This is a genomic window from Tatumella sp. JGM94, assembly GCF_018257595.1.
Taxonomy (GTDB): domain Bacteria; phylum Pseudomonadota; class Gammaproteobacteria; order Enterobacterales; family Enterobacteriaceae; genus Tatumella; species Tatumella punctata.
On record NZ_JAERJN010000002.1, the window covers coordinates 173015 to 230685 of the forward strand.

Sequence of the window (57671 nt, forward strand, 5' to 3'; positions counted from 1 at the left end):
GGGGTTACATCACCGGGATACTACTGATGGCTGGGGCTATACTGCCGGCGGGGTAGTGATTCTGGTGTCCGGGATACTGGTGATGTTACTGGGTATTTTCCCGCAGCCGCTGATTTCGCTGGTAAAACTGGCACAACCGCTGATGTGAGTGACTTGTTTAGCCGCAGGGAATAACCACAAAGGCCATGCATCGCATGGTCTTTTTTTACTGTTAATCAGAACTGCCGGTGAAGACCGGCAGCGCGGGATGATGGGAAACGTTATGTCTGAAATTATCTGGAAAGATCTGCACCACAGTGAACTGACAGTCGCGACGCTTTATCAGCTACTGGCGCTGCGTAATCAGGTGTTTATTGTCGAACAATGCTGCCCCTATCAGGATATTGACGGGGAAGATGTGCAGGGAGATAACCGCCACTTACTGGGATTTGACGGCGATAAGCTGGCAGCCTGTGCCCGGGTGCTGGTACCGGCAGACAACCGGCAACCGCTGAGCATCGGCCGGGTGATTGTGGCGCCGTATGCCCGCGGACGAAAGCTGGGCCACCATTTACTAGAGAAAGTACTGGAAAGTTGTCAGAAGTATTATCCCCGACGGACAATCCGGTTATCGGCCCAGGCCCATCTGCAGTCGTTTTACAGGGCACAGGGTTTTGCCGCCTGCACTGAGGTTTATCAGGAAGACGGGATTGACCATATCGGTATGCTGCTTCAGGCGGGAGATACTCTGTAGCGGCGAAGCAGAGCTCCGCCGCCCTGAGGTTATCCGGCTGTCATCTGCCGGTCATCTACATATTTACGCTGGTCTGGTGCCGGCGGCACATACTGATACATCCAGGTTTCACTGAGGGTCTGTCCCTGACTTCTGAGGAACAGACGCATATTGACCGGATCGGTCGAATCACTGTCCGGATACCAGTCAAACAGGATCCGGTAGGCGTTCAGCGGCTCTACATACAGGATCTCAACCTGTTTAAAGGTACCGGAAGAAACAGTGATTACCGGCTCAATACCTTTAGGGGCGGCAGTTTTCAGGTCACCGCCGACAAAGTCGATAGCGAAACGGCGACACCAGGACTCAGGAAAATGTTCCCCGGGGGCCCAGCCTTCAGGAAATCCGCCGATACCGGTGCGGGTGGCCCCGACCCGGGCCAGTGAGCTTTCGACCGGCGGCAGTCCGCTCCAGTATAATTTATACTCAAAGCTGAGTTCGCTGCCTGCATCGACCGCGGCCTCCGGCCTCCAGAAGCAGACGATATTATCCAGCGTTTCCCCGGTCGTGGGGATTTCCATCAGATTGATGGCGCCTTTTCCCCATTTACCGATGGGCTCAACCCACAGACTCGGACGTTTGTCATACCAGCCAATAACATCCTGATAATCGTTAAAATCATGATCCAGCTGCAACAGTCCGAAGCCACGTGGGTTTTCATCGGTAAAACTGTTAAATGTCAGGCGCTGAGGATTATTCAGCGGCCGCGCAATCCATTCACCGTTACCGGTCCACATAGAGAGGCGATCCGAATCATGGATTTGCGGATGATAGGTGTTGCACATCCGGCGGTCATTAGTGCCGCAACTGAACATGCTGGTCATCGGCGCAATACCTAATTGCTCTATCGCTTTACGGGTATACAAACTGTTTTCGACCGTCATGACCACCCGTTTTTCTTCACAGTCGATAGTGAATTTAAACGCACCAGTGATGCTGGCACCATCCAGCAGGGCGTATACCACAAAACGGGTATCTTCCGGCTTCGGTGTTTCGAACCAGAATGCGGTGAAATCCGGGAACTCTTCATGGCTGGTAAAAGTATTAATCGCCACACCACGGGCCGACAACCCGTACTGATAGGTATCATCTACCGCACGGAAATAGCTGGCACCGAGGAATGCAACGATATCACGGCGGGCCAGTTCCGGTTTTTTGAAGACACGGAATCCGGCAAAACCGAGATCTGTTTTACCTGCCAGCTGTTTTACATCGACATGGGCATCGTTGTAGTTGAACAATTCAGGCCGGAAATGGACTTCCCGTGCCTCACGGTTATCAGGATCAACCGAGAACATTCTGATCCGTCGCTTAAACCCCATACCGGTGTGGAAAAACTGCACATCCAGCTGACGGTCAGGGATGTTGTTCCACAGTGAATGATTAGCATCATACTGAATGGCGTTATAGTCCTGTGGCGTCAGGTTCGCCAGTGTTTCAGGCAGCGGCCCCGGCGCCCCGGCCCAGGGCTGTTTTGCCAGTGCGGCGGCCTGCTGCTTAAGTTTTGCGAAATCGAATTTTCTGGCATTTCCGTCGGCGATACCGTCGGCAGCCCAGGCTGAATTTGCCAGCAGTGAAGATAACCCTGTCATTGTCCCGAGGGCGGAAACCGCCAGCGAGCCTTTCATAAACATTCTGCGATTCATACCGAAAACGTTATCCTTGGTTGTTCAGGTGTATGGTGGCTGCGGTAACCCTGTCACAGCAGATTATGCCAGTAAACGTTGTTCATTCACTACGACAGATCGCCACGGGTAAAATTCATTAATCAGAAATTTATCAGAATAATCAGAGAAACGATGCATTTTCCGCAGGGTTGCGGCAGTTATTTTATCGGCGGAAAGGCAGTCACTGAATATCGTTCTTGTAATAGCGTGCGGAGAGGACTTTAATAACTGACTGAATTTATGTTTACTTTTCCGGTCAGTGTGTCTGGCTGTCCGGGCCTGTTTCCGCTGTATGCGCAGGAGTTGCACGTTGAATATTGAAATGTTGTCGACCGGTGATGAAGTACTGTACGGACAGATTATTGATACCAATGCCGCCTGGCTGGCTGACCGGTTATTTACGCACGGACTGGTGATGACCCACCGTTCGACCGTCGGTGATCAACTGGGGCCGCTGGTGGAAGAATTGCAACAGCGCAGTCAGTATGCGGATATTCTGATTGTTAATGGCGGGCTGGGACCGACCAGTGATGATTTAAGTGCGCTGGCGGCAGCCATGGCCTGCGGGGTTGAACTTGAACTGAATCAGCAGTGGCTGCAACAGATAGAAGCCTTTTTTCGTCAACGGGGCAGGCCGATGGCGGCGTCTAACCGTAAACAGGCAGAAATTCCCCGTTATGCAGAGGTTATTGATAACCGGGTCGGTACCGCCTGTGGTTTTGCAGTAACACTGAATAAATGTCGTATTTTTTTTACTCCGGGGGTTCCTGCTGAGTTTAAGGTGATGGTGAATGAGCAGATTCTGCCGCGTCTGGCGGCGCAGTACAGCCTGCCTGCCGCCCCGGTTTGTCTGCGGCTGACAACGTTCGGTCGCGGAGAGAGTGAACTGGCCGAAGAGTTTGACCACCTGCCGTTGCCCGAGGGCGTCAGCCTGGGCTACCGTGCCGCGATGCCGATTGTCGAAATTAAGCTGACGGGGCCCGCCAGTGAACGTCAGCAGATGGAGAGCTGCTGGCAGCTTATCCGGCAGAAACTGGCTGACTGGACGCTGTTTGAAGGAACTGAAGGGTTGCCGGCATTACTGGCCCGTGAGCTTATGGGTCGTGATCTGCGGCTGGCTGTAAGTGAGGTTTTTACGGCCGGATTACTGCACTGGTCGCTGGCGGCGGCGGATGTTCCCCTCAGCGGCGGCGATCTTCCGCGGCCAGGCCGGGAAAGCTTAGGACAGCTGGCAGACCGGCTGCAACTGCTGGCTGAGTCTCAACAGGTGCCGCTGGCACTCGGGGTGAGTGAACTCAGTGACCAGTCATTAGGCATCTGCCTGGTGACACCACAGGAAATACGGGCGCAGGCCCTGACATTTACTACCCTGCGTCATTCGCAGGTCGCCCGGCAGGAGCTGATCAGTACCGTTGCCATGCATATGCTGTTGCGCTGGTTACAGGGGAAAAACAGTCATGGAAGCTATAGCTGGCTGGAAGTGACTGAGGTACTGAACCGGTGACGATATTTTCCGGGCAGGCCGGCGGGCGATTGTGCTGAAAGAGGCCTGCCGTGTGCGGCGGGCCTCTGAGTCTTTGCTGACTATTTTCTTCGCAGCTTTGCCTGCGTCACTGGCTGTGGAGCGTCGCGGGTTACAGATCCAGCTCTATATCACCGACCGGACGGCAGCAGCAGGGCAGTATTTCACCCTGTCCGACAAATGCCAGAGGTTTACTGCGGTAGCACACCTGGCCCTTACGCAGTCTGACCCTGCAGGAACCACAGTAACCTTCGCGACACTGATACTCGACCGGAAGCTGATGGGCCTCAAGGGCAGTGAGCAAATCAGGGTAGGTATTCTCAGCACATTCGAGCTGCCGCCCCGAACGGCTGAGCGTAATGACCTCTGGTTTATCCGGCATGGTTACAGCTGGAAGTCGTTAAAATCATCAGCACCGACTTCTGAGTCGATTTGGCCGACTAAATAAGAACTGACTTCCACTTCCTGCGGAGCGACCTGAACGTTATCTGATACCAGCCAGGAGTTAATCCATGGGATCGGGTTGGAGCGGGTCTGGAATGGCAGATCCAGCCCGACAGCCTGCATACGGATATTGGTAATATATTCAATATACTGGCACAGGATATCTTTGTTCAGACCAATCATTGAACCGTCACGGAACAGATATTCTGCCCATTCTTTTTCCTGAATAGCGGCTTTTTTGAACAGCTCATAACACTGTTGCTGACATTCCGCGGCGATCTCTTTCATTTCCGGGTCATCTTCCCCGCTGCGCATCAGGTTCAGCATATGCTGGGTACCTGTCAGGTGCAGGGCTTCATCGCGGGCAATCAGGCGGATAATTTTAGCATTACCTTCCATCAGTTCCCGTTCGGCGAAAGCAAAAGAGCAGGCGAAACTGACATAAAAACGGATAGCTTCGAGCGCATTTACGCTCATCAGACACAGATAAAGCTGTTTCTTCAGGTTACGCAGGCTGACAACGACCTCTTTACCGGCGACCTGGTGAGTACCTTCCCCCAGTAAGTGCCAGTAGCTGCTCATTTCGATTAAATCGTCATAATAGCCGGTAATATCTTCAGCACGCTTAAGGATTTGTTCATTAGTCACGATATCATCAAACACCAGTGCCGGGTCTGTGACAATGTTACGGATAATATGGGTGTAAGAACGTGAGTGGATCGTTTCGGAAAATGCCCAGGTTTCAATCCAGGTTTCCAGTTCAGGGATGGAGACTAACGGCAGCAACGCAACGTTAGGACTGCGGCCCTGGATAGAGTCCAGCAGAGTCTGATATTTCAGGTTGCTGATAAAGATATGTTTTTCGTGTTCAGGCAGTGACTGATAGTCAATTCTGTCACGGGCAACATCAACTTCTTCCGGACGCCAGAAAAAAGAGAGCTGTTTTTCGATCAGCTTTTCAAAAATATCATATTTTTGCTGGTCGTAACGGGCAACGTTGACGGACTGTCCGAAGAACATCGGTTCTTTTAACTGATCGTTTTTGTTTTGCGAGAATGTAGTGTAGGCCATCAGGAAACATCCGATAAATACTGGCTGACGTTTCAGCGGTTAAAAAGCTAAAGTCAGGGGCCGCCGCGGCGGCTCCTGACGGAAAGGGTTAAATCTTGCAGGCGCCGCCTTCACAGCCGTCGTCCGCCGGGGCCAGGTCATCCTGAGCATCTTCGGCACCGTCACGGGTGTTCTGGTAGTAAAGCGTTTTTACACCAAATTTATAGGCGGTCAGCAGATCTTTCAGTAACTGCTTCATCGGCACCTTGCCGTTAGCGAAACGGGAAGGGTCGTAGTTGGTATTGGCAGAAATCGACTGATCGACAAATTTCTGCATCACACCGACCAGCTGCAGATATCCGTCATTAGATGGCATTTCCCACAGCAGTTCATAGTTGTCTTTCAGGGTTTCATAGTCCGGTACGACCTGGCGCAGAATACCGTCTTTCGACGCTTTAATACTGACATGACCGCGCGGAGGTTCAATACCATTCGTGGCGTTAGAAATCTGCGAAGAGGTTTCTGACGGCATCAGCGCGGACAGGGTTGAGTTACGCAGACCGTGAGTTTTGATCGACTCGCGCAGGGACTCCCAGTCCAGATGCAGAGGCTCATCACAGATCGCATTCAGGTCAGCCTTATAAGTGTCGATCGGCAGTACTCCGGCGGCATAGGTGGTTTCATTAAACCACGGGCACGCACCCTGTTCTTTAGCCAGTTCATTTGAGGCTTTCAGCAGGTAGTACTGAATCGCTTCAAAGGTTTTATGCGTCAGGTTATTTGCACTGCCATCGGAATAACGTTTACCGTGTTTCGCCAGGTAGTAAGCAAAGTTGATCACACCTATCCCCAGGGTACGGCGTCCCATGGCCCCGCGTTGTGCTGCGGGGATCGGGTAGTCCTGGTAGTCCAGCAGGGCATCCAGCGCACGTACTGCCAGGATTGCCAGTTCTTCGAGTTCATCCAGGCTGTTAATGGCACCCAGGTTGAAGGCAGACAGCGTACAAAGGGCAATCTCGCCATTTTCGTCATTTACGTCATTCAGCGGCCGGGTTGGCAGCGCAATTTCCAGGCACAGGTTCGACTGACGGACCGGAGCAATGGCCGGATCAAACGGGCTATGGGTATTACAGTGATCAACGTTCTGAATATAAATACGGCCGGTAGACGCACGTTCCTGCATCATCAGGGAGAACAGTTCTACCGCTTTAATCCGCTGTTTACGGATGGTGCTGTCCTGCTCGTATTTTACGTACAGACGTTCGAATTCATTCTGGTCGGCAAAGAAGGCATCGTACAGACCCGGCACATCAGACGGGCTGAACAGGGTGATATCTTCCCCTTTCAGTAAACGCTGGTACATCAGCTTGTTGAGCTGTACGCCATAATCCATATGACGGACGCGGTTACCTTCGACACCGCGGTTATTTTTTAACACCAGCAGGCTTTCGACTTCCAGGTGCCATAATGGATAAAACAGGGTCGCTGCGCCGCCGCGAACGCCACCCTGAGAACAGGACTTAACCGCAGTCTGGAAATGCTTGTAAAAAGGAATACATCCCGTATGGAAGGCTTCGCCGCCACGGATCGGGCTGCCCAGCGCACGGATACGGCCAGCGTTAATACCAATACCGGCGCGCTGTGAGACATATTTCACAATCGCACTGGAAGTAGCATTAATGGAATCAAGACTGTCGCCGCATTCAATTAATACACAGGAGCTGAACTGGCGGGTCGGGGTACGCACACCGGCCATGATCGGCGTAGGTAACGAGATCTTAAAGGTCGATACCGCGTCATAAAAACGTCTGATGTAGTCGAGACGGGTGTCACGCGGATAGGCAGAGAACAGGCAAGCCGCAACCAGGATGTACAGGAACTGTGCACTCTCGTAAATATCACCGCTGACACGGTTCTGAACCAGGTATTTACCTTCCAGCTGTTTGACCGCAGCATAAGAGAAGGTCATGTCGCGCCAGTGGTCGATAAAGCTGTCCATCTGAGCAAACTCTTCTGCGGTGTAGTCTTCCAGCAGGTGTGGATCGTACTTACCGCGTTCAACCATTGACGTGACATGGTCAAACAGTGCCGGTGGTTCAAACTGTCCGTACGCTTTTTTACGCAGGTGGAAAATAGCCAGTCGGGCTGCCAGGTATTGGTAATCAGGCGCTTCGCGGGAAATCAGGTCCGCGGCTGCTTTGATAATGGTTTCATGAATATCGGAGGTTCTGATGCCGTCATAAAACTGAATGTGCGAGCGCAGCTCTACCTGTGAGACCGAGACATTGTGAAGACCTTCCGCTGCCCAGTCGAGTACCCGGTGTATTTTATCGAGATTGATTCGTTCCTGGCTTCCATCGCGTTTCGTAACGAGCAGACTTTGGTTCATGTCGCGTTTACCTATCTATGCATTAGTATCAGTGAGTTATATATTTCGTGTAGTTATGCACAGTATTCTCATTGTGAATAAAACTGTGGATAACCACTACATGTAGGGGGTGTCGATAAAATATATAACAAGATAGGCTGTATTTTAGTGACTTCCGCGGAGTTAACAAGTGCAAAAATAGGGCGTAATTTGACTTGTAATTTTTGTTTTTTTTCGTAGCCCGCATGATTAAAGGCACCATCTGATGTCAACATTTGGAAGAAAAAAATTCTTTTTATGATCGGTAGCCGATTTTTCATTCAGGGAGAACCGGGGAAGGCATTTACACTGACAAACGAAACGGTTCAGGAGACAGAGACTGCTTTATTTTCCGGCAGATTGGTTTTGTTCTTCTGCCGGAAGTTTTTTAAGCATAAAATGCCGGAGTCAGGATTTTTCCGGGCAGCTGGTATGTACCATATAGTTGACGTCGACACCATGACCGAGGCGGAAATGGCTGGTCAGCGGATTATAGTGCAGGCCGATCATGCCTTCTTCGCGTAACGGAGTTTCATCTACCCAGTTCAGCAGCTCCGCAGGACGGATAAACTTTTTAATATCGTGGGTGCCGCGCGGTACCATACGTAACAGATACTCTGCACCGAATACCGCCATCAGCCAGGCTTTAGGGTTGCGGTTGATGGTCGAGAAAAATACCTGCCCGCCGGGTTTCACCAGTCTGGCGCAGGCATGGACCACCGAACGCGGGTCTGGCACATGTTCCAGCATTTCCATACAGGTAACAACATCGTATTGTCCTGCAAATTCGCTGGCATGTTCTTCGACCGTACGCTGCACATAATCGACGCTGACGCCACTTTCCAGGGCATGCAGCCGGGCAACTTGTAAAGGTTCTGCTCCCATATCCAGACCGGTCACCTCAGCCCCTTCGCGGGCCATACTCTCGGCAAGGATCCCGCCGCCACAACCGACATCCAGGACTTTTTTGCCAAATAACCCGTGGCTGTTCTGGCTGATATAACCGAGACGCAACGGGTTAATACGGTGCAGAGGTTTGAATTCGCCTTCCAAATCCCACCAGCGGGAGGCGACTGCTTCAAATTTGGCAATCTCCTGATGGTCAACGTTCTGGTTTGACTGATTTTCCTGTGCAGGCATATTCATGGATTACGACTCCTGAAAAAATTTTACCGAGTATAAACACTTAATCGGCCAGCGGCACCCTTAGTCTGTGGATCTGCATAACTAATCTGATGCTGACGTGCACCGCAGGGTGGTACTGTGATATGATTCGCCGCCTGAATAGTCGGCAATATCTAGAGGGATATCGGCTCCATGAGCGACTTAGCAAGAGAAATCACACCGGTTAATATCGAGGAAGAATTAAAAAATTCTTATCTCGATTATGCCATGTCGGTCATCGTTGGCCGTGCGTTACCTGATGTGCGTGATGGCCTGAAACCAGTACACCGTCGTGTATTGTTTGCCATGAGCGAGTTAGGTAATGACTGGAACAAAGCCTACAAAAAATCTGCCCGTGTTGTCGGGGATGTGATCGGTAAATATCACCCGCACGGTGACTCCGCAGTCTATGAAACGATTGTCCGTATGGCACAGCCGTTTTCATTACGTTATATGCTGGTAGACGGGCAGGGTAACTTTGGTTCTATTGACGGTGACTCCGCCGCGGCGATGCGTTATACGGAAATCCGTATGGCAAAAATCGCCCATGAATTGCTGGCAGACCTGGACAAAGAAACGGTTGATTTTGTGCCTAACTATGATGGCACAGAACAAATTCCTGAAGTCATGCCGACAAAGATCCCTAACCTGCTGGTCAATGGTTCGTCAGGTATTGCCGTCGGCATGGCGACCAATATACCTCCGCACAACCTGAATGAAGTGATTAACGGTTGTCTGGCATTAATCGACGATGGCGATATTACCGTTGAAGGTCTGATGGAGCACATCCCCGGACCGGACTTCCCGACGGCAGCGATCATTAATGGTCGTCGTGGCATCGAAGAAGCATACCGTACCGGACGCGGGAAAATTTATATTCGCGGCCGTGGTGAAGTGGAAACAGACCCTAAAACCGGGCGTGAAACAATTATCGTCCACGAAATACCTTATCAGGTGAACAAAGCCCGGCTGATCGAAAAAATCGCGGAGCTGGTCAAAGAGAAGCGTATTGAGGGCATCAGTGCGTTGCGTGACGAGTCTGATAAAGACGGTATGCGTATTGTCATTGAAGTGAAACGTGATGCGGTCGGTGAAGTGGTGCTTAATAACCTCTATTCTCTGACCCAGTTACAGACGTCTTTCGGTATTAATATGGTGGCACTGCATCAGGGCCAGCCAAAAATTATGCCACTGAAAGATATTCTGGAAGCGTTTGTCCGTCACCGCCGTGAAGTGGTTACCCGTCGTACCATTTATGAACTGCGTAAAGCGCGTGACCGTGCTCATATTCTTGAAGGGCTGGCGATTGCTCTGGCGAACATTGATCCGGTGATCGAGATGATCCGCCGCGCACCTTCTCCGGCAGAAGCGAAGGCTGCACTGGTTGCTCAGGGCTGGGCGCTGGGTAACGTTGCCGTTATGCTGGAAAAAGCCGGCGATGATGCAGCGCGTCCGGAATGGCTGGAACCGGAGTATGGTATCCGTGACGGTGAGTATTACCTGACAGAACAACAGGCTCAGGCGATCCTCGACCTGCGTCTGCAAAAACTGACCGGTATGGAACATGAAAAACTGCTGGATGAGTACAAGCAGTTACTGAGTGAAATTGCCGGGCTGATCTTTATCCTGGAAGATGCTAATCGTCTGATGGATGTGATCCGTGAAGAACTGGTTGCGGTCCGTGAGCAGTTTGGTGACGCACGCCGCACGGAAATCACTGCCAATTCGGCTGATATTAACATCGAAGATTTGATCAGCCAGGAAGATGTGGTCGTTACTCTGTCGCACCAGGGATATGTAAAATATCAGCCCCTGACAGACTACGAAGCACAACGACGTGGTGGTAAAGGTAAATCCGCTGCCAGGATCAAAGAAGAAGACTTTATCGATCGCCTGCTGGTGGCGAATACCCATGATACCATCCTGTGCTTCTCCAGCCGTGGCCGTCTGTACTGGATGAAAGTGTATCAGTTACCGGAAGCCAGCCGTGGCGCCCGCGGACGTCCGATTGTTAACCTGCTGCCACTGGAAGCCAACGAGCGTATTACCGCGATCCTGCCGGTACGTGAGTATGCTGAAGGCCTGAATATCTTTATGGCAACCGCCAGCGGGACAGTGAAGAAAACGGCACTGACCGAATTCAGCCGCCCGCGCAGTGCCGGGATCATTGCGGTTAATCTGCGTGATGACGATGAGCTTATCGGTGTGGCTTTGACCGACGGTAATGATGAAGCAATGCTGTTCTCTGCTGCCGGTAAAGTGGTCCGTTTCTCCGAACAGGCCGTGCGGGCGATGGGGCGTACTGCTTCCGGGGTCCGCGGAATCAAACTGGCAGAAAATGATCGGGTGGTTTCACTGATTATTCCTCGTGAAGACGGGGCTATTCTGACGGTTACCCGTAATGGTTATGGTAAACGTACCGCTAACCAGCAGTACCCGACCAAATCCCGTGCCACCCAGGGGGTGATCTCCATCAAAGTGACGGAGCGTAATGGTCCGGTGATCGGTGCGGTACAGGTTGATGACAGTGACCAGATTATGATGATCACCGATGCCGGCACCCTGGTGAGAACCCGTGTCTCCGAAGTCAGTGTTGTGGGTCGTAACACCCAGGGCGTAATCCTGATCCGTACGGCTGACGATGAAAATGTTGTCGGTTTGCAGCGTGTTGCTGAACCGGTTGCTGAAGAAGAGCTGGATACAATTGATGGTTCGGTGGCCGAAGGCGATGATGATCTGCTTCAGGAACCTGAAACAGATGATGATACAGAGTCTGACGACGAATAATTTCCCTGCGTTCAGCAGATAGCAAAAGAGGCATCCCTGTGGTGCCTCTTTTTTATGTCTGTCTGCCGGTGCTTTCGGGGTGGCATCTCTGTAAAATTAAAATGTATGTGATAGTCTTAAGCCCGTCAGCGGTTGCTGTCACTTTGTACTGATGAGCCGGTTACCCCATTCATCGTTTTGTTCGTTCCGACTTACTGCAGTGAGTTTCCAGTGAAATATCTTGTCTCTTTTCGTACCACGCTACGGGTTTCTCGTTATCTGTTTCGCATACTGGCACTCTTGCTCTGGCTGCTGGGTGGGTTACTGAGCGCGTTTTACCTGCTGAATGTGTTACATGAAAAGGAATCGGATATCAGGGAACAGCTTTCCGGCAACTACAGTCTGGCCGGCTGGTATATCGCCCATTCCAATGAAGCGATGCGGGAACTGAAATACATTACCGAAGGGCAGTTAAATAATAGCCCCGATGATAACTCTTTTACCCTGAGCAGCAGCAAAAATTACTCGCCTCAGTTTTCACCGTTGTTCAGTGACGATGATTGCAGCAGCGTCGATACAGGCTGGCGGACTACGTTATCCACGCTGGGCGGTTTTTTGCATTACTGGGAAAGCCAGTATGTCTCATCTTATGAAATGAGCCGGATTTTTCTGCTGCATAATGGCAGTAATTGTCTGGCGACGTTTTCCTTTACAACCAGCGAAGTCAGCAGTGACTCCGGCATGAATTCCCTGCAGGAAAATGTGCTGAGATTTAATAACAGCTCTGCGGCAGAACAACGTAACCCTGTCTACTGGATCACGGCGGGGAATCAGCCGGGCGTCGGGGCATTTTATATGATGATGCCGGTGTATACGGGCAATCAGCAGGTCGCTTTGCTGAGCTTTGAACAAAACTTACGGCTGGATGAGCTGGTTACCCCGGGCAGTACCCCGGTGGCTACGTCGATTGTTAATGATGATGATCAGCTGGTGTTATCCACGGACAGCAGTATCAGCAGCCATAGTTTCGAATCGCTGCCCGACAGCCGGGAGTGGTTTGGCTATATTAATGGCTATAGCCAGTTAATACTGAAGCAGTCACTGTCACCGAGCCCTTTCAGTATTATCTATTCTCTGCCGACCGGTTTGCTGTTTAATCAGATGAAACTGATGATCATCAATGCCATTCTGCTGAACATTTTCAGCGCATTAATTCTTATTGCACTGACGATCATCTTTGAACGGCGGATGTTACTGCCAGCAGAAGATAATGCACTGCGTCTGGAGGAACATGAGCAGTTTAACCGGAAGATTGTAGCCTCTGCACCGGTCGGCATCTGTATCCTGCGGACCAGTGATGGCAGTAATATTCTGAGTAACGAACTGGCACATGACTATCTGACGCTGCTGACGGCCGAAGATAAACTGCGGCTGACAGAAATTATAGGCGGACAGCAGGTGAATTTTGTGGATGTGCTGACCGGCTCTAACACTAACCTGCAAATCAGTTTTGTCCATAGCCGTTACCGTAATGAAGATGTCGCTATCTGCGTACTGGTGGATGTCAGTGCCAGGATAAAAATGGAGCAGTCTCTGCAGGAAATGGCCGACTCAGCGGAACAGGCCAGCCAGTCAAAATCTATGTTCCTTGCTACCGTCAGCCATGAACTGCGTACGCCTCTGTACGGTATTATCGGTAATCTGGATTTACTGAAAACCCGCGAACTGCCGAAAAATTCAGACGCACTGGTCAGTGCGATGACGAACTCATCAGATCTTTTATTGAAGATCATTAACGATATTCTTGATTTTTCCAAGATTGAATCTGAACAGTTAAAAATTGAACCAGGGACATTCTCCCCCCATGAGATGATGGGACATATTATCTCTAACTACCTGTCCCTGGTGGTAAAAAAACGCCTGACCCTGTATTGCCTGATCGAACATGATATTCCGACCGCCCTGTTTGGCGATGCCATGCGCCTGCAGCAGGTTGTCTCTAATCTGCTCAGTAATGCGATTAAGTTTACCCATACCGGGGTTATCGTACTTCATGTTTATCAGCAACAGGGGTACCTGGCATTCAGGGTACGTGATACGGGGGTAGGGATACCCGCCCGCGATGTACTGCGTTTGTTTGACCCGTTCTTTCAGGTGGGGACCGGAGTACAACGTAATTTCCAGGGGACCGGACTGGGGCTGGCTATTTGTGAAAAACTGATCAATATGATGGATGGCGATATTGATGTGGAATCAGAACCGGGTATGGGCAGCCAGTTTACGGTGCGTCTGCCGGTATATCAGGGACTATGGACACCGGCAGCCAGTGATCTCAAAGGCAGGCGGATATATCTCTCCCTGAAAAACCGTTGTTTTGCCGATTATCTGCGACGCCAGTTACTGGCATTATCGGTGACGCTGCTGACCACAGAACAGCAGTTAACCCCGGAGGATATCTGGCTGACCGACTGTGACGATACTGCCGATATTGCCTGTAAAGCACGTATCTGTTTCAGCAGTGAGCACACGGATTTCCCGAGTGAAATCAGGCCAGGAGTATGGCTGATCACCACTTCGATGCCCCATGAGTTGCCGGAACTGTTGCGCCGCATTTACCGGCCGGTCAGTGAAGTGAAATTACTGACAGAGCAGACCCCGGATAATGGTGATAATAGTGCCAATGAAGATATTCTTATCCTGGTGGTGGACGATCATCCGATTAACCGGATGCTGTTGTCCGGCCAGTTGCACACCCTGGGATACCAGGTAAAAACGGCTCAGGATGGGGTGGATGCCCTGAACGTGATGAAACGCATTGATGCGGACATTGTGCTCAGTGATGTCAATATGCCGAATATGGATGGCTATACGCTGACACAGACCCTGCGTGAATCGGGCTATCAGCGGCCGGTGATCGGCGTCACAGCTAATGCACTGGCTGATGAGAAACAACGTTGTCTGGCGGCGGGAATGGATGACTGTTTATCAAAACCTGTCACATTACAGGAACTGAAAGTGAGCTTGCGCAGTTATACAGAGCAGGTCAGAAAGTCCCGCCCATCGCAGGCGTAACTGACGGGATTTTTCAGTACAGAGAACAGCAGCCTCTGCCACAGGGCGCGAGGCTGCTCAGATAATCAGTCTTTTGGTGGTGTTGCGCTGACAGAAGACAGATAGTTAAGCAGGGCAATATCGTTATCCACACCCAGCTTCATCATGGCAGATTTTTTCTGGCTACTGATGGTTTTAATACTACGGTTCAGTTTGCGGGCGATTTCTGTTACTAAAAAACCTTCAGCAAACAAGCGCAGTACTTCACTCTCTTTCGGTGACAGACGTTTGTCTCCGTAGCCACCGGCACTGATTTTTTCCAGTAACCGGGCAACAGATTCCGGAGTGTACTTCTTACCTTTCTGCAGGGCGGCCAGAGCTTTAGGTAAATCGGTGGGAGCACCTTGTTTCAGTACAATGCCTTCGATATCCAGGTCCAGTACCGAACTGAGAATCGCCGGGTTGTTGTTCATCGTCAGCACGATGATCGCCAAATCCGGATAATGACGTTTTATATACTTAATCAGAGTGATCCCATCGCCGTATTTATCACCCGGCATCGACAGGTCGGTGATCAGGACATTGGCTTCGAGCTTAGATAAGTTATTGATGAGTGTGGTTGAATCTTCGAACTCACCGACGACGTTAATCCAGTCTATCTGTTCCAGAGATTTACGGATCCCGAATAAAACAATCGGATGATCATCGGCAATAATTACGTTTAAGTTATCCATTTTTTTTAGCTACCTTACTGCAGCAGTGAGTTCACGTAGTGTTCGATATCACTGGTGGTATTTTTAATGTTTAAATCATCGCGCTCTTCAATCAAACGCTCCAACTGTTCACAGTATACTTTGCCATCCTGCAGGCCAAGCATCGCGAAAACGCCTTTCAGACGATGAGCAGTCAGGGCAAGCGCAGCATAATCGTTATCAGAAATTTCAAGATATAATTTTTCGACATCATCGGGCACTGTGTCCTTAAATATCTGAAAGTACTCGGGTTCTTTTAGCATATCGCCCGTGTTGCTCTCAGGAGCTTCCTCCGTCTCGTCCTTAGTCAGTTGTTTCTCAATCAGTAATAACAGCGCATCCAGAAATGCCTGGTTCAGATTATAATTCACCCGGTACTGTTGCGCATTAATCGCAGTATAACCCTGCTCTGAGCCGGTGATCAGCAGTGCCCATCCGCTCAGTCTGGCGGGCACATCAGTCAGCAGAAAATCATAGTCCTGACCCGGCACCCGATCGTCAGCTATCAGGCATTTTGCTCCCCAGAACTCTAACTGACGACTGACAATTTTATAGATATCATCAACCACCACATCCACCAATACTGTTATTCCATCCAGTATTTTTTCTTCCTGATCGATTCCCTGTTGCTGAACCGGCAGAGGCATCAACAGACTAAAATGGCTGCCGATACCGGGTTTAGAGATAATATCCAGCTTTCCGTTCAGGGTCTGGCAAAACTGGCGACAAAAAAACAAATCCATACTGTTTGATTTTTCATCATTGACCGTACTGACTTCTCCGCTGAACGGAAAATCGGCATTGGCTAATTCTGTCTTATTCAGACCCTGACCAGTATCTACAATATTTATCAATAGTCGATCAGTATGTTCCGGGCTTGCGCTGATCCTGACAGATATTTTACCCCAATGGGTCGTTCCGAAGGAGTACCAGAGTAGTGTCAGCAGAATTTCACGTAACAGGTTACGGTCACCGAGACGAATTTCGTCCGCAGGCCGTAAATTACTGACAATGATTTCCAGACCACGCTGGTTAATTGATGGCAGTAAAGTGCTCACTATGTCATCAATAAGTTGCTGGAGACAGAAAGGCTGCAGGTCTGCTGACCACTGCCGGTTTTCCAGCCGGGTCAGCAGAATAATATTGCCGGTCATCCGCACCAGATGTTCGCCTGAATCGATCAGTTGCTGCCAGCCGGGTTCATCCAGCTGGCCATGCAGGGAAGTCAGACGCTGCAGTAACCGGTGCAGAGGCTGGCGAAAAGCGTTACCGATATTTTCCAGTAACTGATGCCGCATCTGGTGGTTTTGATCGAGAATTTTCTGGGCGTGCTGTAGTTTTTTATTCACCAGGATCTCCCTGTCCTGGTTACGGATCATAAAGAAGCAGTATTGAGGGGAACACTGACTTTGCTGGTGTCTGACTTCGTAGACTTCATTGTTAACAGTTACCTGCAACACGCCACGATCACCGTCTGACAGCGTAATAATTTTCTGCAGGTTGAGATGAGGGATCAGCTGAGCGGCCTTTTCATTACTCACCACTTCCTGACGGGTATTGAAATCATAAATAAGGAAACCTATCGGCAGACTGTCTACCATTTCTTTATTCATCTGACGCAGTAAATCTGTTTCCGGATCAGGTGATTCTTCTGCCGGAGCAGGCACACGGCGCAGCCAGAAACTGCCGGCTACCGAGAGCATCAGTAATAGCAGCGACAGGGATAAAGTTAAAAAAGATCCCTGCAGAGCCTGATGCAGTAATACCATCACCGGCAGATGATAGGTAATAGTCATCGGTGAAGCATTTAACGGGGCGACCAGATCAACGGAGGTGGTCGCCAGATTCAGGCTGTCTGAGTTACGGGTATCATTATTACCGTTAAGGTTCTCTGTATTATGAAAAGTTAACCATTCCGGACGCAAATCACCGTTCAGTAAGTCATCCACCGGCAGGTCAAATGCCAGTACCGTGGCCAGGTGGCCCGGCTGGTTAAAGGTGGTTCTTAATGTGAAGTAGTAGTCATTACTGTTAGGTAAATGCCGCAGGCCGGAAAAACTTTCGCGCTCATCCAGGGTATTTGCCTGTTGCAGCATTTCTGCCCGGCGTGCGGAAACCAGTCCGGTAATGCTTTCACCGTTATAGCGGCTCAGCATATCTTTCAGTGGCAGAGTGGATATCATCGTCAGGCTGTTATCCTGGCCATTCAGGTAATACATTGACCAGGTATTTTTCTTTAATGCCCAGAAACTGTCCAGGAAATCGGTCGCACTGCGGGCGCTGGCGAGAGTATTACTGTCATGAGAGCCAAAAATCAGTGCTTCTGTTTTATGGCGATCTTGCGCCGGGGCGTAGACATCAGCCCGCAAGCGGGTTTCCTGCAGGGTGGCACTATCATCGTCGGCAGCATCATCAGCGGAGGTCTGATTACCGTATATTTGCCAGGTGGCAAACCGGTAGTTATCAATGCGCAGTTGTGTTGAGCGTGCAAAATTCTCTACCAGAGTCTGCTGGTGATGCAGTTGGGTACCCAGGCTGTCATAGATAACGCTGATGATAATAGCAATAACTATCACGTTGAAAAAAATAAGAAATTTAAGTAAATGACCTGACAGCGGCGAATTATTTTTTCCGGACATAAAAGTTTCTGAACCTGAGGTAATGTGGAATCGCTCCCACAAAAGATGGACTGTGACGATGGATATCAGCGAAGTACCGCACAGGGTAACCTGTTTTGCCGGGCTGATACCAGGCCACTGACTTATCCAGGTCCGTAATGGCAGACGCTATTGTGCGCTAAAAATATCCTCAATAGGTGAGGAAGTAAAGCTGCGTCCCGAAATAACTTACCGCTGATACGGGCACCGGCAATCGGCTCCTGACAAGCGCCAGCACGGATAACATCTTATAACTATCAGTACTGAACATCCTGAAGTCAGCTGCCGGTTATCAGGACGCTGATAAATTCTGTCGGCAGAAGCCGTGAGGCTGAAAAACCATCGTTAATCATGAGTAATATTAATCATTATTTAATTTCGTTAAGTGATATTTATCGCGCAGGATAATTATTAAAAGATATTAATTATTTGACCGGCGCAAAATAAGATGTCAGTCAGGGCAGGGGGGGAGTAATTATCAGACTGTTTTTTGGGCAAAAAAAACCGGACGCGAAGTCCGGCAGGGAATGTTAAGACAATAATCATTCGGGGTGAATGAAGGTAATAATAAAATAAATGATGATAGCAATTGACATTATATTCCCGTCACCCCGTTTTTATTTATCATTCAGTGCGGTTATTTTTAACATCAAAGCATTTACAAGAACATTTAACTCTTTGACAATTAGTGCCTAATTCTTTACCGGAATAATTTTTTTGTTGATTTAACCTTTAGTGCTCATTAATAGTGGTGCCTGGTTTGAAAAAGTTCCGCAAGGTTTACATTCTGAAATTATTTAGAAATAAATTGAAGCATTTTCGTCTGTTTAGTATCATTTTGCGGATAGATTATTTCTTATCCTGAATTAACATGACTTAAGAAAACACTTGCTTTACTTTTATATAATTTTCCTGAGTCAGTCTCTGACGTTACGGGTCCCACTCGAGGGTAATAACATGAAACTTCGCGTTCTTTCACTATTGGTACCGGCACTGCTCATGGCTGCAGGATCAGCCAGTGCAGCCGAAATTTATAATAAAGACGGTAACAAGTTAGACTTGTCTGGCAAAGTTGACGGCTTACACTACTTCTCAAAGGATAATGGCTCAGACGGTGATCAGTCATATATGCGTTTTGGTTTTAAAGGCGAAACGCAAATTTCAGATCAACTGACAGGATATGGTGCATGGGAATATCAGGTCGCCGTGAATAATGCTGAGTCCCAGGGCAGTGCTGACAACTATACCCGTTATGGTTTTGCCGGGCTGAAATTTGATAATGACGGTTCACTGGATTATGGCCGTAATTACGGTGTTGTGTATGATATTGCCAGCTGGACGGATGTACTGCCGGAATTTGGCGGCGATACCTACGGTTCGGATAACTTTATGTTCCAGCGTTCCAGCGGATTGCTGACTTACCGTAATTCAGACTTCTGGGGACTGATTAACGGCCTGAAGATTGCAGTGCAGTACCAGGGAAAAAATGGCAGTTCCAGTGAAACCGCCAATGGCCGTGATGTCTTAGGTCAGAACGGTGATGGCTGGGGTATGAGTGCCAGCTATGATCTTAGTCCGGACTTATCTCTGGGTGCGGCGATGTTCTCTTCCAACCGGACCACGGAACAGAATAACTATATCAGCGCTGATAAAAATCACATTCTGGGTAAAGGTAATAAAGCACAAGCCTATACAGGCGGTGTGAAATTCGACAACGGCGATGTTTATCTGGCGGCTATGTATACCCGTTCTTATAATGCGACCCGGTTTGGTAACAGCAGCGATTCAACCGCTTACGGTTATGCGGATAAAGCCGATAATCTGGAATTAGTTGCCCAGTACCAGTTTGACTTCGGTTTACGTCCGTCTCTGGCATTTATTTCTTCACGGGGTACCAGTGTGGAAAAATACGGTGCACAGAACCTGAAACGTTATGTGGATGTCGGCGCCACATATTACTTCAACAAAAATATGTCTACCTATGTTGACTATCAGATCAACCTGCTGAAAAACAACCAGTTCACTGAAGCGGCCAATATTAATACTGATAATATTGTTGCACTTGGTCTGGTATATCAGTTCTGATAAAAAACAGGCAGCGAATGTTATGTGCTGCCTGTTTCCTGTCGGGGTAGCCTGAATCCTCAGTACCTGTTGTCACTTTTCCCGCCACGGTTTAATGGGCGGGATAAGTGGCGATGGCTTCCTTCCAGAGCCGAGCCTGCCTGGGTAAAAACCGCGGACAATAACCATTGTGCCCATAACTGCTTTAGCTGCTGACCGATCGCCGAAAATTTCTTCATCTGCAGTACCTCATTATTACTTCACCGGTTATTCACTCTATTGACAGCAAAATTTATGCCAGCAGATAGCACGGATATTCACGGGGCCCGGCAGTCATTTTGTTAGTATAGCGCCTCATTTTGGTGCGTCTTTGCCCTGTGGTGGCTGGTGAACTTCCGGCTGAACCTGGCTTATAATTCCGGAAATAAATTTGATGAGAGTTCTTTGCTGCGGCACCGTACTACTGAGTATGGTACTCGCCCTGAGTGGTTGTGATAATGCAACGTCTTCCTCCGGTCAGAATCTGGTGATGGAAGGTAAAACCATGGGTACGGTCTGGCGTGTGACTGTCGCTGATGTACCTGCCTCACGCCGCAGTCAGTTACAGCAGGTTATTCAGCAACAGCTGGATAATGATGATCAGGAACTTTCAACCTGGAAAACTGACTCGGCACTGTCGCGTTTTAACCAATACACCGGCACCCGGCCCTGGCCGGTCAGCGAAGCGATGGCCGATATTGTTACCATGGCATTGCGTATCGGTGCCAAAACCGGCGGAGCAATGGATATTACGGTCGGGCCGCTGGTCAATTTATGGGGATTCGGTCCGGAAAAAATGCCGGCGCATACTCCTGCACAACAACAGATTGATCAGGCCAAAGCCCGGACGGGACTCAGACATCTCAAAGTCATTCAGACGGCGGATGGCCAGGCGTTACAAAAAGATCTTCCTGATTTATATGTTGATTTGTCAACCATGGGCGAAGGATATGCCACTGATCATCTTGCCCGTTTAATGGAATCTCAGGGAATTACTAACTACCTTGTTTCTGTCGGGGGGGCGTTGCTCTCGCGGGGGCATACGGCAGAAGGTAAACCCTGGCGAGTAGCCATTCAGAAGCCAACGGATCTGGAAAATGAAGCACAGGCAGTGGTGGATTTACAGGGGCATGGTATCAGTACTTCGGGTGATTACCGTAACTATTATGAGCTGGATGGTCAGCGTATCTCTCATATTATCGATCCTGCTACCGGCCGCCCGATTGAGCATAAACTGGCATCAGCAACTGTGATAGCCACCACTGCCGGAGAAGCTGATGGCTGGGATACAGGACTGATGGTTCTGGGGACGGAAAAAGCAAAAGCACTGGCCCTGAAACAGCATCTGGCTGTTTTTCTTATTACCCGTAACGGAGATAAATTTGAAAGCTGGGCCTCACCGTTGTTTAAATCATTTTTGCTTACTGAAGCAAAGTAACCTCTGCGGAGTAATAATAAACCATGCTGGATCTTTTTGAGGGCGACCCCCCGTGGCAGGAGGCACTGGCAGAAGACGCTGTCATCCTGCGGCGTTATGCCAGGCATGATGATCACTGGCTGTTCGACCAGATTATGGCGATTGCCAGCCAGCGTCCCTTTCAGCACCGGATTACCCCCGGCGGTTTTCGGATGTCGGTGGCGATGACCCATTGTGGCCTGTATGGCCGGCCCGCAGATGCTCATCCGATTAATGGCGGGTTGCTGATGCCTGATAACTTAAGAAAATACGCTATTACTACCGCCCTGAGTGCCGGTTTCACCGGCTTTCGGCCAGACTCCTGTCTGATGAACCGTTATGCTGTCGACAGCAAGTTATCGTTACATCAGGATAAAGACGAAAAGGATCTGCGTCAGCCGATTGTCTCTGTATCTCTCGGGCTGGCTGCGGTATTTCAATTCGGAGGCTTTGAACGCGGCGATCCGGTGACTAAAGTTATGCTGGAACACGGGGATGTCGTGGTCTGGGGGGGACGTTCCCGGCTGCGTTTTCACGGGATTTTACCCCTGAAACCAGGCTCACATCCCCTGACCGGAAAATACCGTTATAATATGACGTTTCGTTGTGCCGGGTAATGGTGTATCAGTGACTGATCCAGCTGAATACGCGTTGCCGGGTAATAGCATAGCTGACAGTAAAACAGCGGCCCTGGGGATAGTCCTGTGACAGAGTCTGTTTCAGCTGTAAACAGGCCGTCGAGTTCATTTCATCAATAGTCAGTAATCTTACCTGCAGGAAGTCGATATACTGACGGACTTCCGGCCATAATGCCTTATACAGACTCTCTTTCAGAGAAAATAGCAGGGTTACTGCCTGCTCCGGGGGTAACTGTACTGAAGCCAGCAGCTTCCCTTCTTCTTTATCCATCAGGATATCCCTGATCTGGCTGGTCGTATGGCGGTTCATCCACTGTTCCGTATCGTTTCCTGCCAGACGCTTTTGCGGGTCTGCCAGCAAAAATACCATTCCGCTGGTATGTGACAAGGATGCCGTCAGGGCCGGGGGCCAGCGGGGCGAACGATCAGGATTGTTGGTCAGTATAAAATTTTTAATACCGTAGCTGGCGGCAATTGATCTGACCAGCCAGCGGCTGGCCAGGTATTCTGCCTGGCGTTTACGGGCAGCCCCGCTGATGGCCATCGGGCAGGGAATATTATAGTGCTGGTACAGATGCGGACTGAAGGTTGCGCTATCAAAGGCAGCACAGGCCAGAACCGGAGATGACGCAGAAAAAGCCGCGCGACAGATAAACTGTCCGGCAGGCAGGACTAAATTTTCGGTAACGGCAGAAGGGAACTCAGCAGACATCAGCATAGTTATCCGGCTTAACCGGCTCCGGGAATAAAATCAGGCCGGCGGATTCAGCCGGCAGCAGAATTATAGCGTGCCGGAGCGAAAATAACGTAGCGGATAACGCTGTTGCCCCGCAGAGTCGAAATTATCTGCACTCAGCCATTGTGTAAATGCTGATCGCAATCCGGGCCATTCCTCGTCGGTTACGGAAAACCATGCAGTATCGCGGTTGCGTCCTTTATACACCATCGCCTGACGGAATATACCTTCAAAACGGAATCCCAGCCTGAGTGCTGCATTGCGTGAAGGTGTATTCAGGCTGTCGCATTTCCATTCATAACGACGATAACCCAGAGTGTCAAATGCGTAGCGCATCAGTAAATACTGTGCTTCTGTAGAAAGCGGAGTACGTTGCAGTTTTGGTGAAAACATAACATGTCCGGCTTCTGCCACGCCATTAGCCGTATCGATTCTCATCAGTGACAAGCTGCCTGTGGCTTTACCGGTAGCGTTATCAATAACAGCAAAATGGAATGGATCGCGGCTGTTAGCAGCGGCGCGAATATATTCATGAAAGTGCTGCCGCGAGGTAAAGGGGCCTGAAAACATATATGTCCATAAAGATTCACCGCCTGTTTCACACTGTAGTGCCTGACAGAGATCCTGTTCATGGCGCTGGCTGTCTAACGGCTGTAACTGGCAATAGTGGCCCGTCAGTGTTACTGCTTCAGGGAGCTTTGCGGGTTGCCAGGTATCCACTGGCAGGCCGATGGGTTGTCCGAACTTATTGATTCTGTCAGTCATTGTTCTTTTCCTGTCAGTCAGTGGCGTGGAAAACCTACTATAAGTGTCAGCCTGATTCCGGTGGAACAATATTTCCGGGCTGAAGTGTGAAATATCTTTTCTGTCAGTACAGAGCCCGGGGGAGGGTGATACACTGCCGGGCAGGCAGCCGGACAATCTGGCAGAAAACCGATATTCCGGATCGACACCATGACCCTTGATGATATGCGTATTTTTGTCGCCATTGTAAATACCGGCAGCTTCACCGCAGCGGCAGACCGGCTGATGTTATCAAAACAGTTTGTCAGCCGGCGGATCGGTGCATTGGAAACCGGTCTGGCCGCGCAGCTACTGGTACGTAATACCCGCAGTTTATCAGTGACTGATGCCGGACAGGTATTTTTTCAACATGCCAGCCGTATTCTTGATGAAGTCCGTCAGGCTGAAGATGCGATATCGCTACGCCAGAGTCAGCTGGTGGGAAATTTCAAGATCAGTCTGCCACACACCTACGGGTTGCGGCATATTGCCCCTTTGCTTACCCGTTTTCAGCATCAGCATTTGTCAGTCAGTCTGCATATCGAAATTAATGACCGGTTTGTCGATCTGATCGGCGAAGGTTTCGATATGGTATTACGGATTGGCGCACTGGCTGATTCCAGCATGATTGCCCGTCAACTGGGGATATTGCCGATGGTTATCTGCGGCAGTCCTGACTACCTGCAACAGACGGGTATACCCTTACTTCCCGCCGATCTCAGCCGTCACCGTTGTTTGCGATACGGTACCGCAGGGCCATCGGGCTGGAACCTGCTGGTTGAGGGGAAGAGCCGTTTCTTTGCGATAAACGGCCCGGTATCAAGTAATAACGGGGAAGTACTCAGAGAGTCTGCAGAAGCAGGGTTAGGGCTGGTATTATTACCCCGCTTTATTGTTAATGACGCGATTAATGCAGGCAGACTGCTTCCGGTGTTAGCCGATTTTACCCCGCAGGGGTTATCACTGAACGCCATCTATCCCGGTCATCGTCAGCACAACCCGGTAATCCGTGCATTACTGGCATTTATCAGCCCGCATATTACTGCCAGCCACCCTTCCGGTGAGCAGAACGGTATTCTCCCGGCCTGAAAGCACAGGCAGCCTGTGGCAGGCAATCTATCTTCTTATAATTCTCTGCTCAACTTATTCAAAAATACTGATGATTATTGTCCGGGGGATATTTATCCTGATTTTCACCGATAGTTTATCAGTGAATTTATTAACGTGTTGTTTTAGAAGGTAATATATTTAATTCCTGTTTGCTGACTGACGAATTGTACTGTTCATGTTAGCCGGCCCGGCAGTTTTTCCAGCCCTTATTGTCACCTGAGGAGGGACAGTGATTATCAATCTGCTGTGTTGATGTTCAATATGGTTGATGTAATATCAGTGCACCAGAGAACACGGAACGATCCTGAGCCTGCCTTCTCTTTATTTCATGTAAGAAACGTAATAATTTCAATACTTATCAATATACTTTCCGCAGCGGAGAGCCGCGGTATAAGCAATTAACCCTGAGGTAATTAATATGCAATATCTGTCTTTGGAAAAATATCGTGATGCTCTTCTGTTACTGACTCGTATTTTACTGATGCTGTTGTTTGTCATTTTTGGCTGGGAAAAGCTGGCGGGTTTTGAAGCGACTATCGGTTATATGGCATCAGTGGGTGCGCCTTTACCTGCTGTCGCAGCGGTAGTTGCGGTGGTCGTTGAACTGGTTTTTGGTGTTCTGATTATTGCTGGTTATTACACCCGCCCGCTGGCGATAGTGCTGGCCGTTTATACTGTTGCAACAGGCCTGATGGGGCATCAGTACTGGCATATGACAGGAATGGCGCAGTATGGTGCCATGATTAACTTCTATAAAAACATCAGTATTGCCGGTGGTTTCCTGGCACTGGCGCTGACCGGCCCGGGCAGATACTCCATTGACCGTAAATAAGCGGGCAGCCTTCTGAAATGCCGGGGGGAATCCCCGGTTTTTTACCGGCAGCCGTAACAGACGATATTGTAGCGGACTTTTCAGGCTGAGCGGTCCGGAGTGTATTGCTGTCGCCAGTAAAAATATCAGTATTCGTTTACCAGCCACATATCCGACTCATCAAACATCTCTTCCAGCATCCGGTTAAGTTTTTCCCGGTCACTCTTACTGGCATCGCTGTTCAGTCCGTTGGTCTGCATCGGTTTTACTCTGACCTCAGCTTCCGGGAAAATACGTTGTACACGGCGGGTAAGTTCTTCCAGGATAATCTCTCTGGCATTTTCCAGACCGGCGACATTGCGTTTATCGTACACTAATTCTACAAACATGATGGCGGCACTCATTACTGGTTATATAACCAGTAATTTAGCAGTTAACCCGCGGGGACGCAGCATTTTTTTGCGATATAACGCATTTTTTGCGTCGTTGTCGGCGATTATCTTTGAATCGTTCCGTTGTCCGCAAATACGATACAGTCGCGACCCTCTCGTTTGGCACGGTAAAGGGCTTCATCCGCGTAAATCAGTGCAGAAGTGAAGTTTTCGTTGCGTCCTTTAGATGCCACTCCGGCGCTGATAGTGATTTTGATATCGTTATTATAATCAATGGACAGCGATTTTTTTACCCTGCTGATAACCTGATTAGCGTCAACGTTATCTTTAATGATCAGGCAAAACTCTTCCCCCCCCGACCTGGCGACAGAAACGTTTTCGTCTCTGAACTCACTGAGCGCCAGACCGACAGAAATCAGCACTTTGTCACCCATTTTATGGCCAAAGGAATCATTGATACGTTTAAAATGGTCAATATCAAGGATACATACCGTCGCTGCTTTTTTCTCCAATTCCCTGAGAGTAAAGTTTAACGCTCTTCGGTTTGGCAGTCCGGTCAGTTCGTCGGTTAAAGACAGGTTAACGGCGGATTTATAGTTAAAGTTTATGAAGGAAATAAACTCGTTAAATGAGGTAATAATAAGCAAAATGGCCGGAATAAACACAACAGAGACAATGACCAGTGAACAGCGGGCAGATAATATATCGAGGCCGGTGAGCAAAATAACCAGCAGGCAGTTAAATATAATAAATAACCCGGTTCTGAATAACGCTACGTATCTCTCATAAGGCTGGGTCCGCAGAGATTTGGATAAAAACCAGGCAATCATTACCGCCGTGATAAAATCAATATAAAAATAGCTTTCGATGTCTGACAGAGCTGTGGTTGCTGCGGCCAGCACGATAATCCCTGCCAGGGTCAGCAGGGTATACGTCAGGAAAGAGAAATACAGTAACCGGCCCGGCTTTCCTTTGAAATCTATTAAGGTGTCATTATTTTTCATATTCATGGTTACCTCCCGAATCTGCGGCAACGTTAACTTACTGGTTAATGGAATAAGTGGTTTTCGGCCTCTGATTCTCTGCTGATGACTTTGCTTGCAGCTGTGATTATCCGCACCAGATGCTGAACGTTACACACGGACAGCAGAGCTGCGTATAAGAATGGCGGTAACTGTTTTGATACAGGAAGGAGGGCTCGCGGGCCGCTGAGACACGGCATGGATATTACTACGGAAACAGACAACAAAAAACCCGTAAACTCAGTGAGAATACGGGTTTTTGCGGGGTTTCCATCAGTAACCGGTACTAACAGAATAATGATTTGGTCGGCACGAGAGGATTTGAACCTCCGACCCCTGACACCCCATGACAGTGCGCTACCAGGCTGCGCTACGTGCCGATACTGTTGCCACCACATAGTACGGATAATTTTGCAGATTGCAATATCCGGTTATGCTAACTGACTCATTAATAATCAGTTTGCGATAAAGCGCTTTTCTTCTGTCAGCACCTGTAATAACAGTCCCAGTTCAGGGCGCTGATTTTTCAGTTCGTTGCCAGCTGTGTCATAAGTGGTGTAATTACCTTGATTATCCAGTACCAGCGTTGATGCCGGGGTGGTAATAATCAGCCGGTTACTGTCATCACTGCCGGTCACCCACTGATGCTGCTGCTGTGGACTGAAAAGATCCTCACCCTGAGAATAGTCTTCCGGCGAGGTGGTTACATGCAGTAATCTTTGCATCAGGGTTGTCATGACGTCCTGATGGTCGGTCAGATTAGTGACTGACTGTGCGGGTGTCGATGGCCAGTGGACCACCAGGGGGACCTGCAGCAACTGACGATCCTGGTTATTGTTACTGTCGGTCAGGGACATACCGTGGCGTGCAGTAATAATAACTACGGTATTATCCAGTTCCCCGCTTTTTTTCAGCTGGGAGAGTATCTCTCCAATCTGCTGGTCGGTGGCTTTAGCCGAATTCAGGTAATTTTTCTGACGTGCATTATCACTATTGCCGTCATCATTGATGCCATCCAGCGACACCCAGGAGAACCAGGGGGTGGCAGAATGCTGTTGTTTCTGTAGCCAGTCCTGCCATTGTGAAACGGTCTGCTGGTCTGTCTGTGGCCTGGCCGCCGGCAATGAGTAATCTGCCAGTAATGCCTGGCGATAGAGTGACTGGCTGAAACCATCAGAAGAAAACAGACCAAACTGATAACCGCGGCTGTTCAGTGCACTGAGCAACGCTGACGGCGTGCGGGTTGCCAGAATACCATTCATATAGCTGGAGGAGATACCGTAAAATAGGCCAAACAGTCCGTTTTCATCGGTGGTGCCGGAGCTGAAATGGTTGGTGAAACGCACATTCTGGCTGGCAAATTCATTCAGTGCAGGGAAGTCACTGGCTACCGTCGTTTCATTAATAGCATTGACGGTAATCAATAACAGATTATGGTGGGTGCTGCTCTGCCGGAAACTGATATCACTTAACGGATAAGCAACCGAGACGGCATCCGGGTCACCCTGCTGTATCAGACGGCGCTGATATTCCTGCGGGTCAAGTAAACCATGTTTTTCCAGAAAGCGGCGTGCAGTCATCGGATAGGATAACGGCAGGTTTGCCCGCTGCATGGTGATGGGACGGTAAAAATTGGCATCCGCCCAGATATACATCAGGTGGCTGGAAAAGAAGGCGACAATAAACAGTATCGCCAGCGGTTTACCGAAATTACGCCGGTTCAGGCTGCGTAATTTCTGCCAGCTCCAGGTGGCGAAAAGAATCTCCACCAGAAAGATCAGCGGTACGGCAATAAACATTAACTGCCAGTCGCGGGTCATTTCACTCTGCTGGGGATTGACGACCAGATCCCAGACCACGGGATTCAGATGAAGATGAAAACGATTGAAGACTTCACTATCGACCAGCAGTAACGTCAGCCCGCTGGTCGCCAGTATTGCCGACAGTGCCCGCAGCAGCCGCTGCGACATCACGACAAACGTCAGCGGAAATATCACCAGTAAATAGGCGGCAAATACCAGAAAACTGAAATGCCCGATCCAGCTACAGTAAGCATAAATTCTGCCCGCCAGCGAGGCCGGCCAGTCGGTGACCAGCAGATAACGGCTACCGAGAATGAGTGCAAAAAAGATATTAAACAGGGCAAACCAGTGGCCCCAGCTAATCATCTGAGAGACTTTTTCCCTGTAGCGCTGCTGGTTGTTTACCATATTGATCGGGTCATATCTTTAGTGTGCATGATCTTCGCGTACCGAAGCCTGCAGGGCTTCCGCGAAGGTACGGGCGATCGAGCGGCGTTGTGCCGGTGCAACGCTGGAGTTAATCAGATTCGTCACCATATTGCCTAACACCATCAGGGAAAGGTCGGTCGGGGCCTGATCTTTTTCCAGCACTTCTGCCAGTTGGGCGAGGAGTTGTTCCACGCGATCGTCACTATATCGGGATGATTGAGGCATAATATCAGTTTGCTAAGTCGTAAAAGGCGGACATTCTACTGCAAACGCCACTTTTTTTCTGCAATTTTATTGTCTGTTTAACTTAATAATCCGCGCATTTTTGTTAAATACTGTTGTAGCGTATTGTGGCCCGGTTTTCACGATTTTCCTGCACCATCGTTTTCTGGTCACCCTGCAGCTTAAATGCGGATTAGCATTGAAAGACGGGCAGGGCAATGGTTGAATACGCACCTGATTGAGAAGGAGAGTCTACCATGAGTCTGGATATTGACCAGATTGTCGTCCATCAGTTGATTAAACGTGGTGAAGATCAACTGGAGCTGGTGTTACGCGATTCATTACTGACAGCCAGCGAAGCCGTTGCTGATATGCTGGAAGAGCTACATCGTGTCTACAGTGCTAAAAATAAAGCCTATGGTCTGTTTAATGAAGACAGTGAACTTGCTGACACATTACGTGAATGCCGTAAGGGTTCTCAGGATTTTTTAGCCTTCAGCCGTGCGGCCACCGGACGTTTACGTGATGAACTGGCGAAATATCCTTTTGCCGATGGCGGTGTAGTGTTGTTTGCCCGTTACCGTTACCTGGCGACAGAATATCTTCTGATTTCAGTACTTAACAGCCAGAGCAGTATGCGGATTAACGAAACACTGGATATCAGTACCACCCACTATCTTGACATTAACCATGCGGATATTGTGGCAAGGATCGACCTGACCGAATGGGAAACCCGGCCTGAATCATTACGCTACCTGACCTTTTTACGGGGGCGTGTTGGCCGTAAAGTCTCTGATTTCTTTATGGATTTCCTCGGGGCCAGTGTCGGGCTGGACACCAAAGCACAGAACCGCAGCCTGTTGCAGGCAGTGGACGATTATTGTGAAGACGCCAGCCTGGGAAAACAGCAACGACAGGAATACCGTCAGCAGGTTTACAGCTACTGTAACCAGCAGCTGCAAGCCGGGGAAGAAATTACAGTTCAGGAACTGTCTGGCGAACTGCCAGCGATGGGCGATAAAAGTTTTGAAACCTTTACCCGCGAGCAGGAGTATTCGCTGGAAGAGAGTTTCCCTGCCGATCGCAGTACCCTGCGGCAGTTAACTAAATTTTCCGGCAGTGGCGGCGGCCTGACACTCAGCTTTGATGCGATGTTACTGGGTGAGCGTATTTTCTGGGATCCGGCAACGGATACGCTGACCATCAAAGGAACGCCACCGAATTTGCGTGATCAGCTGCAACGCCGTACCGGAGAAAACAATAAATAACTGTCTAAAAACGCGCGATTACGCGTCATATTTGTCAGTTAACCGTCAGAAAGAAGCCGTAACCTGCCGTGTTGCGGTCTCTTTTTCCCGCACTCTGTCTTCTGCCCTCTGTGGCAGCTTTCCGCTGACCCCGGAATCAGGCTGGCGGGTTGATGGTAAGTTGCGGAACAACGTTTGCGGTCAGCAACGGTGGGGCAGGGGCTCAGACCCCGGAGAATACTGGCTGAGCAAACGGAGACACGGCTGCGTCGCCTGACTTAGCAGCATAAAAAAATCCGCAACCTTGTAAAAGATTGCGGATTTTTATACAACCGCCTGATCGTTTAACCGTTAATGTCAGCTCTGACAGATCGGTATTACCCGGCGTTTTTTACTGACTGATCGGGCAATTACGCGCGAACGAAGTCGATGTGTTGCAGTTTTGGCTTGAACGGGTGACGCTGAACAGCCTGAACTTTAACTTTAGTTTCTTTACCGGCAACAACCAGGGTCAGAACTTCAGAATAGAACTCAGGGTTGGTCTGCATGTTGATAACAACATCATGGTCCAGTTCGATAGCGACAGCTGCTTCGTTTCCGCCATAGATGATAGCCGGAAATTTGTTAGCTGTACGACGCAGGCGGCGGCTCGCACCCTTACCCTGCTCTTTACGTTCTTCTGCGTTGATAGTGAACATCTTAATTTCTCTTTGTAATTCTGCTACAGGCGACCCAGCAACAGAAGGTTATCTTGAATGTACTTTTACCGAATGTAAAAGTGCGCGGCATTATAGCCGCTTCCCCTGTGGCGGGCAAATAAATTCAGCGGTTTCCCGCCATCAGCGTAACTGATTCGCTTTACGGTAGCGCCCCTGATAATCAAATACTTTATGGCGGATTTGCCAGAAATGACCTTTTTTACGGGCAACAATAAAATCAGGATAACGGAAAGCATCGCTCAGGGCAGGCAAATCAACCGCATGTTGCCAGCTTAGGGGAGTGCCGGGGGCTTTATGGTGGTGGCGTATAAACAGTAATTCGAAAATATGTCTCTGTGCGGCGGTGTGCAAACGGAACAGTTCGCTGACTTCGCTGCCATCTTCATCATAGTAAATAACCTTTAGCCATTCACCCCGGCTGTCCTGCCCTGTATGTAATGTCATTCCCGCACAACGCAGGACCATGGCATCTTTGAGCCTGAGTGCCGCTTTCAGCATATCGTCGGGGTCAGCCAGAATACCCTGGCACTGATGACATACCCGGGCCGCAATATCATTCTCTGCATTACACCGGGGGCAGGATTTGAAGCGGAAGCGAAAATCACACTGCTGGCGTGGCTGATCAGGGGCTTCAATAATCCCCTGACAGCGCCGGCCAAAATGTTCGGTAATCGTGCCATCGGAGGTTGTTTTTCCCCAGAAAGTATTGGCAAAACCGCAGGCAGGGCAGAACACCTGCACTGGCTGGTTATCAGCGGAGCCTTTCGGACTGCCAATTTCAGGGCTGAACAGGTCATGAGGATTACCGGCATAATCGAGGATCAGACAATCTTTTTTGTTTTGTGACAGGCGCAGGCCACGCCCGACAATTTGCTGATACAGACTGACAGATTCTGTCGGGCGCAGTATCGCAATGACATCGACATGGGGGGCATCGAATCCGGTGGTCAGTACCGAAACATTGACCAGATATTTGATCTGTTGTTGCTTAAATGCCTGTAATGTTTTATCGCGCTCTTTTGCCGGGGTATCTCCACTGATCAGGGCACTCTGTTCCGGCAATAAACCGAGGATCTCTTTGGCATGCATCACTGTTGAAGCAAAAATCATCACCCCCAGCCGCTCTTCCGACAGTTCGATAATCTGGCGGATAATGGCCGGCGTCACCCGGCGTTGCTGTTGCAGCTGTTTATCCATCTCCCGTTCACTGAACAGCCCCTGATTAGCGGCATATAAAGCCGAGAAATCATAGTGCACCACCGGCATATCCAGCCGCTGTGGTTCAACCAGATAACCATTTTTGATCATGTATCGCAGGGGCAGTTCGTAGATACACTCATAGAACATAGCCTGTGCATCACCGCGAACCATCCCGTGGTAATGAAGGTGATAGATCCAGCCTTTCCCCAGCCGGAAAGGGGTGGCTGTCAGTCCCAGTAGCTTCAGATCCGGACGCCGCTGCCGCAAAAAGCTAAAGATAGTCTGATACTGACTGTCTGTATCATCGGCGATCCGGTGGCATTCATCGACAATCACCAGAGAAAATTCAGCATCAAAGGCATCAAGGTTGCGGGCAACGGATTGCACACTGCCGAAAACTACTTTCTGCCGGCTCTTTTTTTGCTGCAGGCCGGCAGAAAAAATATCGGCCGTCAGGCCGAGCGCCTGATATTTTGCATGGTTTTGCGCCACCAGTTCTTTAACATGAGCCAGCACCAGTACCCGTCCGCGGGCTTTACGGGCCAGTTCGGCAATCACCAGGCTTTTCCCCGCGCCGGTAGGCAGTACGATCACCGCAGGTTGCGAATGGTGGCGAAAATAGCGGATAGCTGCATCAACCGCTTCCTGCTGATAAGGGCGCAGAGTAAAAGACATAAACATCACTTTTTAAAAGGAGTATACAATCGACGATATATCGTCACTGACAGCCAGCTCAGGTTCACGTTATACTGGAAGACTGAACATGACGATAAGCGTCATTGTATTTTCCCTTCGCTGCTACAGGCAAAAAGAAATTCATGCGACTCGATAAATTCATCTCTCAACAACTGGAAATAAGCCGGGCCATTGCCTCACGTGAAATTCGTGCACAGAAAGTCACTGTGGATGGCGAGATTGTTAAGGACAGCGCTTTCAAAATTAAACCGGAACATCAGGTCGAATATGAAGGTAACAGCCTGCAACAACAATCCGGGCCCCGTTATTTTATGCTTAACAAGCCGCAGGGTTATGTATGCGCGACAGAAGATGAAGATCACCCGACAATTCTCTACTTTCTGGAAGAGCCAATGGCATGGAAACTTCATGCAGCAGGGCGGCTGGATATCGATACCACCGGGCTGGTATTACTGACCGATGATGGCCAATGGTCACACCGTATCACCTCTCCTCGTCATCATTGCCAGAAAACATATCATGTTACTCTGGAAAATCCGCTGGATGCACAGGCGGCAGAGCAGTTTAAGAAAGGCATTGAATTACGCGGGGATAAACAACCGACTAAGCCCGCTTCACTGGAAATACTGACACCGACGGAAGTCTTGCTGACCATCAGTGAGGGGCGTTACCACCAGGTAAAACGTATGTTTGCTGCCACAGGGAATCATGTGGTTGCCCTGCATCGTCAGCGAATTGGTGACATCGTTCTGGATGACACTCTTGAACCCGGTGAGTATCGTGAATTAAGTCGTGAGGAAATTGACAGTGCAGGCTTACCTGCAGAATTGCAGCGAAAATAATCAGGCTGATAGTCCCCTGTGCGGAGAGAGAAATTGAGGCTGATAGTTATTCTGGGTTTGCTGGCAATGCTGATGCCATTGTCTATCGACATGTATCTTCCTGCGATGCCACAGATTGCCAGCGAATTTCTGGCACCTTCCGGTCAGGTTCAGATGACGCTGAACGCCTATATTCTGGGTTTTGCCGTCGGACAACTGTTTTACGGGCCATTATCTGACAGCCTTGGCCGTAAAGCGGTGCTGTTACCCGGGGTACTGATATTTATTCTTGCCGCTGCCGGGTGCGCCATGGCGGGGACGATTGACCACCTGATCTGGATGCGACTGGTGCATGGTCTTGCGGCAGCATCGGCCGGGGTGGTAATCAATGCCATTATCCGGGACAGCTACTCCAGTGCAGATTTCTCACGTATGATGTCGATTATGATGCTGATTACCACCCTGGCTCCCCTGATGGCACCTATCCTCGGGGGCTGGTTACTGCTGGCCGGAAACTGGCAGTCCATCTTCTGGGCACTGGCGATTGCGGCAACTGTCGGTTTTTTGCTGGTAATTTTTGGGATCAGCGAGTCATTACCGGCAGATAAACGTCAGCCTCTGCATCTGCGTACTATTATCAGCAACTTTATTATTTTGTTCCGTAATAAAAAAGTTTTCAGTCTGATGATGGCCAGCGGGTTTTCGTTTGCCGGGCTGTTCGCGTTCCTTAATGCGGGGCCTTTTGTCTACATCACGCTGTACCATGTTTCTCCGCAGCATTTCGGGTATTACTTTGCGCTGAATATCGTATTTCTGTTTCTGATGACCCTGATTAATAGCCGTGTGGTTCGGCTGGCCGGTCCGTTATTATTGTTCAGAATTGCGCTTATTATTCAGTTTATCAGCGGGATATGGCTATTAGTGGTTTGTGCTGTCGGTCTTGGATTTTATCCGCTGGTACTGGGGATTGCTGTGTTTATCGGCTGCGTATCAATGGTGGCCTCCAACGCCATGGCGGTGATACTTGATGAGTTTCCGCATATCGCCGGTACTGTTTCTTCTCTTGCCGGGACATTACGCTTTGGGGTGGGGGCTGTTACCGGTGCCATCCTGTCACTGTTTAGTTTTTCTTCAGCCTGGCCAATGGCAGTGATGATTGCCAGCTGTGCCAGCTTATCGCTGTTATTATTCTGGTTTGCATCCCGTCATACTCTGCGCTAATTCTTCCTCTGAGTCACCGTCCTGCCTCCTGTGTGTGGGGCGGGATTTTATTTTATTGTTTATAATTTGTAGTTAAAGTGATAAAAATAATCATCAGTTTGTGATTGTTTTTATCAGTCAGCCGGTGACAGGCGATCTTTGTTAAGGCAGCGGAATATCCACAGTTATTTTCCTGCCGGTTACGGAACGCGGACCGGATGAACTTCTGTTTGCGGGGAGAGATTATTTGGACAGGCAGCAGTTATCGGTTATACACCGGTTACCTGATTACTATCACTGGTCACCTGCGATGCCTTCAGCTCTCACAGTGAGCGAGGTAGTGCATTCCGGTCGTGGTGAAGATGTGGTTATTTTTGAACTGCTGGATTCTCAGGAGCAGCAATCTGAGCAGGTGATGTTAGCACTACAAAAAATGCTGGCAGAGGTCGATACGGACAGTAACGTTATTGAGTGGCGCGGTACAGCCTGCCTGCTGGTTGCCAGCACCGATGAAGCCACGGTAAATTGCTGTCTGAAGAATAACGGGGTAGCGATTGCTGAGAATTTCCCGCAGTAGTCACAGACAAAAATAACCATAAAAAAACGCTGCTTAAAAGCAGCGTTTCTGTCTGGCTAAAGACTCGGAAGGCCTGACAATATCAACTGTGGGCGCTGTTACTCAGTACCCGTCTGGCTTCACGGTAGCGATTTTTCCAGTAACTGTCATTCAGGCTCGAAATCATTACACCACTGCTGGTAGATGCATGGACAAAGTTATTGTTGCCCAGGTAAATACCGACATGGCGGCCGGTAGAGCCGGCACGAAACAGAACCAGGTCCCCCGGGCGCAGTTTATTTCGTGAAATTTTAGAACCCGTGTACTGCTGACCTGAAGTAGAACGTGGTAAATCAAGGCCAAACTGCTCACGGAATGTCCGCTGAACAAAGGCAGAACAATCAATTCCGCGTTTAGTGTCACCGCCCATCCGGTAGCGTACGCCTTTCCAGTCAGCGTACTGATCCATAATGCGGGACTTAACATCCACACTCTGAACCATCTGTTCGAATTCATCCTGAGACGCCTGAAGTAAAAAACCACTACGGTTGTTAACTTCATGCTTCTCGATCCGGGCTGTATTATTAGCCGGGGTACTGCATGCTGAGAGTAACGTTGCTAATGCAATGGCAGGAACAATCCGCCAGATATATCTCAGAGTTGGTTGAGACTTGACCATTATTCAGAGTTTCCTTCAAAGTCCTTACGACAGAATTGCCGCTAGCCAGATGACAGAACAGAAAGAGGATAATCAGCCATTAATAAACTGTTTTACGGAGCACGAATAAATACGCAGAAACCACCGTAATGAGCTGTTTATCTAAAATTAACCGCTGATACGAAATTCAGATTACCGCATAAAATGACAACTGGCGAGAGCTTTTAAGTAATTTTTTGACATGGATTAATTTGAATAATTTACGAAATGTGTCCTGGCGTATTTTTGTGCACTATTTCCCCGTTAAACCGCCTGACCGCCTGCCCTGAAAGGGAACACTCTTGCCGGATAGTGCTCAGCAGATTGTCGCTGGATAAGCTGTAATTTCTGAATGTAACTTTTCGTTAAGCCAGCATCATTCGGGTGCAGTACGCACTGCCATTGTACATGCTGAGTGGTTCTTTTTTGGCATTTTTTCTGCCTTGTCTGCGGGGGTAAGCCGCGGAATCATAGTGTGTACTGGCATGTTTTACGGGTAACACCCTGACCACTGTGGGGTTGTTGTTATATATGGCATGCAAAATGCTAAGCCTGAAGGGAAAGGAAATAACAACAGCAATACATAAACCATAACCTAAACCAGATGTCTGGTCGGGATATCACATTAAGAGGTGTTTATGGCAAAGGGTGCATTTAAACAAAAATTAGGACTGGTTGATCTCAGCCTGCTGGGTATAGGGTCAATGATAGGTTCCGGCTGGTTGTATGCAGCACTGACCAGTTCAGGCTATGCAGGTGCACAGACCGGCTGGGCATGGATACTGGGAGCAATCATTGTATTGCTGATTGGCTTAGTGTTTGCCGAACTTTCGGCGGCTATTCCACGGGCTGGCGGCTTTGTCCGTTACCCTAATTTCTCTCACGGTAATGTGGTGGGATTTGTTATCGGCGTCAGCTCGCTGCTGGCATATACCAGTACTGCCGGGGTTGAGGTAGAAGCGGTACGACAATATGCACAATACTGGTGGCCCGCGCTCAGCCACCCGGATGGCAGTCCGACAGCCTCTGGTTTTGCGGTACAAATTCTGCTGCTGGTGGGTTTTTTCCTATTAAATTACTGGAGTGTCAGTGTTTTCGGCCGGGTAAATACTATTATTACTACCTTTAAATTTATTGTGCCTCTGCTGACGATTGGTACGTTATTTATGTATTACCATGGTGCTAATCTGGATGTGCCACCGCCGCCGCCCGGCGGTGCTCACGGTATTTTCACCTCTCTGACGGGGGCAGGGATTGTTTTCGCCTATCTGGGATTCCGTCAGGCGGTGGATTTTGCCAGTGAGGCGAAAAATCCGCAGCGTAATGTCCCGCTATCAATTATGATCGCTATTGCTGTCAGCTTTATTATTTATATCGCATTACAGTATGCTTTTATGGGGGCTGTGCCTTCAGAAGCTCTGTCAGCCCATGGCTGGGATGGCCTTAAAGCTGTTTTCCAGTCTCCTTACGCTGATCTTGCACGCAGTCTCGGTATCACCTGGCTGATTAATCTAATCCTGGTGGATGCTGTTATTTCTCCTGCCGGTACCGGTAATATTTATCTGGCGGGTGCCAGCCGGGTATTATTTGCCTGGGCGCGTAATGGTCATTTATTTAAAGTGTTTGGTGAAGTTGACCCTAAATCCGGTGTTCCGCGCGGCGCTTTATGGCTGTCACTGATGCTTTCCATTGCCTGGACATTACCTTCCGAATTTCAGGTATGGGGCGGGCTGATTGGCGCTGTGACCTCGGCGACCGTCTTTACATATATGCCGGGGCCGGTCACTCTTGGCGCATTCCGTCGTCATCTGCCGGATATGGCTAGGCCTTTCCGTCTGCCGGTTGCGGCGATTTTCAGCCCGCTGGCTTTTGTTGCCAGTACTTTACTGATTTACTGGAGCGGCTGGTCGGTCAATGAACTGTTAATTCCGGTACTGGTGATTGCCTGGGTCGGTTACGTCTTATTCGGTAATAAGAGTGTCACTTCGGGACGGGATCTGAAATGTGGCTGGTGGTTACTGGTGTACTATCTGCTGGTGCTGCTGGTGTCTTATCTGGGAACTTTCGGTGGCATTAATATCATTGCTGCCCCGACAGATATGATCCTGGTAACGATTATTGCACTGGTCTGTTACTACTGGGGGGTTATTACCAGCCTGCCGGTGCCTGAAATTACCGATAATGAAGAACTGAATAGTTAAATACTGCAGACTCACAGTAAAAAGCGCCTGACTGGCGCTTTTTACTCCGGTACAACCTGATTACTACTTACGGCGTGGTAACTTTCTGTCCAGAAAGTTAACCACCGCATCACTGCCTGGTGTCAGTAGCCACCAACTCATACCGACCAGCACCACCGACAGGGAGCCGACTGCAATATCGGTAAACCAGTGCGCACCGGCCATCACCCGCGGCAGGGCAAAGATAAAGAAAATGACTGCGGCTTTGGCAAAAGCACGACCACCAAAATAACGCCACATAAAGCAGGCGAAAATCATCAGCATCATACCGTGGTCACCGGGGAAACTGTCTGACGAGGCATCTTTCGTCGGAATTCCGGTAAGTTCGCCGACCCGGTGAACGTTCTGGAAAAACAAGGTCGGGCTGGAATGCACCACCGGGATTCTGTGTCCCAGCTGATTCAGCACAACGGCACTCAGTAACAGGGTAATACCGATCGCCAGCATTCGATGACGTCCGGCCGGAGAATTTTTCCGCCAGTAAGAATAGTAAAGTAATCCCATAGCAATCAGAGAAACTGCATCAAACCCGCGGTAATTAGTAATTGCTACGAATTTTGCAAACGCAGGATGGGATACCATACGGCTGTTAAAGTCGAAAAATATCGATTTATCAATAGCAAACCAGAAGCCGTGATGTTCCGGAAGATACCATGAAAAAAACAGAGCAAGACCTGAAGCGTTAAGCAGGAGAATAGTTATCAGACGTGAAAGGCGCATTTTTAAACTCAGAATAAAATTAATTCAACAAACTCAGGCAGAAAAATTAAACAGATGTTTAATATTCCCTGAATGGACAGCGAAGCCAGACGCAGACTTGCGGTCATCATAATAAAAACGCGGCGATTATAACGGTTAATCCATTATTACATTGAACGAATCAGGGGATGAGGAGTAGAAAACTGTAAATATTTACCACTGAAATGTGAAAAAATAGCACATTAACTGGCACAGAGGATCGCACTATGATCTGTGGCAGAAAGTGACCCGCCGGCCGGGTTAATGCTCTGGCCAGAGGTCACTTTTGCCGCGGATAGCAGGGGAGTGATACTTAATCTGCTCTGCCCATATAACGGCGCTCAGGAATATGGATCCTGATTTTATCACCGTTACTCAGGTATTCAGGGACCTGAATAACCAGGCCGGTCACCATACCTGCGGGTTTAGTGCGGGCACTGGCTGAAGCACCTTTAATGCCCGGAGAGGTATCGGTAATTTCCATATCCACGGTCTGGGGCAATTCGAGGGCCAGAATCTGGCCGTCCATTGTCAGTACGTGCATCCCGGGAATACCGTTTTCCGGAATAAACAGCAGTTCTTCTTCGATCTGATTTTTATTGAAATGGTAGGGGGTATAGTCTTCATCATCCATAAAGACATACTCGTCACCGTCAATATAAGAAAAAGTCACCGCGCGGCGGCTGAGTGCGATGGTATCGACAATATCATCACCTTTAAAACGCTCTTCCACTTTCATACCGCTACGGATATCGGTAAAACGCATTTTATACAGGGTGGCAGCGCCGCGGGCGCTCGGGCTCTGTACATCAATATCTTTCACCAGCAGTAATTTTCCGTTCCAGGTGACTGCCATACCACGTTTTATTTCATTTGCCTTTGGCATCAGAACTCTCTCTATGTGAGTAAAACAGAATTTTGGCGCAACGTTACCCGCGCAATCGCCGGCAGGCAATAGGGCAACAGAGAAAATGTTTACCGATAGCTGTTCGCTACCGGAATAAATGTTACCCTGACTGCTCCGGCCCCGGCCTTTTCGTTCGTTAGCGGAGTATCCTGTGGAATGTCGTTCGCAATGCGGGGCCTGTTGTATTGCCCCGTCAATCTCTTCCCCTATTCCCGGAATGCCTCTCGGTAAACCCGCGAATGTCAGATGTATTCAGTTATCTGAAGAGAACTTATGCAATATTTTTGGTTCAGCCCTGCGGCCTGAAGTCTGCGGAAATCTTCAGCCTTCTCAGGATATGTGTCTGACGGATCGTGATGCAGCGATGACGTATTTATTGCAGTTAGAAGCGGTAACTGCGCCGTAATATCAGGTCATTGCGTATATCAGTCTGGTCAGTTCACGATAAATTACGGCTGAGAGCAGGCCGCAGGTCATTCAGGATAAATGGAATTATCCGTGTCAATCTCTTCTCTGAGCACCTCAATTAGCTCCTTCAGGCCCTGTGGAACCTGCCGGTGGCCAGGATAGTAGAGGTACATAGGATCTTCTACAGGTGCCCAGTCAGGGAGCACTGCTCTGAGACTGCCATCATAAAGATAACGACGGACTCGTTCTTCAAGGCAGTAGGCGATACCGGCCCCGGATAAGGCCAGTTCAATGGCCAGTGCTGTTTCACTCACGCAGATCTGCCCTTTGACATCAATTACACGATAGTCATTACCTTTACGAAATTCCCACTTATAAATGACTCCCTGTCCGGTACGTAATTGAATACATTCATGCAGGCGCAAATCTTCAGGCACAGCGGGCGGTGTATGCTGATAAAGATAGCGTGGTGATGCTACGGCCACCCATCTGAGTTCTTTTCCCAGTCTGACCGCGACGAGATCTTCAGGGACGGTTCCGCCAAAACGTATCCCGGCATCAAAGCCTTCCGAGATAATATCAACCATCCTGTCATCTACACTGATTTCCAGTTCTACCTCGGGGTACTTGCTGATGAAACGCGTCAGGTGGCGCGCGATAATAAGACGTGCCCCGTCACTTAGCACATTAAGCCTGAGCTTCCCGACGGGGGTATCACGCAGACGATTAATTTCTTCAAGAGCGGCTGCTATTTCTTTGAAACCCATTGCAAGGCGGAGTGCAAGGCTTGCTCCTGCCTCGGTAGGTGAAACCGTACGGCTGGTTCTGTTCAGCAGCCTGATACCCAGTCTGGTCTCAAGGTTGCGTATGGTATGGCTAAGTGCAGAAGTGGTAATCCCTAATGCGATAGCTGCTTTTGTAAAACTTCGCATTTCTTCAGTAATCAGAAACGCATTGAGTTCAGCAAGATCGCTGCGGGTCAGAGTTGTTGAATGCCTGGCGGACATGAGATTAGACCGTTGATAAAAATTCAATGCACTGTCAAATAACAACACACAGAATCGTACCTGAAAGGTGGTAAGTGTAGACTCATTGAACAAAATGATGCAACCCGACGCTGCCTCGCAGAACGATTTTTCTGCCAGAAACATTATTTACCGGTAAACAGAAAAAGTCTGGTCTGTCGCCTTAAGGGCTGGCTGAGTGCTTATCTGTAAAATTAAATAACGTACATTGTTGAATCAGATTCATCGTTGCTGGCGATCTGATTCATCAATATTTTCCTCGAAGACGTTAAAGTTTACTTCAGTTTAATACACCATTTCCTGTTACCGATTTCCCCGCAGCGCTATGAACGATAAGGAGCGCTCTGGTGGAAATTATTACCCCGGGGGGGAGTGGTTCTTATTTTTTGCTATAGGCAGCTGAATAGATGTGGAGTCATAATTAATGTCTGAACAAACATTCTCCCGACAGAATGAGCGTATTCGCCCGCCTGTGGGGCTTTTCCCTGCGATGCTTGCCTTGGGAGCGGGCGGATTATCTATAGGGACGGGCGAATTCGCGCCGATGAGTCTTCTGCCGGATCTGGCGCGTGGAACAGGCGTCACTGTGCCTGTAGCGGGTGGCTATATCAGCGCTTATGCGGCCGGAGTTGTGATTGGTGCCCCGGCGATTACGGTGCTGGGGGCGCGTCATAACCGTAAAACATTACTGTTGGTGTTGCTGGTTATTGCATTTGCAGGCTATGCATTGACCGCTCTGGCCGCAGGTCATAATGCTATGCTGACAGCCCGCTTTATAGCGGGTATGCCTCACGGTGCCTGGTATGGCGTCTCCGCCCTGGTGGCGGCTTCAATGGTGTCACCGCAATATAAAGCCAGATATATCGGTTATGTCATGCTGGGACTGGCCATAGCCAACGTTGCCGGCGTTCCACTGGTTACCCGGGCGGGGCAGGCGCTGGGGTGGCGTATGTCCTTCTGGATCGTAGCCTGGGGTCTGGTCCTGACAGCCTTAATGGTTGTGTTGTTTATTCCATCTGTTGCGGCAGACAAGTCAGCATCCCCGCTGAAAGAACTTGGCGCACTGAAAAAGCCACAAATTCTGATGACATTTGCAGTCGCGTCGGTCAGTTTTGCCGGGATGTTTGCTGTATACAGCTTTATTACTCCTGCGCTGACGGATACAGCAGGGTTTCCTCTCGGGGCTGTACCTTGGATCCTTGCTCTTTGGGGAGCAGGTATGGTTGCCGGCAATATTATCGGCGGCCGGCTTGCTGATATTGCTCTGGTCCCTTCAATTTTTGGGATCATTCTCTGGAATATCGTTTTTCTCGGGCTGTTTTCCCTGACCGGTACCCTGAAAGCTCCGGCACTTATTGTGCTGTTTATGCTCGGATGTGGCTTTTCCCTCGTACCGGCACTTCAGTCACATATGATGAATATTGCCGGTGAGGCACAGACCCTTGCTTCATCACTGACTCACAGTGCATTTAATATTTCGAATGCCCTCGGCGCAGCAGCAGGCGGTTTTATTATCGTTTCGGGCGGTAGCTGGATTTCTACAGGCTGGGTAGGGGCGTGTTTTTCCATATTGGCACTTTTTATTATGTTTTTATCAGTACGTATAAAAGACAGGAGTCACACATGAACGACAAAATCATTAGTGCAGGTAATGTTGCTGTCATTACCGGTGCAGCAAAAGGTATCGGAGCGGCGGCGGCAAGAGTACTGGCCCAAAAAGGGATGACGCTGTTTCTCTTCGATCGTGACAAGTATCGGCTTGAACAACTGGCCAGCGAACTTGATACGAAAGTACAGCTGGTGGTGGGTGACATTACCTGTGGCGAACACCGGCAACAGCTAATGGACAAGGTTTACAGTGCCCGGCTAGAGGTGAGTCTGTTATTTAACAATGCCGGGGTCAAGATTACTGCCGGTGCCAGTGATTCCCCCGATCTGTGGAGAGAACAGATGGAGGTTAATCTGTTGTCAATGGTCGCGGTCCAGCATATGTTTCTCCCTGAAATGTTAAAAATGCCGAAAAAGGGAGCAATTGTTAACCTCGGGTCAAAGGAAGGCATTACAACCCCGCCGGGATTTGCGGCTTATAATGCTTCAAAAGCCGCAGTAAAAGTTGTTACTGAACAATTGTCGCATCAGCTGTTACAGGAAACCGGTACCAGACTCACGGCTCATCTTCTGGTTCCGGGCTATACCTGGACTGATATGAATGATCCGGGTATGGATGAGCATAACGGTAAAAAACCGCATGAAGCATGGACGGCAACACAGGTTATCGACTATTTTCTGCCGCGCTTTGAGCGCGGGGACTTCTACATTATCTGTCCTGATAATGCCGTTACCAGTGAAATGGATGCTAAACGCATCCTGTGGGCTACTCAGGATATCACCGAAAACCGTCCGGCTCTGTCTCGCTGGCATCCTGACTGGAAGGCTGCTTTTGAAGGCTGGATGAAAAGCTGATATTCCTCGCGAGTCTGTTTCATTCAGCACAACATCTGATTTTACAGGGCGCCGGGGTTGACTCCCGACGGCAGGCGACGGGCTGTGCGGGTGGATTAGGCGCTGACCCACTGCGCCCTGATACTGTTTGCTGAAGCTTGCTGAAAAGGATTCGCGTCAATGATTTGTATCAATTTTCTCTGAGCAGAATACCGTAGAATCGTCAGTAACAATTATGAATTGTGCGTGGCCTCAAAAATTTACAATCGAAATCCGGTTATTTCTTGCGGCATAATCATTTCGACTTCAGTATAACTGATACGTTTCAGCGTTTATGGGGATCCTGTGTTCAGACCGGGTGATTTTTTTTCGGGAAGTTGCTGAAACGATTCAACAGCAGATAGCGAGGAGTACTATGTTCCAGCTCGATGTTCAGGCGATACACACGGGTGCCAGCGCCAGTGATAAAACCGATGCTATTCGTCAGGTTGCGGCGGCATTAGCTTCTGCCGGTAATGTGACCGAAGCTTACGTCAGCGGAATGCTGGCACGCGAACAGCAAACTTCTACTTTCCTCGGCAATGGTATTGCCATACCCCACGGGACGACCGATACCCGCGATTTGGTATTGAAAACCGGCGTGCAGGTATTTCAGTTTCCGCAGGGCGTTAGCTGGGGTGAAGACCAGACCGCCTATGTGGTGATTGGTATCGCGGCCAAATCTGATGAACACCTGACTTTACTGCGTCAGCTGACACATGTGTTAAGTGATGACAGCATTGCTGAAACACTTAAAACCGCGTCAGCTGAAGAATTACGCGCCATTCTGATGGGGGAAAAACAGGCGGCAGAATTCCGTTTTGATACCTCAATGATTGTGACGGATGTTGCTGCGGCTGAACTGATGACCCTGCAGGCACTGAATGCCGGCCGGTTACAGGCCGCCGGCGCGGTAGATGCTTCTTTTGTCAGTCAGGTAATTTCTGCCAGACCACTGAACCTGGGACAGGGTATCTGGCTGAATGACAGTGCCGCAGGCAATATTTTCAGTGCGATTGCGGTCAGTCGTCCGGCAACGCCTTTCACCACGGCAGACAATGAACGGGTTGCGCTGTTGATTACGGTCTCCGCTATCGATGATCAGCCTCTGAGCGCGTTAGGTTATCTGCATAAATTATTAGTCAGTAATAACGCCGGACAACTGCTTACCGCCGATCAGGCAGGCATTCTGTCATTGCTGACCAGTGAGTATGTGGCAGCCAGTGAAGCCGTTACGGCTGAGTTTGTTATCCGCAATGAGCATGGTTTGCATGCCAGACCAAGTACCGCACTGGTGAGTGTAATCAAAGGCTTTAACAGTGATATTACTGTCACTAATCTTGATGGCAGCGGTAAACCAGCCAACGGACGCAGCCTGATGAAAGTCGTTGCCCTCGGGGTCAAAAAAGGCCACCGGCTGCGTTTCACTGCCAGCGGTGAAGATGCCCATGCGGCAATCGACGCTATCAAAGCCGCCATCGATAGTGGTCTCGGGGAGGGTGCAGCATGAGCAGAAGAGTGGCGACTATTACATTAAACCCGGCATATGACCTGGTGGGCTCGACCCCGGCAGTGGAACTCGGTGAAGTTAACCTGGTGAAAACTACCGGCCTGCATGCTGCAGGTAAAGGTATCAATGTTGCTAAGGTACTCAAAGACCTGGGGATTGATGTCACTGTGGGTGGCTTTCTGGGCAAAGAAAACCAGGACGGGTTTCAGCAATTATTCAGTGAACTGGGGATTGCTAACCGTTTTCAGGTAGTTGAGGGCCGTACCCGGATTAACGTTAAGCTGACTGAGCAAACCGGTGATGTGACAGATTTTAACTTCTCCGGTTTCAGTGTCACCCCCCGCGACTGGGATCGTTTTACGACGGACTCCCTTAGCTGGCTGGGTCAGTTTGATATGGTCTGTGTCAGCGGAAGTCTGCCGGAAGGTGTTTCCCCGCAAGCCTTTACCGAATGGATGAAAGCCCTGCGTTCCTTATGTCCGTGCATTATCTTTGACAGCAGCCGCAGTGCACTTGAAGCGGGGCTGAAAGCAGCACCATGGCTGGTTAAACCTAATCGCCGTGAACTGGAAACCTGGGCCGGAAAACCACTGCCAACCCTGCAGGATGTGATTGACAGCGCCCACCGGTTACGTGAAGAAGGGATTGCCCATGTGGTGATCTCTCTGGGGGCCGAAGGTGCATTATGGGTTAATGCGTCGGGTGAATGGCTGGCGAAGCCCCCGGCCTGTGAAGTCGTCAGTACTGTGGGGGCCGGAGACTCAATGGTCGGCGGGCTGATTTATGGCCTGCTGATGCGTGAGTCCAGTGAGCATACCTTGCGGCTGGCAACGGCAGTGGCTGCACTGGCTGTCAGCCAGAGCAATGTAGGCGTCTCCGACAGGGCACAACTGGCGGCAATGATGGCACGTGTCGATTTACAACCCGTCCACTGACAGCAGAAGAGGAATAAATGATGAAAGCGCTGCTGATAACTGATGCATCACTGGGCAAAGCCAGTGCATTTTTTGCAGGCAAAGCGGCTGAAGCTGCTGCCGAAAAAAGCGGAATTACACTTACCACCTCAGCGGAAGATGCAGAACTGGTGATTGTTGCAGGCAATACTCTGCCTTCTGACGGCGGATTGTCAGGGAAAAAACTCTGGCAAGGTGAATTGCAGGCGTTACTGAATGATAGCGTGGCTTTTCTGACCACTGCCCGTGAACAAGCCAGCGAATGGCAGGCCACCGATATTGCCGAATCTGTCCTGCCGGCGGTTGACCTGCCGGGCGGACCTAAGCGTATTGTTGCGGTCACCGCCTGCCCGACCGGTGTGGCGCATACCTTTATGGCGGCAGAAGCGATTGAGGCAGAGGCGAAAAAACGTGGCTGGTGGTATAAGGTCGAAACCCGCGGTTCAGTCGGGGCTGGCAATGCGATTACGCCCGAAGAAGTTGCTGCTGCAGATCTGGTCATTGTGGCTGCAGATATCGAAGTGGATTTGGCAAAATTCGCCGGCAAGCCAATGTACCGGACCTCGACCAGCCTGGCATTAAAGAAAACTGCTCAGGAATTTGATAAAGCCCTGAGTGAAGCGAAACCCTACAACCCGGCCGGCAGTCCGGCGGCTGCAGCGGGTAGTGGTGACAGCAGTAAAGAAAAGGCCGGTGCTTACCGACACCTGCTGACCGGGGTGTCTTACATGCTACCGATGGTGGTGGCCGGCGGGTTATGTATTGCTCTGTCTTTTGCCTTTGGTATCAATGCCTTTAAACAGGAAGGCTCACTGGCAGCCGCACTGATGCAAATCGGTGGTGGCAGTGCGTTTGCCCTGATGGTGCCGGTACTGGCCGGGTATATCGCTTTCTCGATTGCCGATCGTCCTGGTTTAACCCCGGGCCTGATTGGCGGTATGCTGGCTACCAGCACGAATGCTGGCTTCCTCGGGGGGATTATTGCCGGGTTTATTGCCGGTTATGTGGCTAAATTTATCAGTACCCGGCTGAAGTTACCGCAAAGTATGGAAGCGCTGAAGCCTATTCTGATTATACCGCTACTGGCCAGTCTGGTGACCGGATTGCTGATGATCTACGTTGTCGGTAAACCTGTTGCGGCGGTAATGGAAGGACTGACCCACTGGCTGGGTAATATGGGAACGGCGAATGCGGTGCTGTTAGGCGCGGTATTGGGTGGCATGATGTGTTCGGATATGGGCGGACCGGTCAATAAAGTGGCCTACGCGTTTGGGGTGGGTCTGTTAAGTACCAAAACCTATGGGCCTATGGCTGCGATTATGGCCGCCGGTATGGTACCACCGCTGGCAATGGGTCTGGCGACGTTGCTGGCCCGTAAAAAATTCAATCAGGGACAACAGGAAGGCGGTAAAGCAGCACTGGTGCTGGGCTTATGCTTTATTTCTGAAGGGGCGATTCCGTTTGCCGCCAGGGATCCTATCCGTGTGATCCCGTGTTGTATGGTCGGGGGGGCGGTAACAGGCGCAATTTCTATGGCGGTTGGCGCACAGTTGATGGCACCTCATGGCGGTTTGTTTGTTCTGCTGATCCCCGGTGCGATCACCCCGGTATTAGGTTATCTGCTGGCGATTATTGCGGGTACTCTGCTTTCAGGTATCGCCTATGCGCTGCTGAAAAGACCGGAAACGGTGGCAGCAACCACGGCTACCGCCTGACGGCTGGCAGCAGAAAAAAAACCCGCGGCGCACAGCGCCCCGGGTTTTAGTTTTTTCAGGCCGTTTGTTGCGCTTTCAGCCAGGCGATTTCGTCTTTCCAGATCTCCGGATCAACGGTTTCCAGAATTAACGGAATACCGTCGAAACGTGGATCTTTCATCAGCCAGCTAAAAACGGTATTGCCGATATTTCCCTGGCCCAGGCTATGATGCCGGTCGACCCGACTGCCGAACTCGCTTTTTGCATCATTAAGGTGCATGCCGCGCAGATACTTAAAGCCGACCACCCGTTCAAATTCCCTGAAAGTCGCTTCACAGCTTTCGACGCTGCGTAAATCATAGCCAGCGGCAAAAGCATGGCAGGTATCGATGCACACCCCGACCCGGCTTTTGTCTTCAACCTGGTCAATGATTTCCGCGAGATGTTCAAAACGAAAGCCGAGGTTACTGCCCTGACCGGCGGTGTTTTCTATCACCGCAGTCACTCCTTCGGTCTGATCAAGGGCAATGTTCACCGACTCAGCAATCAGTTTCAGACAGGCTGACTCAGTAATTTGCTGCAGATGACTGCCGGGATGAAAATTAAGTAATGACAGCCCCAGTGATCCGGCCCGCTGCATTTCATCGATAAAAGCCAGCCGTGATTTTTCCAGCGCTTCACTGACCGGATGTCCCAGATTGATCAGGTAACTGTCATGGGGCAGGATCTGTGCCGTACTGAAATTATATTTTTCACAGGCCTGGCGAAACGCATCAATAGTTTGTGATGTCAGTGCTGCGGCCCGCCATTGACGCTGATTTTTGGTAAACAGAGCAAAAGCGGTAGCTTCTAATTCGTGTGCGAGCAGGACTGCATTTTCGACTCCGCCAGCAGCGCTGACATGCGCACCAATAAACTTCATAGCCGTTTCTCCTCAGTATCGGGCTTGCGATAGATTTAACACTATAATACCTGAGGAATTACTTCATAACATGCCATAGCAACAGATTGACCGCGGCACCACCAATAATCAGCCAGATAAATATCAGCAGACCCAGCAGCATGGGTTTCAGCCCCGCTTGTCTGAGTTGCCTGGTGCGGGTTGTCAGCCCCAGGGCCGCCATGGCCATTGCCAGCATCAGATTATCGGTATGATGGATAAGTTGCAGCACAGGTTGCGGCAATAAATGGAAAGAATTAATCCCTGCCACCAGCATAAACAGCAGCGCAAACCACGGGAAACGAATCTTGCCCTGCGGACCGGCATGCTGCGGGAGGGTGCCGGTGAGCCACTGACTGAGCAATAACAGAAAGGGTGCCAGCATCATCACCCGCAGCATTTTGGCAATGACGGCACTGTTTTCTGCTTCAGTACTGATCGAATGACCTGCCGCCACGACCTGGGCAACTTCATGGACTGTGGACCCGGTATAAATACCGAATTGTGCGGCGGTCAGGGCAGGGTACAGAGGATGGATAAGATTCCATAGTAACGGATAAATTATAATTGCACTGCTGCCGAAGATCACCACTGTCCCTATCGCCACCGCCGTGTGATTTGCTCCGGCTCTGATCACCGGTCCGGTGGCCAGTACCGCAGCAGCGCCGCAGATACTGCTGCCAGCCCCAATCAGCCAGACGGTCTGCCGGTCGAGTTTCAGCCAGCAGATCCCCGCCAGACAGGTCAGAAAAAAGGTACTGCTCAGCATAATAAGGTCGGCAAACAAGCCCTGATAACCGATGGTCCCGATTTGCTGAAAAGTCAGGTTAAAGCCGTATAAAATAATACCGCCACGTAACAGGTAATGTTTACTGAAATTTATTCCGGCTGTGCAGTGCTCACTGATGCGGGCCGGAAGCAGATTACCGATAATCATTCCCGCAATAATCGCCAGGGTTAGAGTGCCCAGTCCCGTGGCTGTAATTTGCTGAATCTGTGTCAGCAATATACTACCGGCAGCGATCAGCACGGTGACGGCTATACCACTTAGCCAGTTAATGGCTGCGGCAGGATTGTATCCCTGGTATCGGGTGTGCATGGCATTCTCCTCTGTATGCTGAACACCCGCGATCCTGCATTGATTTTCATTAAAAGAGAAATTGATTATAATTTTATAATTAACCATTATAAGTGGTAAGTAAGTTAGCAGCCTGGTCTGCGCGCCTGCCGGAGGAAAAGAGCATGCATATTACCCTGCGACAACTGGACGTATTTTGTGCAATTGTTAAGAATGGTTCCACCATTCAGGCTGCCCGACAGCTGGCCTTGTCTCAGTCTGCTGTCAGTGCGGCCCTTGCAGACTTGGAAAACCAGCTGTCGGTACAGTTATTTGACCGGGCAGGAAAAAGACTGGTGGTTAACGAACATGGCAGGTTGCTGTACCCGAAAGCCATCTCTTTACTGGAACAGGCAAAAGAAGCCGAACAGTTGTTTTGTGATGATGAAGGGGCGATACAGATCGCTGCCAGCAGTACCATCGGGAATTATTTACTGCCGGCAATGATGGCAAATTACCGTCGCGACTATCCCCATTCCCCGCTGGAACTGACTGTGGGTAACAGTCAGGATGTGATTCAGGCAGTAAGCGATTTTCGTGTGGATGTGGGGCTGATTGAAGGCCCTTGTCATGTGACCGGGATTGTCAGTGAGAACTGGATGGATGATGAGCTGGTCGTTTTCGCAGATCCCCGTGCTGATATTTTCTCCCGGCCGGTTACCCTTGAAAGACTGGCGTTATCACCGTGGATCCTTCGTGAACGGGGATCCGGTACCCGTGAGATTGTCGATTACCTTCTGTTATCTTATTTACCTTATTTCCGGGTCGGGATGGAACTGGGGAATTCCGAAGCCATCAAACATGCGGTCCGTTATGGTATGGGGATCAGCTGCCTGTCACGGCGGGTAATTACCGACCAGCTGGAAAATGGCAGCCTGCGACAGGTAGCGCTGCCATTACCGCCACTGACACGGACCCTGTACCGGATCCATCATCAGCAGAAGCATTTATCCCGCGCATTACTGCGTTTTTTGTCCTATTGTCATGAATAAAATGATAGCCAAAAGAACCGGCGAGGCAGTATTTATTCCTGCTTTATGGCAGGTTTGCTAATAATCGCCGGACAATCATGAAGGTAACTAATAACAACCGTGGTAATGCTATACAGTGATAAGTTAGCTGGTACAATCGCGCCTCATTTTTATCCAGCATAGTGTTTACTGATGAATAATAATTCAAATACCACAGATAAGCCTGCCCTGAAGCGCGTATTAAAAGCCCGCCATCTGACCATGATTGCCATTGGCGGTTCAATTGGTACCGGTTTGTTTGTTGCCTCAGGTGCCAGCATTTCTCAGGCAGGGCCGGGGGGAGCATTGCTCTCTTACGCCGTTATTGGCCTGATGGTCTATTTTTTGATGACCAGCCTCGGGGAACTGGCCGCTTACATGCCGGTCTCCGGTTCTTTTGCAACCTACGGGTCAAAATATGTTGAAGAAGGGTTTGGTTTCGCCCTCGGCTGGAACTACTGGTACAACTGGGCGGTAACCATCGCTGTTGATCTGGTGGCAGCGCAACTGGTCATGGGCTACTGGCTGCCGGAAGTACCGGGCTGGATCTGGAGCTGCCTGTTCCTGGCGATCATCTTCCTGTTGAATGTGATTTCCGTTAAAGGCTTTGGTGAAGCTGAATACTGGTTCTCACTGATTAAAGTTGTCACCGTAGTGGTATTTATCATTGTCGGTCTGCTGATGGTCACCGGGATTATGCGCGGCGCAGGTACAGGCGGCGGCTGGCATAACTGGACTATCGGCGATGCGCCTTTTGCCGGCGGTTTTTCGGCCATGATTGGTGTGGCTATGATTGTGGGGTTCTCTTTCCAGGGCACTGAACTGATCGGTATTGCTGCCGGGGAATCCGAAAATCCGGGTAAAAATATTCCGCGCGCGGTCCGGCAGGTTTTCTGGCGTATTCTGCTGTTTTACGTGCTGGCGATTCTGATCATTAGCCTGCTGCTGCCTTATACGGACCCGCGGCTATTGCACAATGATGTTAAAGATATCAGTGTCAGTCCGTTTACTCTGGTGTTTCAGAATGCCGGGTTACTGTCTGCTGCAGCGGTGATGAATGCGGTGATCCTGACGGCAGTGTTGTCTGCCGGTAACTCCGGGATGTATGCTTCAACCCGTATGCTGTTTACCCTGGCTCAGGAAGGTAAAGCGCCAAAGATTTTTGCGCGCCTGACGGCAAACGGGGTGCCACGTAACGCCCTGATTGCGACTACGGTAATTGCCGGCTTATGTTTCCTGTCGTCAAAATTTGGTAACCAGACAGTATATCTGTGGTTACTGAATACCTCTGGTATGACCGGATTTATCGCCTGGCTGGGCATTGCCATCAGCCACTATCGTTTCCGCCGTGGCTATGTGGCTCGCGGACTGGATCTGGATGCCTTGCCTTACCGCTCCGGATTATTCCCGCTCGGTCCGGTGTTTGCTTTTGTGCTTTGTCTGCTGATTACTCTCGGACAGAACTATCAGGCCTTTATGGAAGACCATATTGACTGGTATGGGGTTACGGCAACCTATATCGGTATTCCGTTGTTCCTGTTGATCTGGCTGGGCTATAAATGGTCCCGCGGCACCCGGTTTGTCAGATATCAGGATATGGAATTTCCTGCTGTCGGTGAGGATAAGCACTGATACTGACTAAACAGCGATAAAGTAAAAAAACCATGCCGCGGCATGGTTTTTTTACTTACAGCAGAGGTTAATGTTGCGCTGATCGCCGTCCGGCGACGGCAGACTATTCTGCGTCGTCCTGTAAATAACGGGAATGGAACCGCAGGTGGTCGTCTATCACGCTGGCAATAAAATAATAGCTATGATCGTAGCCTTGCTGCCAGCGTAATGTGAAATCGAACTGTTGCTGACGTGCTATTTTTTCCAGGGCTTCTGGTTGTAATTGCAGGGGCAGAAAAGTATCGGCACTGCCCTGGTCAATCAGTACCGGCACCCGGTGAGAAGCTTGTTGCATCAGGGCACAGGCATCATAGCACTGCCAGTCAGCAACATTTTCCCCAAGGTAAGCCGTAAATGCTTTTTGTCCCCAGGGCACCTGCGCCGGATTGACAATCGGAGCAAAGGCCGAAACAGACGTAAAGCGGCCAGCCTCACGCAGGGCCAGTACCAGGGCCCCGTGTCCGCCCATGGAGTGCCCCATAATCGCCTGACGACCATTGAATGAAAACAGTCTGTCCAGTAATGACGGTAATTCAGTGGTCAGATAATCGTACATGCGGTAGTGCTGGTTCCAGGGGGTACGGGTGGCATTCAGGTAAAAACCGGCCCCCTGTCCCAGGTCATAGGCAGCATCATCGGCAACATGCTCTCCGCGCGGGCTGGTATCAGGCATGACTAGCGCGATACCGGCTTGTGCAGCCAGCCGCTGGGCCCCGGACTTTATCGAAAAATTCTCATCGGTGCAGGTCAGACCGGCAAGACACCAGATCAGCGGTACCGGGCCGGTAGCGGCCCGCGGGGGTAAAAACAGGCTGAATCTCATGGTGCATCCCAGCACCGCAGAATGATGTTGCCAGCGTTGCTGGCGGCCGCCGAACATCAGGTGTTCTTCGCAGAGTGTCATCTCGGACATAATGGCTCCTGTCTTGTTCTCAGAGTGCATCACTGCCGGTCCGGGCAGTGATGCGTTATTACAAATTACCGGTGCTGACTGGCCGTCCGGAGGCTGGCGGCGGGGTAAATAAGGTCAGCATTAATTCTTTCAGTGCTTCGACATTGGGGGTAAATGCATCCCGTCGCCAGATCAGACAGGTTGACACCTTCCCATACTTTTCGGGCAGAGGGTGGGTTTTAATCCGTGTACGATCGCTGATTTGTGCCAGTACCGAGGCAGGCGCAATGGCCAGTCCGGCCCCTCCGGCCACACAGGCAATCATGGCATGATAAGAATGTATCTCCATAATACTGCCCGGCTGAGCATCTCCTTCGCGGAACCACTCTTCCAGTTTTAACCGGTAAGAACAGCTGTTACGGAAGGCGAAAAAAGTTTCACCCTGTACATCCCGCGGGCAGGTGACCCGGTTGCGTTCGCTACTGGTGATCAGCACCAGCTCTTCTTCAAAAGCCACACAACTGTTTAACTCATCGTAACCTTCCGGTCTGTCGGCCAGTGCCGCCGCAACCGTACCTTCGCGGACCTGATCGATAATTTCACCTGAAGTGCCGGTGATCAGTGACAGAGAGACGGCAGGGTAGCGCTGATGGTAAGCCGACAATAACGCCGGTAACCGGGTGGCGGCAGTGCTTTCCATGGTGCCAAGAGCAAAGTTACCCGAGGGTTCACCCTGGCGGGTCATACTGATGGCTTCTTCGCTCAGGGCAAGTATACGCTGAGCATAGCCGAGGAAATTGTGGCCCATCGGTGATAAACGCACCCGCTGCTTTTCGCGGATCAGCAGAGCGGCCCCCAGTTCTTCCTCAAGTTGTTTTAGCCGGGTCGTCAGATTTGAGGGAACCCGGTGCAGTAGTTCCGCGGCACGGGCAACGGAACCGGTTTCTGCGACAGCACAAAACATCCGGAGCTGGACCAAATCCATAATTATTCTCTTTATGAAACTAACTTTAAACAGGTTATTCACGATTTGAGTTATTTTACGGCCAGAGCCGATGCCAGGCAACCTTGTTGTGCGGAGTAATCAGTGAATATATTTACACAGTGATAAAGGATGATTGCGGTAAGAGACTGGATAATCCTCGTGGACTGCTTCACAATATGCGCTGATGATGATGCTCCGTCCGCATTCAGGGCAGAGAATTCACCTGCCGGAGAAGAAATAATGTCCATTTTTAGTCAGGAAGCGGCACTGGTACATGAAGCACTGGTGGCACGCGGTCTGGAAACCCCTTTACGTAAGCCTGCGCGTGAGCTGGATGACCAGACACGTAAATCGCTTATTGCCGGTCATATGACCGAAATTATGCAGTTACTGAATCTGGATTTGCAGGATGACAGCCTGACCGAAACGCCTCATCGTATTGCTAAAATGTACGTCGATGAAATTTTTTCCGGTCTGGACTACGCGAATTTCCCAAAGATTACGGTTATTGAAAACAAAATGAAGGTCGATGAAATGGTCACGGTACGTGATATTTCCCTGACCAGTACCTGTGAACACCATTTTGTGACGATCGACGGTAAAGCGACGGTCGCTTATATCCCGAAAGATAAAGTGATCGGTCTTTCAAAGATTAACCGGATTGTACAGTTTTTTGCACGGCGTCCGCAGGTACAGGAACGTCTGACCCAGCAGGTGCTGGTCGCGCTGCAAACTTTGCTCGGAACCAATAATGTCGCAGTGTGTATTGATGCGGTGCATTATTGTGTCAAAGCCCGCGGGGTGCAGGATGCCACCAGTGCAACCACCACCACCTCACTGGGGGGATTATTTAAGTCGAGTCAGAATACCCGCCAGGAGTTTTTACGGTCCGTCAGACATAACTGATCTCTTTTTTACAGGGTCCGCCGGTGAATACGGTGCCGGCCCTGGCTTGCTTTGCAGGACACCCATGCCACGTTATCCCCAGCTCGATTTTATCCGTGGTGCCGCGATCCTCGGTATTTTACTGCTTAACATTATCAGCTTTGCTTTACCTTCTGCGGCTTACCTGAATCCGGCCTGGCAGGGCACTGTCAGCCTGGCGGATACTGTCTGCTGGGCAGCTCTGGAGATGGTGGCCCGCCTGAAATTTCTTAATCTGTTTGCACTGTTGTTTGGGGCCGGTCTGGTGTTCCTGCTGCCCAAAGGAACGGGCTGGCTGCAATCCCGACTGGGATGGCTGATTGTTTTTGGTTTGCTGCACGCAGTACTGCTCTGGGAAGGAGATATCCTGGTCGCATGGGGGATAGCCGGTATACTGAGCTGGCGGCTGATCCGGGACGCTCGCAGCTGGCAGACATTATTACGCACCGGGATACTGTTTTATACGGTCGGCTGCCTGATGTTGCTGGTGTTTGGCATGTTATCTGGCGGGCAGGGCGGCAGTAGCTGGTTACCCGGTCTGGCGGAAATCGCTTTCGAGAAACAGACGAAACTGCATCCCGGGCTGGTGGCCATAAATTACCGGCTCGATCATCTCGGGTCTATGCTGCTGGCGTTTTTTACCCAGTACGGCTGGGAATTGTCCGGACTGATGCTGGCCGGTGCTGCACTGGTACATAACGGCTGGCTGATCGGTAAGCGGAGTCAGACTGAATATCTCCGTAGCGGCGGATTATTACTGGTGGCAGGATTTTCTCTGGAAGCCGCCGGGGTGACTGCCCAATGGCTGACTGGCTGGTCATTTCGCTGGAGTGGTTTTTATCTGCAGTTGCCCGGAGAAATTGCCAGTCCGCTGGTCAGCCTTGGCTATGTATCCCTGGTGCTCGGCTTCTGGAAAAAAATAGCAGCCAGCAGAGTGTGTTATCTGCTGTGTTGTGTTGGCCGGATGGCCCTGAGTAATTACATTTTACAGACACTGATTTGCACTCTGATTTTTTCGACTGGCGGGTTGTTTATGCATTTTCAACGCTGGCAGTTATTGCTGATCGTTCCCTGTATCTGGCTGGTCAGTCTGTTGTTTTCCGTCTGCTGGCTGCATTTTTTCCGTCGCGGACCGCTGGAGGCCCTGTGGCGGTATCTGACCCGGCAAACCGCCTGAATCAGAAGTACTGGTATTGTTGTGTACCGGAGGCTGCGGGAGCACTTTGACGCTGCCGCTGGCTGGATTACCCGGCGAGTGTTTATCGGTGGCTGCCGGTGCCGGCC

General features: G+C 50.0%; 49 protein-coding genes and 1 tRNA gene (1 of these 50 cut by a window edge). 25 read left to right on the plus strand and 25 right to left on the minus strand.

The features are described 5' to 3' along the window. Both nuoN and JK216_RS02505 read left to right on the plus strand, forming a co-directional pair. On the plus strand, positions 1–148 hold the 3' end of the coding sequence (nuoN, locus tag JK216_RS02500; protein WP_212707211.1) for an NADH-quinone oxidoreductase subunit NuoN. Its footprint begins 1310 nt before the window's first position; only the last 148 of its 1458 coding nucleotides appear in the window; the start codon falls outside the window, past its left edge; the stop codon is at positions 146–148. A gap of 114 nt (positions 149–262) precedes the next feature. Beyond that, the gene (locus JK216_RS02505; RefSeq protein ID WP_212707210.1) at positions 263–733 is read left to right on the plus strand and encodes a GNAT family N-acetyltransferase; all 471 of its coding nucleotides are present in this window, start codon (positions 263–265) and stop codon (positions 731–733) included. A 29-nt stretch (positions 734–762) separates the two neighbouring features. Here the strand turns inward: JK216_RS02505 and JK216_RS02510 are convergent, their stop codons facing one another. Continuing rightward, complete coding sequence (locus JK216_RS02510) at positions 763–2418, minus strand: glucan biosynthesis protein D (protein ID WP_212707209.1); 1656 nt, start codon at positions 2416–2418, stop codon at positions 763–765. A 343-nt stretch (positions 2419–2761) separates the two neighbouring features. Here JK216_RS02510 and JK216_RS02515 point away from each other — a divergent pair, with 343 nt between their 5' ends. Further along, entirely contained in the window at positions 2762–3943 is a 1182-nt protein-coding gene (locus tag JK216_RS02515) for a nicotinamide mononucleotide deamidase-related protein YfaY (protein ID WP_212711233.1), read from the plus strand. A 130-nt stretch (positions 3944–4073) separates the two neighbouring features. On the opposite strand, the gene yfaE is transcribed toward JK216_RS02515, so the two are convergent. The 4 genes from yfaE to ubiG form a co-directional block, all read right to left on the minus strand. After that, positions 4074–4343, minus strand: coding sequence for a class I ribonucleotide reductase maintenance protein YfaE (gene yfaE / locus JK216_RS02520; protein WP_212711188.1), 270 nt, complete (start codon positions 4341–4343; stop codon positions 4074–4076). Positions 4344–4345: 2 nt separating this feature from the next. Beyond that, positions 4346–5476 carry a class Ia ribonucleoside-diphosphate reductase subunit beta gene (gene nrdB / locus JK216_RS02525; RefSeq protein ID WP_212707207.1) on the minus strand — a complete coding sequence of 377 codons (1131 nt, stop codon included), beginning with the start codon at positions 5474–5476 and terminating at the stop codon, positions 4346–4348. An 88-nt stretch (positions 5477–5564) separates the two neighbouring features. Next, positions 5565–7844 (minus strand): class 1a ribonucleoside-diphosphate reductase subunit alpha, encoded by a 2280-nt coding sequence (gene nrdA, locus JK216_RS02530; RefSeq protein ID WP_212707206.1) that lies wholly within the window; start codon positions 7842–7844, stop codon positions 5565–5567. A gap of 426 nt (positions 7845–8270) precedes the next feature. Continuing rightward, positions 8271–9002 carry a bifunctional 2-polyprenyl-6-hydroxyphenol methylase/3-demethylubiquinol 3-O-methyltransferase UbiG gene (gene ubiG, locus JK216_RS02535; RefSeq protein ID WP_212707278.1) on the minus strand — a complete coding sequence of 244 codons (732 nt, stop codon included), beginning with the start codon at positions 9000–9002 and terminating at the stop codon, positions 8271–8273. A gap of 177 nt (positions 9003–9179) precedes the next feature. Between ubiG and gyrA the strand changes: the two genes are divergently transcribed. Together gyrA and rcsC are read left to right on the plus strand one after the other, a co-directional pair. Next, the gene (gene gyrA / locus JK216_RS02540) at positions 9180–11813 is read left to right on the plus strand and encodes a DNA topoisomerase (ATP-hydrolyzing) subunit A (protein ID WP_212711189.1); all 2634 of its coding nucleotides are present in this window, start codon (positions 9180–9182) and stop codon (positions 11811–11813) included. Between the two features lie 210 nt (positions 11814–12023). Then, complete coding sequence (gene rcsC / locus JK216_RS02545) at positions 12024–14864, plus strand: two-component system sensor histidine kinase RcsC (RefSeq protein ID WP_212707204.1); 2841 nt, start codon at positions 12024–12026, stop codon at positions 14862–14864. 65 nt (positions 14865–14929) lie between these two features. Here the strand turns inward: rcsC and rcsB are convergent, their stop codons facing one another. Both rcsB and rcsD read right to left on the minus strand, forming a co-directional pair. Further along, a complete protein-coding gene (gene rcsB, locus JK216_RS02550; RefSeq protein ID WP_212707203.1) occupies positions 14930–15577 on the minus strand; it encodes a response regulator transcription factor RcsB in 648 nt (215 codons plus the stop codon). Between the two features lie 14 nt (positions 15578–15591). Then, positions 15592–18234 carry a phosphotransferase RcsD gene (gene rcsD / locus JK216_RS02555; protein WP_212711190.1) on the minus strand — a complete coding sequence of 881 codons (2643 nt, stop codon included), beginning with the start codon at positions 18232–18234 and terminating at the stop codon, positions 15592–15594. Between the two features lie 975 nt (positions 18235–19209). Between rcsD and ompC the strand changes: the two genes are divergently transcribed. Beyond that, a complete protein-coding gene (gene ompC / locus JK216_RS02560) occupies positions 19210–20337 on the plus strand; it encodes a porin OmpC (RefSeq protein ID WP_212707201.1) in 1128 nt (375 codons plus the stop codon). Between the two features lie 59 nt (positions 20338–20396). On the opposite strand, the gene JK216_RS02565 is transcribed toward ompC, so the two are convergent. Continuing rightward, on the minus strand, positions 20397–20555 hold the full coding sequence (locus tag JK216_RS02565; protein WP_212711191.1) for a hypothetical protein: 159 nt from the start codon (positions 20553–20555) through the stop codon (positions 20397–20399). A gap of 194 nt (positions 20556–20749) precedes the next feature. On the opposite strand from JK216_RS02565, the gene apbE reads away from it, so the two are divergent. Together apbE and JK216_RS02575 are read left to right on the plus strand one after the other, a co-directional pair. Then, a complete protein-coding gene (gene apbE, locus JK216_RS02570) occupies positions 20750–21793 on the plus strand; it encodes an FAD:protein FMN transferase ApbE (protein ID WP_212707277.1) in 1044 nt (347 codons plus the stop codon). Between the two features lie 23 nt (positions 21794–21816). Then, on the plus strand, positions 21817–22428 hold the full coding sequence (locus tag JK216_RS02575; RefSeq protein WP_212707199.1) for an alpha-ketoglutarate-dependent dioxygenase AlkB: 612 nt from the start codon (positions 21817–21819) through the stop codon (positions 22426–22428). 7 nt (positions 22429–22435) lie between these two features. Here JK216_RS02575 and JK216_RS02580 read toward each other — a convergent pair whose 3' ends face one another. Both JK216_RS02580 and JK216_RS02585 read right to left on the minus strand, forming a co-directional pair. After that, positions 22436–23167 carry a 4'-phosphopantetheinyl transferase superfamily protein gene (locus JK216_RS02580; protein ID WP_212711192.1) on the minus strand — a complete coding sequence of 244 codons (732 nt, stop codon included), beginning with the start codon at positions 23165–23167 and terminating at the stop codon, positions 22436–22438. 63 nt (positions 23168–23230) lie between these two features. Further along, on the minus strand, positions 23231–23950 hold the full coding sequence (locus JK216_RS02585; protein ID WP_212711193.1) for a GNAT family protein: 720 nt from the start codon (positions 23948–23950) through the stop codon (positions 23231–23233). Positions 23951–24139: 189 nt separating this feature from the next. Between JK216_RS02585 and JK216_RS02590 the strand changes: the two genes are divergently transcribed. Together JK216_RS02590 and JK216_RS02595 are read left to right on the plus strand one after the other, a co-directional pair. Continuing rightward, positions 24140–25057 carry a LysR family transcriptional regulator gene (locus JK216_RS02590; RefSeq protein ID WP_212707196.1) on the plus strand — a complete coding sequence of 306 codons (918 nt, stop codon included), beginning with the start codon at positions 24140–24142 and terminating at the stop codon, positions 25055–25057. 439 nt (positions 25058–25496) lie between these two features. Further along, on the plus strand, positions 25497–25910 hold the full coding sequence (locus JK216_RS02595) for a DoxX family protein (protein ID WP_212707195.1): 414 nt from the start codon (positions 25497–25499) through the stop codon (positions 25908–25910). Positions 25911–26035: 125 nt separating this feature from the next. On the opposite strand, the gene JK216_RS02600 is transcribed toward JK216_RS02595, so the two are convergent. From JK216_RS02600 to JK216_RS02620, 5 genes are all read right to left on the minus strand, one after another. Then, positions 26036–26278 (minus strand): DinI family protein, encoded by a 243-nt coding sequence (locus JK216_RS02600; RefSeq protein ID WP_212707194.1) that lies wholly within the window; start codon positions 26276–26278, stop codon positions 26036–26038. 107 nt (positions 26279–26385) lie between these two features. After that, the gene (locus tag JK216_RS02605; RefSeq protein WP_212707193.1) at positions 26386–27291 is read right to left on the minus strand and encodes a GGDEF domain-containing protein; all 906 of its coding nucleotides are present in this window, start codon (positions 27289–27291) and stop codon (positions 26386–26388) included. 315 nt (positions 27292–27606) lie between these two features. Then, positions 27607–27683 (minus strand) — tRNA-Pro (locus JK216_RS02610). Between the two features lie 75 nt (positions 27684–27758). Continuing rightward, entirely contained in the window at positions 27759–29513 is a 1755-nt protein-coding gene (yejM, locus tag JK216_RS02615; protein ID WP_212711194.1) for an LPS biosynthesis-modulating metalloenzyme YejM, read from the minus strand. A gap of 18 nt (positions 29514–29531) precedes the next feature. Further along, a complete protein-coding gene (locus tag JK216_RS02620; protein ID WP_212707191.1) occupies positions 29532–29759 on the minus strand; it encodes a YejL family protein in 228 nt (75 codons plus the stop codon). Between the two features lie 254 nt (positions 29760–30013). Between JK216_RS02620 and yejK the strand changes: the two genes are divergently transcribed. Continuing rightward, a complete protein-coding gene (yejK, locus tag JK216_RS02625) occupies positions 30014–31024 on the plus strand; it encodes a nucleoid-associated protein YejK (protein WP_212707190.1) in 1011 nt (336 codons plus the stop codon). Between the two features lie 389 nt (positions 31025–31413). Here yejK and rplY read toward each other — a convergent pair whose 3' ends face one another. Next, positions 31414–31701 (minus strand): 50S ribosomal protein L25, encoded by a 288-nt coding sequence (rplY, locus tag JK216_RS02630; protein WP_212707189.1) that lies wholly within the window; start codon positions 31699–31701, stop codon positions 31414–31416. Between the two features lie 141 nt (positions 31702–31842). Further along, complete coding sequence (locus JK216_RS02635) at positions 31843–33597, minus strand: DEAD/DEAH box helicase family protein (RefSeq protein WP_212711195.1); 1755 nt, start codon at positions 33595–33597, stop codon at positions 31843–31845. Positions 33598–33740: 143 nt separating this feature from the next. Between JK216_RS02635 and rsuA the strand changes: the two genes are divergently transcribed. The 3 genes from rsuA to JK216_RS02650 all read left to right on the plus strand — a co-directional run bounded on the left by rsuA (position 33741) and on the right by JK216_RS02650 (position 36216). Then, entirely contained in the window at positions 33741–34460 is a 720-nt protein-coding gene (rsuA, locus tag JK216_RS02640) for a 16S rRNA pseudouridine(516) synthase RsuA (protein WP_212711196.1), read from the plus strand. Positions 34461–34478: 18 nt separating this feature from the next. After that, positions 34479–35660 carry a Bcr/CflA family multidrug efflux MFS transporter gene (locus JK216_RS02645; RefSeq protein WP_212711197.1) on the plus strand — a complete coding sequence of 394 codons (1182 nt, stop codon included), beginning with the start codon at positions 34479–34481 and terminating at the stop codon, positions 35658–35660. Between the two features lie 226 nt (positions 35661–35886). Next, a complete protein-coding gene (locus JK216_RS02650) occupies positions 35887–36216 on the plus strand; it encodes a hypothetical protein (protein ID WP_212707185.1) in 330 nt (109 codons plus the stop codon). Positions 36217–36298: 82 nt separating this feature from the next. On the opposite strand, the gene mepS is transcribed toward JK216_RS02650, so the two are convergent. Then, complete coding sequence (gene mepS / locus JK216_RS02655) at positions 36299–36874, minus strand: bifunctional murein DD-endopeptidase/murein LD-carboxypeptidase (protein ID WP_212707184.1); 576 nt, start codon at positions 36872–36874, stop codon at positions 36299–36301. Positions 36875–37530: 656 nt separating this feature from the next. On the opposite strand from mepS, the gene JK216_RS02660 reads away from it, so the two are divergent. Then, positions 37531–39093 (plus strand): APC family permease, encoded by a 1563-nt coding sequence (locus JK216_RS02660; protein WP_212707183.1) that lies wholly within the window; start codon positions 37531–37533, stop codon positions 39091–39093. 63 nt (positions 39094–39156) lie between these two features. Here the strand turns inward: JK216_RS02660 and JK216_RS02665 are convergent, their stop codons facing one another. Next, positions 39157–39852: a phosphatase PAP2 family protein gene (locus tag JK216_RS02665; RefSeq protein ID WP_212707182.1), complete on the minus strand. Its 696-nt coding sequence runs from the start codon at positions 39850–39852 to the stop codon at positions 39157–39159. A gap of 331 nt (positions 39853–40183) precedes the next feature. Continuing rightward, positions 40184–40756, minus strand: coding sequence for an elongation factor P-like protein YeiP (yeiP, locus tag JK216_RS02670; RefSeq protein WP_212707181.1), 573 nt, complete (start codon positions 40754–40756; stop codon positions 40184–40186). 172 nt (positions 40757–40928) lie between these two features. Between yeiP and JK216_RS02675 the strand changes: the two genes are divergently transcribed. Next, on the plus strand, positions 40929–41183 hold the full coding sequence (locus tag JK216_RS02675) for a YkgJ family cysteine cluster protein (RefSeq protein WP_212707180.1): 255 nt from the start codon (positions 40929–40931) through the stop codon (positions 41181–41183). Between the two features lie 67 nt (positions 41184–41250). Here JK216_RS02675 and JK216_RS02680 read toward each other — a convergent pair whose 3' ends face one another. Then, a complete protein-coding gene (locus tag JK216_RS02680) occupies positions 41251–42192 on the minus strand; it encodes a LysR family transcriptional regulator (protein ID WP_212711198.1) in 942 nt (313 codons plus the stop codon). A gap of 442 nt (positions 42193–42634) precedes the next feature. On the opposite strand from JK216_RS02680, the gene JK216_RS02685 reads away from it, so the two are divergent. The 5 genes from JK216_RS02685 (at position 42635) to fruA (ending at position 48869) form a co-directional block, all read left to right on the plus strand. Further along, positions 42635–43837: an MFS transporter gene (locus tag JK216_RS02685; protein ID WP_212709959.1), complete on the plus strand. Its 1203-nt coding sequence runs from the start codon at positions 42635–42637 to the stop codon at positions 43835–43837. After that, the gene (locus JK216_RS02690; protein WP_212707177.1) at positions 43834–44673 is read left to right on the plus strand and encodes an SDR family oxidoreductase; all 840 of its coding nucleotides are present in this window, start codon (positions 43834–43836) and stop codon (positions 44671–44673) included. The genes JK216_RS02685 and JK216_RS02690 overlap by 4 nt, the downstream gene beginning before the upstream one ends. A 394-nt stretch (positions 44674–45067) precedes the next feature. Next, the gene (fruB, locus tag JK216_RS02695; protein WP_212711199.1) at positions 45068–46201 is read left to right on the plus strand and encodes a fused PTS fructose transporter subunit IIA/HPr protein; all 1134 of its coding nucleotides are present in this window, start codon (positions 45068–45070) and stop codon (positions 46199–46201) included. Then, entirely contained in the window at positions 46198–47136 is a 939-nt protein-coding gene (fruK, locus tag JK216_RS02700; protein WP_212707175.1) for a 1-phosphofructokinase, read from the plus strand. Before fruB ends, fruK begins: the two co-directional genes overlap by 4 nt. A gap of 20 nt (positions 47137–47156) precedes the next feature. Beyond that, a complete protein-coding gene (fruA, locus tag JK216_RS02705; RefSeq protein ID WP_212707276.1) occupies positions 47157–48869 on the plus strand; it encodes a PTS fructose transporter subunit IIBC in 1713 nt (570 codons plus the stop codon). Between the two features lie 55 nt (positions 48870–48924). Here fruA and nfo read toward each other — a convergent pair whose 3' ends face one another. Continuing rightward, positions 48925–49770, minus strand: a complete 846-nt coding sequence (nfo, locus tag JK216_RS02710) for a deoxyribonuclease IV (protein WP_212711200.1) — start codon at positions 49768–49770, stop codon at positions 48925–48927. Positions 49771–49828: 58 nt separating this feature from the next. After that, positions 49829–50887: a YeiH family protein gene (locus tag JK216_RS02715; RefSeq protein ID WP_212707173.1), complete on the minus strand. Its 1059-nt coding sequence runs from the start codon at positions 50885–50887 to the stop codon at positions 49829–49831. A 143-nt stretch (positions 50888–51030) separates the two neighbouring features. Here JK216_RS02715 and yieE point away from each other — a divergent pair, with 143 nt between their 5' ends. Beyond that, positions 51031–51897: a DNA-binding transcriptional regulator YeiE gene (yieE, locus tag JK216_RS02720; RefSeq protein WP_212711201.1), complete on the plus strand. Its 867-nt coding sequence runs from the start codon at positions 51031–51033 to the stop codon at positions 51895–51897. A 171-nt stretch (positions 51898–52068) separates the two neighbouring features. Continuing rightward, complete coding sequence (locus JK216_RS02725; protein ID WP_212707171.1) at positions 52069–53547, plus strand: amino acid permease; 1479 nt, start codon at positions 52069–52071, stop codon at positions 53545–53547. Between the two features lie 103 nt (positions 53548–53650). Here the strand turns inward: JK216_RS02725 and fghA are convergent, their stop codons facing one another. Further along, the gene (fghA, locus tag JK216_RS02730) at positions 53651–54490 is read right to left on the minus strand and encodes an S-formylglutathione hydrolase (protein ID WP_212711234.1); all 840 of its coding nucleotides are present in this window, start codon (positions 54488–54490) and stop codon (positions 53651–53653) included. Positions 54491–54557: 67 nt separating this feature from the next. Continuing rightward, a complete protein-coding gene (locus JK216_RS02735; protein ID WP_212711202.1) occupies positions 54558–55463 on the minus strand; it encodes a LysR family transcriptional regulator in 906 nt (301 codons plus the stop codon). A 240-nt stretch (positions 55464–55703) separates the two neighbouring features. Between JK216_RS02735 and folE the strand changes: the two genes are divergently transcribed. Both folE and yeiB read left to right on the plus strand, forming a co-directional pair. Further along, complete coding sequence (folE, locus tag JK216_RS02740) at positions 55704–56369, plus strand: GTP cyclohydrolase I FolE (protein WP_212707169.1); 666 nt, start codon at positions 55704–55706, stop codon at positions 56367–56369. A gap of 64 nt (positions 56370–56433) precedes the next feature. Next, positions 56434–57564: a DUF418 domain-containing protein YeiB gene (gene yeiB / locus JK216_RS02745; RefSeq protein WP_212711203.1), complete on the plus strand. Its 1131-nt coding sequence runs from the start codon at positions 56434–56436 to the stop codon at positions 57562–57564. Positions 57565–57671: the final 107 nt, after the last annotated feature.

Coding starts and splice junctions, on each gene's coding strand:
- JK216_RS02585 (WP_212711193.1), bottom strand. CDS start 23,950: ATGACTGACAGAATCAATAAGTTCGGACAACCCATCGGCCTGCCAGTG.
- yejM (WP_212711194.1), bottom strand. CDS start 29,513: ATGGTAAACAACCAGCAGCGCTACAGGGAAAAAGTCTCTCAGATGATT.
- gyrA (WP_212711189.1), top strand. CDS start 9,180: ATGAGCGACTTAGCAAGAGAAATCACACCGGTTAATATCGAGGAAGAA.
- fruK (WP_212707175.1), top strand. CDS start 46,198: ATGAGCAGAAGAGTGGCGACTATTACATTAAACCCGGCATATGACCTG.
- JK216_RS02590 (WP_212707196.1), top strand. CDS start 24,140: ATGACCCTTGATGATATGCGTATTTTTGTCGCCATTGTAAATACCGGC.
- JK216_RS02665 (WP_212707182.1), bottom strand. CDS start 39,852: ATGCGCCTTTCACGTCTGATAACTATTCTCCTGCTTAACGCTTCAGGT.
- mepS (WP_212707184.1), bottom strand. CDS start 36,874: ATGGTCAAGTCTCAACCAACTCTGAGATATATCTGGCGGATTGTTCCT.
- JK216_RS02600 (WP_212707194.1), bottom strand. CDS start 26,278: ATGTTTGTAGAATTAGTGTACGATAAACGCAATGTCGCCGGTCTGGAA.
- yieE (WP_212711201.1), top strand. CDS start 51,031: ATGCATATTACCCTGCGACAACTGGACGTATTTTGTGCAATTGTTAAG.
- JK216_RS02690 (WP_212707177.1), top strand. CDS start 43,834: ATGAACGACAAAATCATTAGTGCAGGTAATGTTGCTGTCATTACCGGT.
- JK216_RS02635 (WP_212711195.1), bottom strand. CDS start 33,597: ATGTCTTTTACTCTGCGCCCTTATCAGCAGGAAGCGGTTGATGCAGCT.
- ompC (WP_212707201.1), top strand. CDS start 19,210: ATGAAACTTCGCGTTCTTTCACTATTGGTACCGGCACTGCTCATGGCT.
- JK216_RS02605 (WP_212707193.1), bottom strand. CDS start 27,291: ATGAATATGAAAAATAATGACACCTTAATAGATTTCAAAGGAAAGCCG.
- JK216_RS02725 (WP_212707171.1), top strand. CDS start 52,069: ATGAATAATAATTCAAATACCACAGATAAGCCTGCCCTGAAGCGCGTA.
- rcsD (WP_212711190.1), bottom strand. CDS start 18,234: ATGTCCGGAAAAAATAATTCGCCGCTGTCAGGTCATTTACTTAAATTT.
- JK216_RS02505 (WP_212707210.1), top strand. CDS start 263: ATGTCTGAAATTATCTGGAAAGATCTGCACCACAGTGAACTGACAGTC.
- nrdB (WP_212707207.1), bottom strand. CDS start 5,476: ATGGCCTACACTACATTCTCGCAAAACAAAAACGATCAGTTAAAAGAA.
- JK216_RS02715 (WP_212707173.1), bottom strand. CDS start 50,887: ATGCACACCCGATACCAGGGATACAATCCTGCCGCAGCCATTAACTGG.
- JK216_RS02735 (WP_212711202.1), bottom strand. CDS start 55,463: ATGGATTTGGTCCAGCTCCGGATGTTTTGTGCTGTCGCAGAAACCGGT.
- rcsB (WP_212707203.1), bottom strand. CDS start 15,577: ATGGATAACTTAAACGTAATTATTGCCGATGATCATCCGATTGTTTTA.
- JK216_RS02510 (WP_212707209.1), bottom strand. CDS start 2,418: ATGAATCGCAGAATGTTTATGAAAGGCTCGCTGGCGGTTTCCGCCCTC.
- rsuA (WP_212711196.1), top strand. CDS start 33,741: ATGCGACTCGATAAATTCATCTCTCAACAACTGGAAATAAGCCGGGCC.
- nrdA (WP_212707206.1), bottom strand. CDS start 7,844: ATGAACCAAAGTCTGCTCGTTACGAAACGCGATGGAAGCCAGGAACGA.
- fghA (WP_212711234.1), bottom strand. CDS start 54,490: ATGACACTCTGCGAAGAACACCTGATGTTCGGCGGCCGCCAGCAACGC.
- JK216_RS02620 (WP_212707191.1), bottom strand. CDS start 29,759: ATGCCTCAATCATCCCGATATAGTGACGATCGCGTGGAACAACTCCTC.
- JK216_RS02575 (WP_212707199.1), top strand. CDS start 21,817: ATGCTGGATCTTTTTGAGGGCGACCCCCCGTGGCAGGAGGCACTGGCA.
- ubiG (WP_212707278.1), bottom strand. CDS start 9,002: ATGCCTGCACAGGAAAATCAGTCAAACCAGAACGTTGACCATCAGGAG.
- fruA (WP_212707276.1), top strand. CDS start 47,157: ATGAAAGCGCTGCTGATAACTGATGCATCACTGGGCAAAGCCAGTGCA.
- JK216_RS02680 (WP_212711198.1), bottom strand. CDS start 42,192: ATGTCCGCCAGGCATTCAACAACTCTGACCCGCAGCGATCTTGCTGAA.
- JK216_RS02595 (WP_212707195.1), top strand. CDS start 25,497: ATGCAATATCTGTCTTTGGAAAAATATCGTGATGCTCTTCTGTTACTG.
- folE (WP_212707169.1), top strand. CDS start 55,704: ATGTCCATTTTTAGTCAGGAAGCGGCACTGGTACATGAAGCACTGGTG.
- JK216_RS02515 (WP_212711233.1), top strand. CDS start 2,762: ATGTTGTCGACCGGTGATGAAGTACTGTACGGACAGATTATTGATACC.
- rplY (WP_212707189.1), bottom strand. CDS start 31,701: ATGTTCACTATCAACGCAGAAGAACGTAAAGAGCAGGGTAAGGGTGCG.
- yfaE (WP_212711188.1), bottom strand. CDS start 4,343: ATGCCGGATAAACCAGAGGTCATTACGCTCAGCCGTTCGGGGCGGCAG.
- apbE (WP_212707277.1), top strand. CDS start 20,750: ATGAGAGTTCTTTGCTGCGGCACCGTACTACTGAGTATGGTACTCGCC.
- yejK (WP_212707190.1), top strand. CDS start 30,014: ATGAGTCTGGATATTGACCAGATTGTCGTCCATCAGTTGATTAAACGT.
- JK216_RS02685 (WP_212709959.1), top strand. CDS start 42,635: ATGTCTGAACAAACATTCTCCCGACAGAATGAGCGTATTCGCCCGCCT.
- yeiP (WP_212707181.1), bottom strand. CDS start 40,756: ATGCCAAAGGCAAATGAAATAAAACGTGGTATGGCAGTCACCTGGAAC.
- JK216_RS02660 (WP_212707183.1), top strand. CDS start 37,531: ATGGCAAAGGGTGCATTTAAACAAAAATTAGGACTGGTTGATCTCAGC.
- JK216_RS02565 (WP_212711191.1), bottom strand. CDS start 20,555: ATGAAGAAATTTTCGGCGATCGGTCAGCAGCTAAAGCAGTTATGGGCA.
- fruB (WP_212711199.1), top strand. CDS start 45,068: ATGTTCCAGCTCGATGTTCAGGCGATACACACGGGTGCCAGCGCCAGT.
- JK216_RS02580 (WP_212711192.1), bottom strand. CDS start 23,167: ATGCTGATGTCTGCTGAGTTCCCTTCTGCCGTTACCGAAAATTTAGTC.
- nfo (WP_212711200.1), bottom strand. CDS start 49,770: ATGAAGTTTATTGGTGCGCATGTCAGCGCTGCTGGCGGAGTCGAAAAT.
- yeiB (WP_212711203.1), top strand. CDS start 56,434: ATGCCACGTTATCCCCAGCTCGATTTTATCCGTGGTGCCGCGATCCTC.